Here is a 48605-nt window from a genome sequence, read left to right as displayed (position 1 = left end):
GTTCGCGGCCCGGCTCGCGTTTGCGCGGCCGTCGCGTCCGCGACGAAGGAGCAAGCGGCGGTCGCGCAAACGCGAGCCATAAAGGGGCCGCGAACCCGCCGCGACGAAGTCGCGGCAATTGAACACAGCTACCTACTGCGGCGGCTCTTCTTCCGTGGAGGCGGCAGGAGGCCTTCGGCGCGCAGCCGGGCAGCGTGCTCGGCCAGCGCTTCGACCAGGGGACCGACCTGGGCCACCTCGGGCTGCACGTCCACGCGCAGGCCGAATTCGATGGCGGTCTCGGCGGTCTTGGGGCCGATGCACGCCACGATGGTGCGCGCGTGCGGCTTGCCCGCGATGCCCACCAGATTGCGCACCGTGGAGGACGAGGTGAACAGGACCGCATCGAAGCCGCCGGTCTTGATCATCTCGCGGGTCTCCGCGGGCGGCGGCGAGGCGCGCACCGTGCGGTAGGCCGTCACGTCATCGATCTCCCAGCCGCGGTCGCGCAGGCCCTCGGCCAGCGTCTCGGTGGCGATGTCGGCGCGCGGCAGCAGCACCCGGTTCACCGGGTCGAACACGTCGTCGTAGGGCGGGAAGTCGGCCAGCAACCCCTCGGAGGACTGCTCGCCGCTGGGCACCAACTCCGGGTTGATGCCGAACGAACGCACCTTCTCCGCGGTGGCCTCGCCCACGCAGGCGATCTTCACGCCGGAGAACGCCCTCGCGTCCAGGCCGAACTCGGCGAACTTCTCCCAGACCGCGCGCACCGCGTTGGTGGAGGTGAACACCACCCACTGGTAGCGCCCGTCGACCAAACCCTTGACCGCGCGCTCCATCTGGGCGGGGCTGCGCGGTGGCTCGACCGCGATGGTCGGCACCTCCATCGGGATGGCGCCGTGCGTGACGAGCCGTTCGCTCATCTCCGCGGCCTGATCCTTGGTGCGCGGCACCAGCACGGTCCAGCCGTACAGCGCGCGCGACTCCCACCAAGACATCTTCGACCGGTGCGCGACCACCTTGCCGATGGTCACCACCAGCGGGCCGACCAGTTCCGAGGCCGCGCTGTTCAGCGTGGCCAGGGTGGCTTCGATCGTGCGCTGCTGACGGGTGGTGCCCCGCACCGTCACCGCGACCGGGGTCTGCGGCGCCATGCCGTGCTCGACCAGGGCGCTCGCGGTCTCGGCGAGATGCCCGGAGGTCGCGTGCAGCACGAGCGGGCCGGGGGCGGCCGCGAGCGCGGCCCAGTCGACCTCGCCGCGCACGTCCGCCTCGGTGTGCCCGGAACCCAGGGCGATGCCCGCGTAGCTGGGCACCGCGGAGCCGTTGGGCAGGCCGGGCAGCACCTCGAAGACCATGTGCGACCTGGTGACGGCGTTGACTTCGGCGATCACCGAGTCGGTGGTCAGGGGGTCGCCCGCGACCACGCGCACCACGTCGTGCCCGGCGCGCGCTTCGGCGATCAGTGTCTTGGCCACCTCGGCGGGCTCGCCGAGCGCGGGCCGCACGTCGACGGGACGTTCCCCGTCCGGCCCCGGCTCGACGGAGGTGCCGATGAGGGCGAGCACGCCCTTGTCGACGTCCGGGTCGGTGAACGCCAGCGTCGCCCGTCCGATCACCTCACGGGCCCGGACGGTGAGCAGCGCCGGGTCACCCGGACCCGATCCGACGAAAAGGATGCGACCGGGGTGCTTCTTCGTGGCTCGGCTCATGCCTGCACCTCGCTTGCGCTCGGCTCCGGCATACCCGAGGGCACGGTGCCTGTGCTTCCGCTCATCGGCTGTTCTCCATTGGGCTGGGGTTGGGCAAGTCTGTGGCGGGCGAACTCACCGCCCGGGTGGGGGAACCGTCGTCCGGTTCGGCGGCGAGCAACTCGCGCGCACCCATGTCGAGCAACTCGCGGGCAAGCGCACGGCCGAGTTCCTCCGCGTCGGCCGGGGCGCCGACCACCGAGGCCCGCAGCACGTCGGATCCGTCGACGGCCGCCGCGCAGGCGCGCAGCGACAGCTCGTCCACGATCCGCCCGTCGTCGTCGAGCGATTCGACCACTTCGGCGAGCGCGCCGATCGGCGCGGTGCAGCCCGCCTCCAGTTCGGCCAGCAGTGACCGCTCCGCGACGACCGACGCGCGGGTGGCCGCGTCGTCCAGTCCGGACAGGATCTCCACCAGCGCGGCGTGGTCGCTGCGGCATTCCACCGCGAGCGCGCCCTGAGCGGGCGCCGACAGCATCTGCACCGGCTCCAAGGCCTCGGTGACCGCGTCCAGCCGGTCGATGCGGGCCAGTCCGGCTCTGGCCACCACCACGGCGTCCAGCTCGCCCTCGCTGACCTTGCGCAACCGGGTGTCCAGGTTGCCGCGCAGCGGGACGACATCGAGGCCGAGCCCGAGCGCCCTCAGCTGGGCCGCGCGGCGCGGCGCCGAGGTGCCGACCTTGGCACCTGCGGGCAACTCGCCGAGCACCAGCCCGTCGCGTGCGACCAGTGCGTCGCGCGGGTCCTCTCTGGGCGGGATGGCGGCGATGGTGAAGCGCGGGTCCTGCGCGGTGGGCAGATCCTTGTAGGAGTGCACGGCGATGTCGATCGCGCCCGCCGCCAGCTCGTCGCGGAGCGCGGAGGTGAACACGCCGACACCGATCTTCTGCACCGGGTCCGACGACAGGTCGCCCGCGGTCTTGATGACGACCAGCTCGGCCGGCTGCCCGGCCGCGATCAGCGCGTCACGCACCGTGCCCGCCTGGGTGAGCGCGAGCAGGCTCCCCCGGGTGCCGATCCGCCACGGGGTACGGGTGCCCTCCGCGGTCGCGTTGTCTTCTCGGTGCACCATGGTCATGCCGTCTGCCCCTGTTCCTCGCCGCGATGGCCTGCGGTGAAGTCGTCGGCCAGCACGATCTCCGCGTCGGCCGCTGTGATCTCCGCATGATCTCCGGCGAGCGCGGTGATCTCCATCGGCGCGGCGACCGCTTGGGCCGCACCTGGTTTGAGTTCGAACAATTCGCGCAGCGCTTCGGCGTAGCTGTCGCCGCCCGGCGTGGACGCGAGCTGCTTGACCCGCACCGTCGGCGCGTGCAGCAGCTTGTCGACCACCCGGCGCACCGTGCGCGCGACCTCGTCACGTTCCGGGTCGGCCAAGCCGGGCAACCGCGAATCCAGCCGGAGGAGTTCGGCCTCGACCACCTCCGCGGCGCGCTGGCGCAGCGCCGCCACCGTCGGGGTGACCTCGGCCATCCGCTGACCGGCAAGGTATTTGGCCAATTCGTCGGCCACGATCGACCGCGCGGCCGCGGTGTCGTCGGCGGCGGCGCCCGCCGCCGGATCGCGTTGCAACGTCTCGATATCGATGAGCGTGACACCGGGCAGTCCGGCCACGGCGTGCTCGACATCGCGCGGCAAGCCGAGATCGCAGAACACCAACGGCCGCTCCACGGTGGCGAATTCCTCGCCGCGCTCGCGCTCGGTGAGCGCGCGGTGGGTGTCGGCGAGCGTCACGACCGTGCCGACCGCACCGGTGCAGGTGACCACCGCGTCGGAGGCGGCCATCGCCTCGGTGAGCCGCGACAGCTCCATGGCCTCGGCCTCGACGCCGTGCGTTCGCGCGGTCTCGGCGAGTCTGCGCGCCCGCGCGAGAGTGCGGTTCACCACGATGATCCGGCCGATCCCGGCGCGCGAGAGATGCGCGACCGCGAGACCGCCCATGGCGCCCGCTCCGACCACCGCGGCGGTCCGGCCGACCAGCGGGCCGAGTACCTGCTGCGCGCGATCGAGCGCCACCGAAACCACCGACGCGCCCGCGCGATCGATGCCGGTTTCGGCGTGCACCCGCTTGCCGACCCGCAGCGCGTGCTGGGCCAGTTCGTGCAGGGTCCGTCCGACGGCCTGCTGCGCGTCGGCGGAGGCGTAGGCGCCGCGGATCTGGCTGAGCACCTGCTGCTCGCCGACCACCATCGAGTCCAATCCGCTGGCCACGGCGAACAGATGCTCGGCGGCGGCCTCGGAGTAACGAACGTAGGCGTGCTTGGTCAGATCCGGCATCGGCAAGCCGGAGTGCTTGGTCAGCAGGTCACCGATCTCGGCGAGGCCGCCGTGGAAGGCGTCGACCACCGCGTAGACCTCCACCCGATTGCAGGTGGAGACGATCATCGCCTCGGACACGTGGCTGGAGGAGATCAGGCGGTCGATCAGTTTCGGCCGGTCGGCATCGGTGACGGCCACCTTCTCCAGGACCGGGACCGGCGCGCTGCGATGCGAGATGCCGACGAGGAGAACGCTCATGCCGCCACCATCCCGGCACAGGCGGGACACACCGCCGTGCTGTGCTGCATGATTCGCTCGCTGCGCTCACTCATGGTGTGACCACCGATCCCTTGCTGCTTGGCTCCGTTGCCGTATGCGAGGTTGCCGTATGCGGGGTTGCCGAGTGCTGGAGCGCCGGGTGCGCGGGCGCCGCGTGCGGCGCGGGCAGACGGTGCGCGATGCGCCCCGACCCGGCGTGCGCGACCTCCGGCAGCGGAGGCTGCTCGGCGTTGCGCACCCGTTCGAACGAGAGCATCTGCATCTCGACGGCCAGGTCGACGCGACGGACCTCGACCGTCGCCGGTGCGACCAGCTCGCAGGGGGCGAAGCTCAGAATCGACTGCAGTCCGGACGCGACGAGCCGGTCGCACACGTCCTGGGCGGCGTCGTCGGGCACGGTGATGACCGCGATGGTCGGCTTCAGATCGGCGACCGCGCCGGCCAACTCGGTGACGTCACGCACCACCAGGCCCGCGACCGGTATGCCGATCACGCCGGGGTCGCTGTCGAAAATGCCGACCACCGTGAAACCGCGCCGCCGGAATCCGCCGTAGCCGACCAGGGCGCGGCCCAGGTTCCCCGCGCCGACCAGCACGACACGGTGGCCCTGGGACAGGCCGAGGACGCCCTCGATCCGGGCGCGGAGCTTGGCCACGTCGTAGCCGACGCCGCGAACCCCGTTGGGGCCGAGGAAGGACAGATCCTTGCGCAATTTGGCCGAATTGACACCCGCCGCGACAGCCAGTTCCTCACTAGATACGATGGCAACACCGTCGTCGGCCAACATGGCGAGGACCCGGAGGTAGGTAGCCAGTCGCGCGACGGTGGCCTGCGGGATGTCCTTCTGCAGAGCCCTGCCGGAGACGCCACCTGGCGCCTCATGCTGCTCTGTCACGTCGTCGGCTCCTCGTCCCGGGGCTCGGGCTCCGGTTCGTCGCTCGACCCCGCTGACCCGGGGACGGTCCGGTGCCATGGTGTCGAAGTTTCGGATTTCGGGGCGGCTCCGCAGCCTCGGCATGCGGGTCGCGTGCCACCACCGTAACTGCTTGTGAAGCCCTGCACAAAGTCGGTGAAATTGGCCTCATTTTCCGTCGCGACCAGCGCAGCGGCCGAATCGGACGGAAAACGGGGTACTCAGCGCTTCAAGTCCGCCCGCAATCGGGTCTCGTCGACATCGAAATAGCTGTGTTCGCGGCCGTCGAGCAGAACGACGGGAAGCCGGTCGCCGTACTCCGCGCGCAGGCCAGGGTCGGTAGCGGCGGCTTCGTCGACGTCGACGGTCCCCGGTTCGATACCGAATTCGGCGCAGATCACGCTCAGCTGTCGCAGTGCCGTCGCACACAGCCCGCACCCCGCGCGAGTCAGCAATGTCACCGAATGTGTGTGATTGGTCATGACCGAAATTTAATCCGGGGCCGAACACCGCGAGGGCTCGGTGTGCGCAACGCGAATGTGTCGCGCGCCGCCTTCTGCCGTGACTGTCGCATGATCCGGCTACTGTTGACATGGTTCGCGCGACGGGCGGAGGTACTGGTGCCGGAACGATCGAAGGTGGCGAGGGCCGGATTCATCGCGGGACGATTCGGTGAGTTTCCGGCGCGGTGGAACCTGAGCCAGATGGGCCAGGGTCTGCAAGACCAGCTCGCCCGCATCTCGCGCAGCCCCTTCGGCCCGAGTGAAGAGGAATTACGGGCCAATCTGGCCGGTGAGGCGAGCGCCGACGCGGCGCTGACCCTGCACGACGCGGAACTCGCCGCGGGCGAGGCGGTGGCAGGCCTCGAGGCGCCGCGCGACCTGACCGCGGCGGCGTTCTTCGACGTCGACAACACCATGGTGCAGGGCGCATCCATCGTGCATTTCGCCCGCGGTCTGGCGGCGCGCAAGTACTTCAAGACCTCCGATCTGGTGGACGTCGCCTGGAAACAGGTGAAATTCCGGGTCACCGGCAAGGAGAGCAGCACCGATATGGCCAGCGGCAAGGAGAAGGCGCTGGCGTTCATCGCCGGGCGCTCGACCGCCGAACTGGCCGCACTGGGCGAGGAGATCTACGACGAGATCATCGCCGACAAGATCTGGCCCGGCACTCGCGCGCTCGCGCAGATGCATCTGGATGCGGGCCAGCAGGTGTGGCTGGTGACCGCGACCCCGGTGGAGCTGGCGCAGGTGATCGCCAAGCGGCTCGGCCTCACCGGAGCGCTGGGCACCGTGGCCGAGAGCGTGGACGGGACGTTCACCGGGCGACTGGTCGGCGACATCCTGCACGGCCTGGGCAAAGCGCACGCGGTGCGCACCCTGGCGATCCGCGAGGGCTTGAACCTCAAGCGCTGCACCGCGTATTCCGACAGCCACAACGACGTGCCGATGCTCTCGCTGGTCGGCACGGCCGTGGCGATCAACCCGGATTCGGACCTACGCGAAGTCGCCAAGAACCGCGGTTGGGAGATCCGCGACTTCCGCACCGGCCGCAAGGCCGCGAAGATCGGCGTGCCCACCGCCCTGGCCCTCGGCGCGGCAGGCGGCGCCGTCGCCGCGGCCGTAACCCGCCGCCGCGACGACCACTAGCAACCCCTACCCGGTGAAGACGTTGCGGCGCTTGGTGAGCAGCTTGTAGAGCGTCTGCTGGATGGTCTCGCGTACCTGGTCGGTGACCTCGAACATGGTCATCGGGTCGTCGGCGGCCTCCGGCTCGTAGGGCGTGGTCGGGACGGGGGTGCCGAATTCGATGTACCACTTGGACGGCAGCGGTACCGCGCCGAGCGGGCCCAGGTGCGGGAACAGCGGCGTCACCGGGAAGTACGGGAGGCCGAGCAACCGGGCCAGCGGCTTGAGATCGGCCAGCTTCGGGTAGATCTCCTCGGAGCCGACGATCGAGCACGGGATGATCGGCACGCCGGTGCGCACCGCCGCGGCGACGAAGCCGCCCCGGCCGAAGCGTTGCAGCTTGTAGCGATCGGTGTACTGCTTGCCGACGCCCTTGAATCCTTCCGGGAACACGCCGGTCAGCTCGCCGGAGCGCAGCAGCCGTTCGGCATCCTCCCGGCAGGCCAAGGTGTGGCCCGCGCGGCGCGCCAGCACACCGAGCACCGGTGTCTCGAAGATCAGGTCGGCCGCCAGCAAGCGCAGCGCGCGCTGCTTGGGGTGCCGGTCGTGCACGGCCAGCTGCAGCATCAGACCGTCCAGCGGCACGGTGCCCGCGTGGTTGGCCACGATCAGCGCGCCGCCCGCTTCCGGCAGGTTGTCCATCCCGCTGACCTCCACCCGGAACCACAGGTCCGACAGCGGGCGCAGGGCGGGCAGGATGACCGACTCGAGCAGGTGCTCGTCGAAACCGAATTCGTCGAGCTGGTAGTCGCCGGTGAGCCTGCGGCGCGCGAAATCCGCGGTCTTGGAGATCTGCTTGCCGAGCGCGCCACGCAGCATCCCGGACAGCGACTGCGGCGCGGCGGGCGTCACCGCCGCGCGCCGCTCGACCAGCGAGGTCACCGGACTCGGAGCGGCCAGGCGGCGTGGCGCCGGACGCTGGCGCGTCTCGATCTGAAGATCGTGGAGTTGGATGACTTTCGCTACGTCATTCATTGGTGTGCTCCCGTACCGGCCCCGAGCAGGCCGAGCAGTTTGTGTTCTGCGGCGTCGATCCACGCTGGATCGACTACGGGCCGCAACGCTGCGCCCCCGATGAAATCGTCGAACGCCTGCACCGTCGTCCAGCGCGGCACGAACTCGAGTTCCGTGCGCATGCGCGTGGTGTCCAGGCCACAGCCGAAGTGGAAATAGTCGAGCTGTTCGGCGGAGAACTCCCGCATCACCGGGCCCATGAGGAAGCGACCCGCGGTGCGGAACATCGTGAAGGGAACGGGCAACTCGATCAGGCCTGCCCGCCGGACCGCCTGCGACAGCGACAGCGCGCCATCACCCGCGATGTTATACGTGCCACTGACCGTACGCCGTGCCGTATGGGTCAGCGCGGCCACCGCGTCCTCCTCGTGCAGCAGCTGCATCCTGGCGTCCCGGCCGAATACGGTCGGGGTCACCGGCGAACGCAGATATTGCGCACCGCGGGCGGCCAGCCGCGGGCCCACGATCGGTGCGAATCGCAAAATCGACGTGGCGATATCGGGACGCCGCCGGGCGAGGCCGCGAACATAACCCTCTATATCGATCATGTCGCGCGCGAACCCGCCGCGCGGTGGCGTGCGGGCGCTCATTTCCTCACTGAATTTCGCGGGATCCTTCGCGCTGCACCCGTACACCGCCGACGAGGAGCGCAGCACCACCCGGCGCACCGACGCCACCTTCTGGCACACCGCGAACAGCTGCATCGCGCCGAGGACGTTGTGATCCTTCATCACCGCGCGACCGCCGCCCGCGGGCGGGCGGGTCAGCAGGGCGGTGTGCACCACGGTGTCCACCTCACCACCATCGATCACCTTACGGATCAACGGGTTTCGGATGTCCGCTCGTACGAATTCGGCGCGGCCCATGCGCCGCTGCAACTCTCGGCCGGGCGTCATCGTGTCGACGGCGAGAATGCGCTCGATCCCGGGATCCTGGGCGAGGCGTGCGACGACCGTGCCGCCGAAGAAGCGGCTGGCTCCAGTGACCAGCACTACCTTCGGCGCGTGTCCTTCCCGACCCTCAGAACCCACCGGCACCCTTTCCCTTGCCAGCCCGCCCTTGTGATTATTCCCAGTGCCCAGGGTAGCGGCTATCTACCCGCTCTCCGAGAGTATTAACCAGGATCTAACGATGACTTCAGTCACTTGATACAAATGGCGATTCCAAAATTTCAAAATTTCAAACAAAAGGGCCCGTCACCTATTGGTGACGGACCCCTCGCAGCTAACACGCAGCGATGCCTACTTGCCGAGTTTGCGCCGCTGGACACGCGTGCGGCGAAGCAGCTTGCGGTGCTTCTTCTTCGACATGCGCTTGCGGCGCTTCTTGATCACAGAACCCATAGGGTTGTCCTCGCGTTCTCTCTACTCGGCGCGCACGCTGCCCGTGCGCGATTGCCGGACGTCCGTCCGCCCTGGCCCCGGCCGACGGGCCGGGGTCGCTGGGCAAGCTCACGCCCCGTGTTCGCGCCGCCGGATACCACGAGGCAACGAACAGCGATGCCACCGGCGGGCGAACACGAACCGAGGATCTATCGTAGCGGCACGCCCCGCTGGTCTCGAAACCGCCTCATCCGGCGTCGAAATAGGACGTTTCCAGATAGTCGTGTACCGCCTTGGCGTGCACTCGGAACGATCGGCCGACGCGCACGGCGGGCAACTCGCCCGAGTGCACCAGCCGGTAGACCGTCATCTTGGACACCCGCATCAGACTCGCCACTTCGGCGACGGTGAGAAACTGGGTACCGCCGCCGAGCACGGATTGCCCCTGCGTCGCGACCTCACGCTGGGTACGGGAATTCCCCCGACCGCCCGCGGGACCGGAGCCGCCGGACGCTCCGGAATTCGCAGACATCTTGTTCGCAGACATCATTGCACCATTGACCTCCGGCACGTCCGCGCCACCGGCTTCCCCACCGGCGGAACAGACACGCACGTGCTCCTTGAAGCTTAGCGGGACCAGTGGTGTTACTGCGACGGGAGTGAGAAATCGGGTTTTCCGATTTCCTACAGACCGGTCACTCCGCGGACGCTCCTTGTTCGACCGACCGTTGCTTGGCCGCGAAGAGCGCTTCCAGGAACGCCGAGCGTAGTCCTCCGCGCTCCAGCTCGCGGATCGCCGCGGCGGTGGTGCCCGCGGGCGAGGTGACCGCGGCGCGCAGTTCCGCGGCGGTCTGGCCGGAGCCGTCCAGCAGGGCGGCCGAGCCGACCATGGTCTGCACGACGAGCTGAGTGGCCACATCCCTGGTGAGCCCCAGCCCGACGCCCGCGTCGACCATGGCCTCCACGACCAGGAAGAAATAGGCGGGCCCCGATCCGGACACGGCGGTGACCGCGTCCATCTGGCTCTCCGCCACCGTGACCACCTTGCCGACCGCGCCGAGGATCTCGGCGACCAGCTCCAGATGCTGCTCGCGCGCGTAGCGACCCGGCGCGATGACGCTCATCCCCTGTCCCACCAGCATCGGCGTATTCGGCATCACCCGCACCACGGGGAAGCCGGCGGGCATCTTGCCCTCCAGCCGCGCGGTCGGCACGCCGGCGGCCAGCGAGACCAGGACCTGATCGCGGTCGCTGCCGATCTCCGCCTTGCCCAACGGCGCGAGCACGGCGTCCACATCGCCCGGTTTCACCGCGATCACCAGCAAATCCGCGCCGATGGCCGCATCGGCCAAGTCGTCGGTGACCCGGATTCCGAAGCGGTCGGCGAGCTGATGGGCCCGCTCCCGGTGGGTCTCCACGACGACCAAGTCCTTGGTCAGCCGCCCGGACTCCAGCAACCCGGCGACCAACGCCTCCCCGATGCGCCCGCCACCGATCACCGCAATTCTCGTCATGGGGCTCAAGGCTAGACGGCGCGCGCCGGGGCTCAGCGCTGGGGAACGAGCGCCAGCTGACGACTCTGCGCGACGACCGCGCCGGTCGAGTCGAGCACCAACTGGTCCTCGTCGAACATGCGGCCGCCCACCTCGTGCGTGGTCGCGATGATCCGCAGCCAGCCCGGTGCGGGCCTGCGACGCAGGTAGGTGGTCATCTGCACGGTGGGGGCCCAGCCGAAGTGACCGAGGTTCATCGGCACCGGCGGACTCATGTCGGCGCTCATCATGGCGAAGTACATCGCGACGTCGGGGTCCTGTTCGTCGCCCGGCCTCGGGCGCATCCACATCCGCAGCCGCGGCTCGCCCTTCGCGCCCTCGAGGAAGCGGGCCCACTCGCGGTCGAGATGGATCTCGGCGCCCCGGCCGACGTGCACGATTTCGCCCATCGTGGAGCCGGGCTCATAGCCGACGGCGTCGGCAGGCGGCTGCTCGGGCATGTCGGAATGCTCCGGCGCGTAGATCGGGTCGGCGTCGTCGAGGCGGCTGAACGTCAGCGCCGTGCGCACCAGGACGCGACCGTCCTGGACGAGGTCGGTATCGGCCAGGCAGATCTGTCGACCGATCTTGCGAACCCGCACCTCGTATTCGACCTCGCCGGGGTTCGGGGCGCCGAGGAAATCGGAACTTGCGGCGATCGGCGCCATGCCGACCAGCGCGGGATCGGACGCACGCAGCCAATTCGTCGCCGCTGCCGCGCTCGCGGCGACCATCGTGCCGCCGTGCACCTTCGGGCCGATGGTCCAGATGTCGTCGATGATGCCCAGATAGCGGCCGGTTCCCGGGGTGGTCGGCGGGGCCTCTTCCAGCGCGCACACCCGGCTGAACGGCGCGTCGGTCGTGGCCGCCGGGCCGAAATCTGCCGTCAGCTCCGTCGTCATCCTCACTCCTGTCCTCCGTCGACCGTCGACCCACCCGATGGCGGCACTCGCGGCCACGTAGCCGGACTGCCGCCGAAGGGGTTCGTACAGCGTACAACGCACCTCGGACAGGATTGCATCGCCGCATACCGGAGTAGCGACGAGCGTCACATCGGTGGTTCGGGCGACCTCCGGCTCGCGCCGGCGGGCGTGGGCGCGGCGGCCACGACCAAATGCTTGCGCGCGAAGGCCAGCGTGCGATGCAGCATGTCGGCCCGCTCCTTGGTGGCGCGCGCGTTCTGCGTATTGATCTCGGCGACGACCTGACCGGTGAAACCGGTGCGGACCAGAGTCGCGCACACCTCCACGCACGGTTGAGAGCCCTCGCCGGGAACGAGATGTTCGTCGTGCGCGGCGCCCCGGCCGTCGGCCAGATGCAGATGGGCCAGACCGGGGCCCATGCGGGCGGCCAGAGCCAAGGGGTCGGCGCCGGCGGTGGCGGTGTGCGACAGATCCAGCGTGTAGTGACGGAAGCCGGTGTCGGTCGGGTCGTAGGACGGGCTGAAGGCGGTGAGCGCCGGACCCGGGCCGCCGCGCCGCTCCAGCCGTTTCACCGCGCCCTCCCGCCGGCCGAACAGCGTGTCCGCCCGCATCGGGAACATGTTCTCCACCGCGACGATCACCGGGCTGTTGTCTTCCAGCTCGGCCACCTGCGCGGCGAACCCGGCGGCATAGCGGCGCTGCCAGCGGAACGGCGGGTGCACGACCACCGTGCTCGCGCCGAGCGACTCGGCGGTACGCACACTGCGCTCGAGTTTCGCCACGGGATCCGAACCCCACACCCGCTGCGAGATCAACAGGCATGGCGCGTGCACCGCGAGCACCGGCACACCGTACTGGCGCGAGTAGGCCTGCACGGTGGCGATGCTCTGACTGGCGGGCTCGGCCCAGACCATCAACTCGACGCCGTCGTAACCGAGTTCGGCGGCGTACCGGAACGCGGCCTCCGTATTCTGCGGGTACACCGAAGCGGTCGAGAGCCCCACCTGGATCGGCTTCGGCCGGGACAGATCCCCGCCGTCTTCCGGGGCGCCCGCGCCGGTGCGCGACCCCACCCCGGTCTCGTTCGCCTGTCCTATATTCGCCACGACTGCTCCCTGCTCAGTTCGTGCTGAGTAGAAATGCCAACGGCCCCAGCGTGACGAAGATGCCCACGACCACGGCGATCACGGTGCTGAGGATGTCGTCGGTCCTGCGCAGAATCCGCACGAGGGCCACCAGACCGAGAATCACGATCATCGCCAGCGCCAGCGCCACCCACGGGAGCATCTCCCACATGCGCTCGAAGCCTTTGAACAGCAGCATGCCCGCGACAGCGGCGCCGATGCTCTGACCGCCGAGGATCATCCACTGGCGCCGGTTTTCGTCGTCCTCCGCCTTCTTGGCCGCCCTGGACCGGCGCGGCGCGGTCGCCCTGGTGACGGCGCGAGGTTCGTCGGCGAGGTCGTCATCGACGTCCTCGTCCAGCTCGATCGGCTCGTAGACGTCGGTGGCGCCGTCCATCTCCGCCGCCTCGGCGGCGCGCCCACCGCGCCCACCGCGGCCACCGCGCCGCGCAGCGCTGCGCTCGGCCCGGTCGACGCCATCGCGCAGCAGGTCACCCGCGACCGTCTGGCCGGAGAGCAACTGCTGGTCCTGGTTGGCCAGCGACCACGCGGCCGTCGGAATGCCGCCGGATTCCGGCGGGGGATCGCCCTGCGGCTTGTGCCGCCGGGCCGACCAGGCCGGTAGACCGTTCTCGCCGACGCCCTCCCGGCGCGCTGGTCTTCGATGCGCATCCGGCTGCGGCTCCGGCGCAACGGGCCTGCCCGGCTTCGGACGCGGATCGGGCGGCGGCGGGAGGGGCAGCGGTTCCGACTGCGGGGTGAAACCACCGGTGGCGGGTGACCAGGCCGCGGTGGACGGGCCGAGATCCTCGGCCGCTTCCGCGGCCTCCGCCGCCCTGCGCCGCGCGGCGCGACCGCCCCCGGCGCCGTTACGCTCGGGAAGAGGCGAGCGGCCGAAGCCGGGCTCGTCGAACTCCGCGTGACCGTTGCGGCCCGGTTCGTCTGCTCCGCGACCGGGCAGCGGGTCCCGGCCGAACGGCTCGGGCCGGACCTCGTGCCAGGACCGGACCTCGGTGGCCTCCTCCTCCGGTTCCTCCCGTCTGCGCCTGCGCCCCGAGCGCGGAGGCGTCTCGGGCACGCCACCCGGCAGGTCGGGCACGTACGGACCGGGGGCCGCCGAAAACAGGTCCGACACCGGGGTATCGGGCGACAGCGGATCGTAGGACGTGCCGTGCCGCGCGGAGGGCATGTCCCGGCCGGGCATGACCCGGCTGGATCGCCCGGGGGGCGGATCGGCTCGCGGCGGGTCGGGCTGCGCGTAGCCGGCCAGCGGGTCGTACATCGAAATCGGCCCCGACATGGGCGAATACGACGACGGGTCGGGCTGCGGCTCGGGCGCGTAGGACGCAGGCTCAGGCGGGGGCGGATCGAACGAAGGCGGCGCGTAGGCGGGCTCCTCCGCTCCGGCATCGGGCGCCGCGTGCGCGGAGTGACCACCGCCTTCCCGGATGACCGGCAGGTCGCCGGTCAGTTCGGCGACGGAGATGCCCCGGCCACTGCGGCGGCGCCTGCCACCGCCGGACGAGCCACCGCTCTGCTGGCCGTTTCGTGCCAGCAGTTCCGCGACCGACAGCTGTTTGGAGTCCTCACTCATGACGACACCGTCCCGATCGAGCCCGGCGCGGGCGTGCCGCCGCCGGACGCAGGCCGACCGTCTCCGGTCGCCGTGCCCGCTGAGTACGTTGCTTCGGGTCCACCATTCATATCGGTATCCAGTTTGCGCAGGATGAGCCCTTCACGCAGCGCCCACGGACAAATCTCCAAGGAATCAAGCGAAAGTGCCCGCATACTCGCCTCCGCGACCAATGCGCCGGCCACCAATTGCTGTGACCGATCGGAACTTACGCCTTCCAATTCTGCACGGTCCGCCGCCGTCATTCGCGAGATGAACGCAATCAGTTGGCGTAGGCCCGAGCTCGTGAGTGTACGACGCGCCCGCGGGCCCGCCGCCGAGGGCGCCGCTCCGGTCAGTCGGGCCAGGGACCGGAATGTCTTCGAAGTGCCAACGGCCAGATCGGGCTTGCCCGGCTCGAGCAGCTTCTTCGCAGGCACCACCAACTCGGCGTCGAGCCAGTCGCGCAGCACGGCCACCCGCCGCTTGCCCGGCGGGTCCTCGCGCAGCCATTCCCTGGTCAACCGGCCCGCGCCGAGCTGTAGAGACACCGCGACGTCTGGTTCCTCGTCGCCGCCGTTGGTCATTTCCAGCGAGCCGCCGCCGATGTCCAGATTGAGAATACGCCCGGCGCTCCAGCCATACCACCGGCGCACCGCGAGAAAGGTCAGCCGCGCCTCGTCGACGCCGGTCAGCACCCGCAGGTCGACGCCCGTCGCGGCGCGCACGCGGCCGAGCACCTCTTCGGAGTTGGCCGCCTCGCGCAGCGCCGAGGTGGCGAACGGCATCAGTTCGACGCACTTGGACGTCTCGGCGATGCTGGCGAATTCGGCGACGGTGTCGATCAGCCGCTGCGCGCCCGCCTCGGTGATGCAACCTGCGGCGTCGATGTTCTCCGCCAGCCGCAAGGTGGCCTTCGTCGAGCTCATCGGCAGGGGGTGACCGCCACGATGCGCGTCCACCACGAGCAGGTGAACGGTATTGCTTCCGACATCGAGTACCCCAAGCCGCACATGAACACGGTACTGGGTGACGCGGCACTACAACCCAGGCGACTGAACTGTTAGCGTCCTATTTCGTGACGGTAGGCGCATCCCCGAGCAGCCAGACCCGGCCCCGACCAGCGGGGAAGATCGACCCAGCCCCCGAAGTCGATCCCGACTTTCCCCGGGAGTGGATCGAGTTCGTCGATCCGGCAAACGACGAGCATCTGATCGTCGCCGACCTGACCTGGCTGTTGTCGAGGTGGACGTGCGTGTTCGGCACCCCCGCCTGTCAGGGCATCCTGTCCGACCGGCCGGATGACGGCTGCTGCTCGCACGGCGCGTTCCTCTCCGACGAGGACGACCGCAAACGGCTGAGTCGCGCTGTGAAGATGCTCACACCCCAGGACTGGCAGCTGCGGGGCGAGGCGACCAACGCCCACGGCAAGATCACCAGGGGCGGCTACCTGGAACTCGACGAGTTGGACGACGAGCCCGCGCTGCGCACACGCCGGTTCGAGGGCGCCTGCATCTTCCTGAATCGCCCCGGCTTCGCGGGGGGCGTCGGCTGCGCCCTGCACACCATGGCGCTGCGGCGCGGCATCGAGCCGCTCGAGGTGAAGCCGGACGTGTGCTGGCAGCTGCCGATCCGCCGCACCCAGGACTGGGTGGACCGGCCCGACGGCGTGCAGATCCTGCGCACCGTGATCACCGAGTACGACCGCCGCGGCTGGGGGCCCGGCGGCGCCGATCTGGACTGGTACTGCTCCGGCTCCCCCGACGCGCACGTCGGCAGCAAGCCGGTCTGGCAGTCCTACGGCCCCGAGCTGACCGAACTGATCGGCGCGCCCGCCTACGCGGAGCTGGCCAGGCATTGCAAGCGCCGCGAGGGCCTCGGTCTGGTCGCCATCCATCCGGCGACGGTGCATGCCGAACGGATGCCCGATTCCACGGATCCGCTCGCCTGATCGTTTGCCGACCGAGCGCCCGATAGGGCGGCCGTTCGCCGCGCGGTACCGCGCGTGGTTCACCCCGTCGCCATGCGCGCTTCACTCCGATGGGGTTTGATGTGCCGTTATGTCCAAGAAAGTTCTCACCGCGGCGACCATCGCCCTGGGCGCCGCCCTCTCGCTGACCGGAGTAGCCCACGCGGAGCCGAACGGCGACCCGCACAAGTTCTACGACTTCACCACGGAATTCGTGGCTGCCACCGATCCGGCGGCGGTCAACGCCAAGGCCGCGGGCAAGCTCCTGATCGCCAGCCCGTACGGCACCTCGCACACCATCGCCTGCCGCGGCACCAACACCGCGGACCTCTACGACTGCATGCAGGAAGACGATCTGGGCTGGATCACCCTGCAGAAGACCGAGACCCCGCTCGGCACCACCTGGATCTACTTCCCCTGACCTCCGCCGACGCGACGGCCGAGAGCACCGCAGTGCTCTCGGCCGTTGGTGTTCCGCGCCGCGCCGGCGGTCATGCCTCCAGTTTGTAGCCGAGGCCGCGCACGGTGACCAGGTGTTCCGGCTTGGCCGGGTCCGCTTCGATCTTCGAGCGCAGTCGCTTGACGTGCACATCCAAAGTCTTGGTGTCACCGACATAGTCGGCGCCCCACACGCGGTCGATCAGCTGACCGCGGGTGAGCACCCGCCCGGAATTGCGCAGCAGGTATTCGAGCAGATCGAACTCCTTGAGCGGCAACGTGACCGGCTTGCCGTTCACCATCACGGTATGCCGGTCCACGTCCATCCGGACCGGACCGGCTTCCAGCACGCCGCTCTCGTTGGTGCCGTCCAGTTCGTCGCCCGCGCCGCGGCGCAGCACGGCACGGATGCGCGCGATGAGTTCGCGAGCGGAATACGGCTTGGTGACGTAGTCGTCGGCGCCCAGCTCCAGCCCGACCACCTTGTCGATCTCGCTGTCGCGCGCGGTGACCATGATCACCGGGACGCCGCTGCGGGTGCGCAGCTGCTTGCACACGTCGGTGCCGCTCATGCCGGGCAGCATGAGGTCGAGCAGGACGATGTCCGCACCGGACCGGTCGAACTCGGCGAGCGCGGACGGCCCGTCACCGACCACGGTGACCTCGAAACCCTCCTTGCGCAGCAGGAACGCGAGCGGATCGGCCAGCGACTCCTCATCCTCGACGATCAGAACACTCGTCATCTGCGTGCCTCCACACCATTCGGTCGGCCCGGTCCGGTAGGACGCGGGCTTGTTTCTATCGTGCTCACCACGGCACCGTCGTGGTCGTCGTCGGCGCCTGCTTCGTGGTGGGCGGGTATGCGCAAGGTGAACGTCGATCCGGTGCCCAACTTGCTCCACAGGGTGATTTCCCCGTTGTGGTTGGCGGCCACGTGTTTGACGATAGCCAGGCCCAGTCCGGTGCCGCCCGTCTGACGCGAACGCGCCTTGTCGGACCGGAAGAATCGCTCGAACACCCGCTCCTGGTCCTCCTTGGCGATGCCGATGCCGCGGTCGGTGACCGCCATCGCCACGTGATCGCCGCGCAGCGAGCGGCTCACCGACACGTGCGAACCGGCCGGTGAGTAGGCGATCGCGTTCTCCACCAGGTTGGACAGGGCGGTGACCAGCAGGGTTTCGTCGCCGAGCACCTCGAGCCCGCTCGGGCGGTCGGTGCTGACCGTGATCCCGGCGGCTTCGGCGGCGGTGCGGGAACGATCGACCGCCTGCGTGACCACGGTGTCCACGTCCACCACCTCGAGTTCGGGCAGTTTCTCCGCGCCCTGCAGGCGGGAGAGGGCGATCAGCTCGGTCACCATCTTGCCGAGGCGGCGCGATTCGCCGAGCACGCGCTGACCGAAGTGTCGCACGGCGTCGGGGTCCTCGGCGGATTCCAGGAGAGCCTCGGCAAGCAGGCTCATCGCGCCGACCGGGGTCTTGAGCTCGTGGCTGACGTTTGCGACGAAGTCGCGGCGGGTGGCCTCCATGCGGGCCTGTTCGGAATCGTCGTCGGCGAACAGCACGGTGAAGGTGGTTTCCTCGCGCGACAGTTGCCTGGCGACGCCGCGTACCGCGATGCGGCCCCGGCCGGGGACCGGATTCTTCGCGGTGAGGTCGAACTCGGCGGATTCGCCGGTGGCCAGCACCTTCTCCACCGCGGCCCAGGCGCGCTCGTCGAGCAGGCGATTGCGGACCAGTCCGAGCTCCTCCGCGCGCGGGTTGACCAGCACGACGTCGCGGTATTCGTCGACTACCGCGATACCGCTCTCGGAGGCGAGCACGATCAGGTCGAGGACCTGGGACATGGTGAGACCGGAGTCGGCCTGCCTGCGCGCGGCCTGCCTGGCATTCACATACGGGATCAATAGCCCGCCGACTGCCAGGCCGACGACAGCCGCCAAGATGGCCAGCAGCACGGCCTGGGGAACACTCACACTTGAATCGTACGGTCGCCGACCAGTAGGCCACCGCCGGGTACGTGAAGTTTCGCGCAGGTCACAGGCCCTTCCGGCCCTGTTAGCCGCATGTTTACGCACTGTTCGGCATGGGGTACTGGCAACGTATTCACCGGGCGGTCAGTCTGCTTCGTCCTCGGCCCCGGCGAGCGCCTCGTTGACGGCGCGACCGTGCTTGTCGACCCAGTCGCCGAGGGCGTAGATCGGGATCAGCAGGTCCGCACCCGCGGCGGTCAGCTCGTATTCGACTCGCGGCGGCGCCTCGGCGTAGCGGTGACGGCGCACCAGCGTCATCCGCTCCATCCGGCGCAGCGTCTGCGTCAGCATCTTCTGGCTGATCCCGCCGATGGCCGCGCGCAGCTCGCCTGGCCGCATGGGTCCCTCGCGCAGCATGTACACGATCACCGGCAACCAGGAGTTGCCGAAGATATCCACACCCATCCGCGCGGGGCAATCGGATTCGAAGTCGCCGTACGGCGCGAACTCCACCCGCTCGGCGGTGACCGGTTCGATCGGTGCCGTGCTCACCGTTCCAGCTTGCCAGCGCCGTCGCGCACCCCGGAGTGCCCATCGGGATTCCTAGCGTTGTGAGCGAACACCTTCGAGTCAGGAGTTGGAATGCGAATCGGAATCATCGGCGCGGGCGCGATGGCGCGGGCGCTCGGCGGCGGCTGGAGCGCGGCCGGTCACGAGGTGCTCGTCGGCGCCCGGTCCGCCACCGCCGCGGGAGAACTGGCCGCCACGATCGGCGCGCGGGCCGGAACGATCAGGGAGGCGGCCGGATTCGGTGATGTCGTCGTGCTCGCGTTGCCGGTCCAGGCGTTGCGGGAGGTGCTGCACGCCGTCGGGACCCTGCTGGCCGGCCGCACGATCGTCGACTGTACGAACGCCTTCGCACCGGATGCCGCGGCGCCCGAGGGAACCACCGCGTTCGTGCTCGCCGAAGACGCTGTCGCGGAGGGGATCGCGGCGCAGGCGCCCGGCGCGCACGTGGTGAAGGCGTTCAACCTCTGTGCCGCCGAGGTATGGGAGGCGAAGGAGCGGATCTTCGACGGCCGCCGCCTGGCGATGCCGCTGTGCGGCGACGACGAGGCGGCGGTGCGAGCGGTCGCGGCGCTGGCCGAAGACCTCGGGCTGCAACCGATCCCGGCGGGCGGGCTGCACCGGGCCCGCTATCTGGAGGCTGTATCGGTGTTCACCGTCGGTCTCTGGTTCGCCGGACACGACGTCCGCGCGATGTTCCCGCCCGTGGACGCGGCGTTCGCGGTCACCGACTAACCGGCCTGCAATCAGGCCGGATCGACCGAGCCGAGGTCGGCGAGCTTGCGCTCCAGCACCGCCCGCTCGCGCCGGTTGCCGCACAGAGCGATGGCGCGCTCCAGTTCGGCGCGCGCCTCCTTCGTGCGTCCCAGCCGGACGAGCAGTTCCCCGCGAACGCTCGGCAGCAAGTGCCAATGCGACAGCGCCGCGGCGGCGGCGAGTTCGTCCACGATCGGCAGCGCCGCGGCGGGCCCGCGCGCCATCGAGACGGCCACCGCCCGGTTGAGGTCGACCACCGGCGAGGGCGCGAGCCTGCCGAGCGCCTCGTAGATGAGCACGATCCGCTCCCAGTTCGTCGCCTCGACCGACGGGGCCACGGCATGGCATTCGGCGATCGCCGCCTGCAACCCGTAGGCGCCCAGCCCGCGACCGACCTGCTCGGCGCGGGCCAAGGCGGCTCGGCCCCGGCGGATCGCGGCACTGTCCCAGCGGCGGCGGTCCTGATGCTCGAGGAGCACCGGCTCGCCGTCCGGGCCGGTGCGGGCGGGGAATCGCGCCGTGGTCAGCTCGAGCAGCGCCAGCAGGCCGTGCGTCTCGGGCGCCTCCGGCACCAGCCGGGTCAGCACCCGGGCCAGGCGCAGTGCCCCGCCGGCGAGGTCGAGCCGGATCAGGTCCGCGCCGGAGCTGGCCGATGATCCCTCGGTGAAGATCAGGTAGACCACACTGAGCACCGAGCCGAGGCGCTCGGTGCGCTGCTCGACCGGTGGCACCTCGAAGGGCACCCGGGCCGCCGCGAGGGTCTTCTTCGCCCTGGTGATCCGGGCCTGCACGGTGGCGGCCGGAACGAGGAAAGCCTTGGCGATCTCGTCGCTCGTCAGACCGCCGACCACACGCAGGGTGAGCGCGACCCGCGCCTCCCGTGACAGCACGGGATGGCAGGAGATGAACATCAGCGCGAGTAGGTCGTCATCGATCCGGTCCGGATCCCACAGCACTTCCTCGGCGTCCCGGGCCGGATCGGCCGGCGCTCCTCCCGAGACGGCGCCGCCCTCGCCCAGATCCCGGGCGAGGGCGGTGTACCGCTCGTCGAGGGCGGAGCGCCGCCGGAACGCGTCGATCGCGCGGCGGCGGCCGACGGTGAGCAACCACCCGGCGGGATTGCGTGGCACGCCGTCGCGCGGCCAGGTCACCAGCGCCTCGGCAAGCGCCTCCTGCGCCAGGTCCTCGGCCAGCGCGAAGTCGCCGGTGTACCGCGCGAGCGCACCGACGATCCGGGCGGACTCGATCCGCCAGACCGCGGCGACGGCCTCACGGCCGGTGTGGTCGCCCATCGCCTCGCGATCCGCTCAGAGCTGGCCGGTAGCCTCGCGCCACGCCCGCTCCTTCTGGACCCACACGTTGTCCTGCGGGAACTCGTCGATCGTCGGGACCCGGCGGATCTCGGTCTTGAAGCCCGGGCCGGTCATCGGCATCCGCTTGGCCCATTCGATCGCCTCCTCCTTCGAGGCCACGTTGAGAATGTAGAACCCGCCGAACAGCTCCTTGGTCTCGCCGTACGGGCCGTCGGTGACGACGGGTGTCTCGGAGGAGTAGTCGACGACCACGCCCTCGGCGGCGTCCTCCAACCCCTCCGCCGCGAGCAGCACGCCCGCCCGGATCAGCTCGTCGTTGAACTTGCCCATCGTGTCGAGCAGCTGGTCGAAGTCGGTGTTCACCATCCCCGCGTAGGCCTCGTCGGTGGCGCGCATGATCAGCATGTACTTCATGGTTGTCTCCTGGCTGTCCGGGTCCCTCTCCGGACCCTCTCACCCATAGGTCGAACGAGGGCCTTCGGAGATCGACAGACGCGCCGAGATTTTTTCGATCCGGTTCGCCGGACCTTCGATCGGAGCGTGTGCCCTCGCCCATACCCCGCGGCGTCGATCATGATGCGCGAAGGGCACACGCCCGGATCTACCAGCCCGGATTTCCTCTGACCGGGATGTTGACGAAGCTCGGACGGCCGGGATCCAGCTCCAGATGCTGGGGCCGCAGGCCGGTATCGATCAGCATCGGCAGGATGGGCAGGCCCTTGGGGAAGTTGCCCGCGTACACGTCGACGCGCAGGCGGTGGCCCGGCTGCAAGAGCGCCTCGGTGGCGGGCAGCGCGATGTCCAGCGTGGTCGCCTCGCCGGGGACCGTCGGCTGCCGCTGCTCCAGCGAGGTGAACGGCCGCGGATCGGTGTAGTCGCCGTTGGCCGACTTGCTGCTGTTCGCGTCGTCGATCGCCCGCAGCGAAGCCATGAGCTGCCCCGACGACAGCACGCTGGACTGCCCGTCCGGCGCGACGTCGTTCACGGTGACCACCCAGTAGCCGTCGGCCGCGTCCTGCACGGTGTTGAGCCGCACCGCGATCCGCCCGGAGATCGAGGTCGGCTCTGCGACCGGGGCACTGGTGAAGGTCAGGCCGTTCAGCTCCTCGACCCTGGAGTCCTTGGCGCAACCGTCGATCACCGAGAGCACACCGGCGGTGCCCTGCGCGGCGTCGTTGGAGCACAGACTGGTCAGGCCGGGCGCGACGGTCAGGCGGGCGGGCTCGCCGCTGTCCTCGGGGCTGAGCGAACCGTCGTGGACACTGTTGGCGGTGCCGCTCGGGGCAGCGGACAGATACATCCTGCGATGCACCGCCTGTCGCGCCTCCGCCGCGGGGGCCGGCGCGGCGAACGAGTCGGTGGTGATCCAGCCGCCACCCTGCTGGCGCAGAGTGATCGGGCCGTACCGGTCGATGCCGTTGTCGACGTCCTTGAGCCATTTGTCGAACCACGCGCGCTGCAACACGTCCAGCCGCGGCGGCAGGCCCGGCGCGCCGTACTCGTTGCCCGAATTGAGGTGGTAGGTGTTGCCCATCAGCAATTGCTTCTGGCCCGGCGGCAGCGGAATCTCGTTGTAGATCTTGGATTCCGAGTAGGCGAACAGGTCGTGCCAACCGCCGGTGACGAAGGTCGGCGTCCGGATTCCGCTCGGATCACCGAGCCAGTCCTGACGCGGCCGGGAACCGTCGGTCAGCAGTTCCTTGGCGCGCGGGTCGAGATCCTCGAGGCGCGCGCTGGTGTAGACGTTCAGCAGGACGTCCATGAACGTCAACGGATCCCGGGCGCGGTCGGCCAGCCACGTGGTGTCCAGTTGCCCGTTGAGCACCGAAGCCAGATCGGGAATCAGCTTGAGGCCGTTGATCGCGGTCAGCCACAGCGGGATGAAGTTGAAACCGAAGCCGCCGCCGGGCGCGAGCACGTCGTTGACGAGGTCGCTGCCCGGCACCACCGGGAAGATCGCCTGCAAGGCGGGTGGGCGCTGCTCGGCGGCCTGCACCTGGTTGATCCCGGAGTAGGAGATGCCGTTCATGCCGACCCGGCCGTTGGACCACGGCTGCCGGGACGCCCAGTCGATCACTTCGACCGTGTCCTGCTGCTCACGGTCGCGCAGCATGTCCCAGACGCCCTGGGAGAAACCGGTGCCGCGCACGTCGACGACCACCTGCGAGTAGCCGCTCTTGATCAGCTGTCGATCGACGGTGAAGTTGCGCAGTTCGCCGCCGCCGAACGCCTTGGTCAGATCGGTGACGCCGGACAGCGGGGTACCGCTCATGTCGATCCGGCGGAAGAACTCGATCAGCGCGTCGGACAGGCCGGGAATCGACTGCGCGTGATCGGCCAGGTTCGACACCAGCTTGGTGTAGGGCGTGAGGTTGACGATCGTCGGCGTTGGCGTGTCGATGGGCCGGCCGGAGGCGTCCGCGGGGCGGTAGACGTTGCCCTTCAGGACAGTCCCGTCACTCATAGTGATGGGGACGTCCCATTGGATGTTGATGCCCGGGTACTGCTGGGGGCCGTCTTGCGTGGCGGCCCAGTCCGCTCCGGCGGCGCCGCCGTCCGGGCCGGTGGGCGGCGCGACGGCATCCGCGCCGCCTGCGAGAAAGGGGACGAGCATCGTGACGGCAACTGCCGCCACCGTGGCCCGCAACGCGTGCTTCATCGGACGTGATCCACCTCTCGGCTGGTCGAACGACCAGAGTGTACCGACCTACTTGCCGGTAAAAACAGTGGGTAACTTAATCGGCCGATGCTGTAGCACCGTTCGATGGCCCTCTACCGGCGTGTCGCCCTCAACACCCTGAGCCGGCGCCCGAAACGACAACGCGCTGCCACCCGAACGGGTGACAGCGCGTTGCGGAGTTCGCGGTGTGCCGACTATTTGCCGCCCTGACCGGCGACGGCGGCGGCGCCCGCGGCGGCCGCCTCGGGGTCCAGGTACTCGTGCGGGCGCACCGGGCGGAGGTCCTCGTCCAGCTCGTACCGCAGCGGGATGCCGGTGGGGATGTTCAGGCCCGCGATGTCCTCGTCGGAGATCTGGTCGAGGTGCTTGACCAGGGCGCGCAGCGAGTTGCCGTGCGCGGCGACCAGCACGGTCTTGCCGGACAGCAGGTCCTTGGAGATGGTCGACTCCCAGTACGGAACCATCCGGTTGACCACGTCGAGCAGGCACTCGGTCTTCGGGACATCGATGCCCGCGTAGCGCGGATCGCCTTCCTGGCTGTACTCGTTGGCCGGGTCGATCGGCGGCGGCGGGGTGTCGTAGCTGCGGCGCCACAGCATGAACTGCTCGTCGCCGTACTTCTCCCGGACCTGCGCCTTGTTCTTGCCTTGCAGCTCACCGTAGTGGCGCTCGTTGAGCCGCCAGTCCCGGATCACCGGGATCCAGTGCCGGTCGGCGGCGTCCAGCGCGATGTTCGCGGTGGAGATCGCGCGGCGCAGCAAGGAGGTGTAGACGACATCCGGCAGGATGCCGTGCTCGGCCAGCAGCTCCCCGGCGCGCTTGCCCTCGGCGATGCCCTTGTCGGTCAGATGCACGTCCACCCAGCCGGTGAACAGGTTCAGGGCGTTCCATTCGCTTTCGCCGTGGCGCAGCAGCACGAGGGTGTACGTCATGGGGCCATCCTCCCATGCGCGCCCGGCCGGGTCGCATCGGTTCCCGCCCCACCGCCACCGCCCGCGCGGCAAAGCGCGATGTCAGACCGGTTCATCGGTGGCGAGCACGCCCGCGCCCACCAGCGTCGCACCCTCGGTGATCGCGGAGGGTTCCACCCGCAGGCCGTGCAGGAAATTCAGCCCGGCGTGCGCGTCCACCGCGGCGCGCAACGGATCCCACAGCGGCGCACCGGATTGCGCGAACCCGCCGCCGATCACCACCCGGTCGACGTCGAGCAGGGCGGCGGCCGAGGCGATCGCCGCGCCGAGCGCGGTGCCCGCCCGGTGCAGGGCGGCCACCGCGATCTCGTCACCCGCGTGCGCGTCCGCGGCCAGTCGCGCACCCGTGCCGCCGGACCAACCCTGCTCGCGCGCCCAGCGCACCGACGACATGCCGCCGGCGATCGCCTCGACGCAGCCGCGCCCGCCGCAACCGCAGGGTGTGTCCCAGCCGGGCACGACGATGTGCCCCACGTGGCCCGCGTTACCGGTGCGCCCGAGCAGCACCTTTCCGCCCGAAACGATCCCACCGCCGATCCCCGACGACACCGTCATGGCCAGCGCGTCGGGCACTCCGCGCAGCGCGCCGAGGCGGTGTTCGGCCAGCGCGAGACAGGCGCCGTCGATGGCGAAACGAATCCTGGCGGCCGGGAACAGCTCTCGCACGGCGGCGACCACCGGGAAGCCCGATTTCCACTCGGGAATGTTCAACGGACCGGTGACGCCGGCCCGCACGTCCACCGGACCGGCCGCACCGATCCCCACGGCGCTGACCGGTTCCGCCCCCGCCACCGCGAGCAGCAGTTCCCGACAGGCCTCCCATACATTCGCGTCCGGCACGTCCACCCGGCGTACTTCGCGCACCTCGGGACCGGGGCCCACCACTCCGGCCGCGAACTTGGTCGCGCCGATGTCCAGAGCGAGAATCGCCAACGCCGTGTCCCTTCGCCGAGCCGAGCCACCTGCGATTGTCACCCGGCCGGTGCCACGGCGGGCCGGATCCGGCGACCCGTCAGGGCTTGTCGGCGGAGTCGACCAGATGCTCGAAAGCGCGCAGGTTCTGCAACGATTCACCGCGCGAGACGCGCCACTTCCATTCCCGCCGAATCGATTCGGCGAAACCGAGTTCCAGCAGCACGTTGAAGTCGGCGTCGACGGCCTCGAGAATCTGCCCGAACACCCGGTCCAGTTCGTCAGGGGTGACGGCATGCGCGGACAGGCGGCCGACCAGATAGATGTCGCCGACCCGGTCGAGGGTGTAGGCGACGGCGTAGAGCCTGCGGTTGCGGCGCAGCAGGAACTTGTAGACGCCTTCGAAGTTCTCGTCCGGCTTGCGGCAGACGAACGCTTCGACCCGGACACCGTGCTTGCCCACCGTGAGCATCACCGTGGTCTTGAGTTTGCGCTCACCGGGCAGGACGACGACGAAGGTCTCCTCGCCCGGCCGGGTGTACTCGATCTCCCTGTCACGCAGCGTCTCGTCGATGAGCTGCGCGGTCGCCTGCACCTCGTTCACCGGCGTACTCCCATCCGGCGCCGCCACAGCGCCCGTGATCTGGCCTGGCTGGTCTCACCGAGCAGGGCCGCCGTCCGCTCCCCGGCCGGGCCGGTGCGGTCGGCGGAGTCCGAGTCGTACGCATCCTCCCGCACGACGCTGTGCGCCAGGCCGCGGCCGCCCAGCGCCGTCCGCTCCTCCCGGAAACCGGCCAGGGCCGCGGCGTAGCTGGCCAGCAGCCCGTCGGCGGTGTGCGCCCAGGAGAAGTTGGCCGCGTGCGCGACGGCCTGCTCGCTCATCCGGTGCAGGCGGTCGGGGTCGTCCAGCAGCAGGCCCAGCGCGTTCGCCCAGTCCGCGGTGCGGTGCCCGGGGACCAGCAGACCGGAGACATCGTGCCGCACGGCCGTGCCGAGACCACCGACGTCGGCGGCCAGCACCGGCGTGCCGCTGGCCTGCGCCTCGATGGCGACCAAGCCGAAGGACTCGTTGTAGCTCGGCACCGCGACCAGGTCGGCGGCGCGGTAGACCTGCACCAGCCGCTGCGGTGGCTGCGGGGGCAGGAAGCTGACCCGTGCGGCGATACCCAACTCGGCGGCCAGATCGATCAGCGCGTGCGGCCGCTCCAACCCGCTGCCGGAGGGACCGCCCACGATCAGCACGCGCAGCTTGCGCTCCGGGTCGGCGCGCAACACCTCGGCCGCGGCGCGCACCAGCACATCGGGCGCCTTCAACGGTTGGATCCGGCCGACGAACGCGACGATCCGCTCGTCGGCGGCCAGCCCCAGTTCGGCGCGGGCGGCCGCCTTGTCACCGGGGTGGTAGCGGCTCAGGTCGGCGCCGGGCGGTACGACGTCGATGCGCTCCGGGTCGGCGCCGTAGAGCCCGACCAGCTGGCGGGCCTCCTCGGCGGTGTTGGCGACCAGCCGATCGGATTCGGCGATCACCTGTTTCTCGCCGATCTCGCGGGTCACCGGTTCGGGACAGTCGCCTTCGGCCAGCGCGGAATTCTTCACCGCCGCCAGGGTGTGCGCGGTGTGCACCAGCGGCACCCGCCACCGGTCCCTGGCCAGCCAGCCGACCTGGCCGGACAGCCAGTAGTGCGAATGCACCAGGTCGTAGTAACCGGGCAGATGCCGGGCCTCTTGCCGCAGCACCTCCGCGGTGAAGGGGCACAGCTGGGTGGGCAGATCGTGCTTGTCCAGCCCCTCGAACGGGCCTGCCACCACGTTGCGCACCAGCACGCCGGGCGCGGCCTCCTGGACGGGCGGGACGTTGGACGACGTGGCCCGGGTGAAGATCTCCACCTCGGTGCCGCGCCGGGCCAGCTCGACGGCCGTCTGCAGGACATAGACGTTCATGCCGCCCGCGTCGCCGGTGCCCGGCTGCGCGAGTGGTGAGGTGTGCACCGATAACACGGCGATACGGTTCGGCCGTAGGCCCGGGCGCTGGCTCACACTATCCATAGTGCACGTTGCGTTCCCCGGCCCAGACACGCTATCCGCGGCAAGTGAGAGCTATCACAGGGCGGACGTGAATCCGATCACAGACTGTCGACGAACGCGCTCACCTCGGCGACGAAGCGGGAACGGTCCTCGATGAACAGCCCGTGCTGGGCCCCTTCCCAGAACGACGCGCGCGCGTCCGGGACGGCCTCTGCGATGTAGCGGCCGTTCTCGATCGGGACGACCTGGTCGGCCGTGCCGTGCAGGACGAGCACGGGAACGTCCAGCGTGCGCAGTGTCTCGGTGTTGTCGACGGTCCGATAGAACAGCGCTTTGCGCACCGCGGGCGGGGTGGCGAGGCTGGCACCGAACAGGCGCTGCGCGTCGGGCCCTTTGTCCGCGCCCGGTCCGGTGTTGGCGTTGCCGAACACACCGAAGGCACGCACGGCCCGCCCCGCGCTCTCCTCGAAGACGCCCGGTATGGCCTCGCCCATCATGCGGCCGGTGGCCGCGCCCGGCACACCGGGGCCGATGTTCGCCATCGAGCCGGTGTAGACGACACCGGCGACGGCGTCCGTGCCGTAGGCGGTCAAGTAGTCCGACAGCACGATCCCCCCGTAGGACCAGCCGAGCAGCACCGCGCCGGACGCGATGTCCTCGGCCGCCAGTACCGCCGCGAGGTCGGCCGCCCAGTTCTTCGGATCGTCGTAGCCCGTCGCGGGCGCGTCGGAGTAGCCGTGGCCGCGCAGGTCGACGGCGATCACCCGGAAGCGCGCGGCGAGGTCGTCGGCGGCACCACCCCAGCAGCGCAGATTCGCCGACCAGCCGTGCACCAGCAGCAAGGGGCGACCGTGCGCCGGACCACTCACCCGATAGACGATGTTCGTGCCGTCCGCGCTCACCACGTCCCGAATAGCCATGCCACCGAGGCTAACCGTCGTTCCGGTGACCGCGGACGATCGGGCAAACCTCGCGCACCTAGGATCTAACGGCATGAGCACTCGCAGCGCCGTCGTCACCGGAGCCAGCTCGGGCATCGGCGAGGCCACCGCCCGGGAGCTGGCGAAGCAGGGCTATCACGTCTACGTCGGTGCGCGCCGGGTCGATCGGCTGCGCCGCCTCGCCGAGGAGATCGGCGGCACCGCAGTGGAACTCGACGTCACCTCCGACGAGTCCGTGCGCGCGTTCGGCGAAGCGGTCGAACGCGTCGACCTGCTGGTCAACAACGCGGGCGGCGCCAAGGGCCTGGCGCCGGTGGCCGAGGCCGACCTGGACGATTGGCGCTGGATGTGGGAGACCAACGTGCTCGGCACGCTGCGTGTCACCAAAACCCTGCTGCCGAAACTGATCGCCTCCGGTGACGGATTGATCGTCACCATCACCTCGGTGGCCGCGTTCACCGCCTACGACAACGGTTCCGGTTACACCTCCGCCAAACACGCGCAGGCCGTGCTGCACCGCACCCTGCGCGGTGAGCTGCTCGGGCAGCCGGTACGCCTGACGGAGATCGCTCCCGGCGCGGTGGAAACCGAATTCTCGCTGGTGCGCTTCGATGGCGACGCCGAGCGGGCGGCAAAGGTATACGAGGGCATCGACCCGCTGGTCGCCCAGGACATCGCGGAGGTCGTCGGGTTCGTCGCGTCCCGGCCCGCGCACGTCAACCTGGACCAGATCATCATCAAGCCGCGTGACCAGGCCGACGCGGGGCGGTTCGCCCGCCGCACCTGAACATTCATAGCCGAATCGCATTACTCGTTCGGCAGCCTGGGCCGGGTCGCGGAATGCTCGATCTTCGCTGCGCGTTTCGAGCCGTTAGCATCCGAGGAGCCGTCAGTTCAAGGACATCGGATGGGAGTGGTTCGGCTCATGCTCAAGGGCTTCAAAGAGTTCGTGATGCGCGGGAACGTCATCGACCTCGCGGTCGCCGTCGTGATGGGCACCGCGTTCACCTCCGTGGTGACCTCGATGACGAAGGGCGTCGTCAATCCGCTGCTCGCGGTGTTCGGCAGCACCAACGCGCTGGGCCTCGGCGTTCAGCTGGTCCCATCCAAGCCCGCCACCTTCATCGCCGTCGGCCCGATCATCACGGCCACCATCGATTTCGTCATGGTCGCCGCGGTGCTGTACTTCGTGCTGATCCTGCCCATGAAGACGATCAAGAACCGCTTCGGCACTCCCAAGGTCGCCGAGCCATCCCAGATCGAGCTGCTGACCGAGATCCGCGACCTGCTCGCCGAGCGGCACGAAGCGGTCCGCGCGCAACAATCCGCCGACCGCAGAATCGAAGCGGAACACTCCGCCGACAGCGAGTTCGAAGAGCAGAACGTGAAGGCGCGCTAGCACCGGTCAGCGCGCTCCCGCGGGCTGCGGGGGCAGGGGCGTGGCGGAGACCACGGGTGACGGCGCGCCTTGCAACGCCGACATGGTCTTCCAGGTACTCCAGTCGATGGTCCAGTCGTAGAGGTCGCCGTCGGCGGCCGAGAGCGGGATCGGGGTTCCGGTCACCTCCACCGGATCGCCGTACAAAGCCGTGGGGAAATAGGCCTGGGCGTCGGCGGGCGACAGGTTGATGCACCCGTTGGTGACGTTCGCCGAGCCTTGCGCCGACAGCGATTCCGGGTTGGCGTGGATGAATTCGCCGTTGTTGGAGATGCGTACCGCCCAGCGTTCGCGAACGTTGGTGTAGTACGGCGGGTTCGACATCATGAAGTCTTCGTATTTCTCGGTGACCACGTGAACGCCGGAGCGGGTCACGTTGCGCGGTTCGTTGCCCTCGCCGTAACTGGCCGCGAGATCGAACACCGTCCGCCCCTCACGCACCACCTGGATGCGGTGGCTGGGAGCGCTCGCCTTGACGATCTGGCTGCGGCCGACGCGGAAATCCGTGGTCAGATCGGAATCGCCGTAGTTGCCCGCGCCCAGGTCCAGTCCGTAGAGCCGGGCCGAGACGTGCACGCTCGTCCCCGGGGTCCAGTAGTTCTTCGGACGCCAGTGCAGGCGTGAGCCGCCGTCGTCCGGGAACCAGGCCCACGCGCCCTCGGTGGGCGGGTCGGTGGTGATCGTGAGCGCCTTCTCCACCGCGGCCTTGTTCACGACCGAGGACTTGAACTGCAAGATGATCGGCGCCGCGATGCCGACCTCCTGGTTGTCACCGATGTTCAGGGTCGCGGGGACGGTGTTCTTGGGCGCGAGGGTGCGGAACGAGCCATCGATCGGGATCGGCTTGCCATCGGTGCCGACGGCGGTGCCCGACCAGGTGTAGGTGGCGTTGTAGCCGAGCGGCTCGGTGATGGTGTAGCCGCGCCGGTCCGGAGCGAGCTCACCGCGCACCTGCTTGCCGGCGGCGTTGGTCAGCGCGACCTGATCTATCGTGCCGTCGCTGATCGTCACCGAGACCGGGGCGGTCGGGTTGACGTCGGCGTCGTCGTCGGCGGGGGTCAACTTCACTTTGGCGATCGGGCCGGAGTCGCGACTCGACGGGCCGGAGTCACGGTCTATCGTGCAACCGGCCACCAGGGCGACGACCACCAGCAGGACGGCCGACGCCACGGCAACCGATCGGCGGATCATCGGACGGTGGTTCACTTCGTCGAATCTACGCGCGGCGCGCGGCCGGTCTCGTTTCCGCGGCGTGTGGTGTCGGCCTCAGCGCGTCAGAGCGTGACGCCCACGGTGACCGGCTCCGGCTCCAGCCGGATCCCGAAGCGCTCGGCGACGCCGTCGCGGACCGTCCGGGCCAGCGCCACCAGATCGGCGGCACCGGCGGCGCCGCGATTGGTCAGCGCCAGTGTGTGTTTCGTCGACAGCCGAGCGGGCGCTCCGGCGCCGGGGAAGCCCTTGGCGAAACCCGCGCGCTCGATCAGCCAGCCCGCCGAGAACTTGACCCCGTCCGGCGCCGGGTAGGTCGGCACGGCGACATCGCCCAGGTGCGCGGCGATCGCGGCACGCACCTGCGCCACCCGCTCCTGCGCGACGACCGGGTTGGTGAAAAACGAGCCCGCACTCCAGGTGTCGTGGTCGGTGGGATCGAGCACCATGCCTTTGCCCGCGCGCAACCGCAGCACCGCGTCCCGGACCTGTGCCGCGGGCCGGGACTCCCCGTCCCCCGCGCCCAGCACCGAAGCCAGTTCGCCGTAACGCAGCGGCACGCTGGAACCGTCCGGGCGCAGCGCGAACTCGACCGCGAGCACGACGGCGTCGTCACGGTGCTTGAGCACGCTGGTGCGATAACCGAAGCCGAGTTCGCCGGGCTCCACCCAGCGGATCTCCCCGCTCGCGCGATCCAGCAGGCGCACCCGGCGCAGCAGGCCCGCCACCTCCGCGCCGTAGGCGCCCACGTTCTGCACGGGCGTCGCGCCCGCCGAACCGGGAATGCCGGACAGGCACTCCAGTCCCCCGAGACCGGCGTCGACCGTCGCACGCACCACGGCGTCCCAGTTCGCGCCCGCCTCGGCGACCACACCGCCGTCGCCGATCTCGACGCCGGTGGTGGCGACCCGGACCACCACGCCGTCGAAGCCGTCGTCGCTGATGAGCAGATTGGAGCCACCCGCGAGCAGCAGGACCGGGACGCCCGCCGCGTCCAGCGCGCGCACCGTCGCGACCAGGGCCTCGGTCGTCGCGCATTCGGCGACCAGGGCGGGGCCGCCGACCCGCAGTGTGGTCAGCTCCGCCAGCCGCACGTCGGCGCGCAGCCGCGCACCGGTACCGGCGAGGAGGTCCGACGGCACAACTCGTGAAGTTCGCACGATGCTAAACGGTAGCGTGCATGCAAATGGCTACACGCTGGTGTATTCCTCTCGCGGCGGATCGGATAGCACCATTCGGACAGCACGAGCGCAATCCGATAGCACGAACGCAACCCGCTAGCAGGCGCGCCGATGGCCACACGGGCGTCGTTCGGCCCGCGAGCGAATCGGACAACACCACTCGTGTGGCTCCAGCGCTGCACGGTAGCGTGTGCACCCATGGCTACACCGCTGGCGTACACGGCCCGCTACTCTAATCCGCCCGCCGCGGTGCGCGCGGCGTTCGCGAACGATCAGTACTGGAAGGATCGCGTCGCGGCGGTCGGCGGCCCCAATGCCCGGCTGGATTCGGTCACTGTCAGTGGTGATCAGGTGCGCGTCGAGATGGTGCAGGCCATCGCCGCCGAACAGCTGCCCGCCGCGGTCACCGCGGTGCGTCCCGGCGATCTGATCATCCCGCGCGTCGAAGACTGGACCGGCGATCGGGCCGACTTCGAAGCCCGCGTCGAGGGCGCGCCCGCCGAGGTGCGCGGCACCGTCACGCTGGCCGCCGACGGCTCCGGCGCCGTCGCCACGGTCGAGGGCACCATCGAGGTGAAGATCCCGCTGTTCGGCAGCAAGATCGAGAAGGCGATCGCGGAGCATCTCACCGAGCTGCTGAAGAACGAGGCGGAATTCACCGGCCGCTGGCTCGCGGAGCACTGATCCACCCGGGGAATGCGGACTTTGTTCGACGTCACACCCTGCGGCCCCCGCGTTCGTGGCAGGTCCGCACTCCACCCGCCCGCCGAGGTCGGCGGCGCCGCACCCAGTAACGTGTGAGCCCATGGCACGCCGATTGGACTACTCCGCCCGCTATCCGCTGCACACCACAAAAGAGCTGTACGCGGCGCTGTCGAACCGCGATTACTGGGACGCGCGGATGCAGGAGATGAGGAAGTACTCGCCCGGCAACGAGGTGGTCCGGCTGGAGGCGGGCGACGGCGGGATCGACGTCGAACTGCACCACATCCTGCCCCGCGAGATGTTGCCGGAGATCGCCCAGACGGTGATCCGCAAGGACATGGTGATCACCCGCAAGGAGACCTACAGCCCGTTCGCCCCGGACGAGGTCACCGGCAAGTACTCGGCGGCCATCCCCGCCGGCCCCGGCAGCCTCGGCGGCGCCATCCGCCTTTTTCCCACCGATACCGGTTGCACCATGCGCTTCTCCTCGGAGGCGAAGGTGTTCATCCCGATGGTCGGGCCGCGCCTGGAGCAGCTGATGCTGGTGAACCTGGTCGACCTGTTCCGCGGCGAGGCCGAGTTCACGGTCAAGTGGCTGGAAGAACAGCACCCCACTCGCTGACCAGACCGGTCGGCAACATCACCCGTGGCACCACCGCCGTCAACCGCCTCCGTCGCAGCGACCGCCGGCTGATCAACGACGACCTCGTCGCCGACCGGCTGGCCTGCGCACCCGATCCGCTGGTGGTCGACCTCGGGTACGGCGCGAGCCCGTGGACCACCTTCGAGCTGGCGGCGCGCCTGCGCACGATCCGCGCCGACGTGCGCGTGGTGGGGCTCGAGATCGACCCGCAGCGCGTGGTGCCCGGTCGCGACGGTGTCACCTTCGCACGCGGCGGCTTCGAATTGGCGGGGCTGCGACCGGTCCTCGTTCGCGCCTTCAATGTGCTGCGGCAGTATCCGGAATCGGCGGTCCCGGACGCGTGGTCGACCATCCTGGCGGGGCTGGCGCCGGGCGGACTGCTGGTCGACGGCACCTGCGACGAATTGGGCAGGCGCTGCGCGTGGATCCTGCTCGACCGGGACGGGCCGCGCTCGCTCACGCTGGCCTGGGATCCGTTCACCGTCGAGCGGCCCTCCGACCTCGCCGAACGCCTGCCCAAGGCGCTGATCCACCGCAATGTCCCCGGGGAACCCATCCACGCGCTGCTCGCGGCAGCCGATCGCGCGTGGGCCCACGCCGCGCCGATGGCGCCTTTCGGTCCTCGTGTCCGCTGGCGTGCGGCTGCCCAGGCCTTGCGCGCGGAAGGCTTCCCGATCCGCCCCTACCGCCGACGCCTGCGCGACAATGTGCTCTCGGTGCCGTGGTCGGCCGTCGCGCCGCTCGATCCGAGCTAGCCGGAGTTTCGTCACGCTACGGCTAGCGCCTGGTACACCCGTCTCGCTGCGCGCGGCGAGAGGCGCGCTCCCGCGTCGGTGATCTCGCGGCCCGCGCAGCGGTCGATGGCGACCGCGTCGGCGACCACCTCGTTCAACGCCGCCTGCCCGATATCGCCCTCGGCCAGGTCCAGCACCGTGCGCACCGGCGTCGTCACCAGGAACGGGCCCGCCGATTCCACATCGGCGCCGGCCAGCGACCGGCGCACGACCGCCAGCCGCGGCGTCACCGGTGGACGTCCCGCGCGCACGGACAGGTGCAGGAACCGCGGGCCGAGGCTGCCGAGCCCGTGCAGCTCCGCCGCACTCTGATGGGAGACCACCGCGGCGCCGTCGAACCAGGCAGCCCACATCGCGTATTCGTCGAGCGGACCTTCCGGCCACCCGGCCAACCGCAGCATGCCGATTCCTGCCCTGGTCACCGAACCGTCGCCGAGGGCTGCCCGCACTCGCGCCCCGCACCCCGTGCGCAGTACCTGCCGAGTCGTGAAGAAACCGGCGTGCCGACCGGCCCAGCGGCGCAGAACACGCCATCCTTGTTCCGCGGATCCGATCGCGCGGCTTGCCACATCGCCAGCCATGGGCATCAGGCTACGCTCGGTTTTTGTGCTGCATGTCACATTCGAACCCCTCACTGCCTCCTCAGAGACGGCACAGAAAGGTCGGGAAGAATTTTCGCCATGAGTACGAACACAACCTCCACCAAGACGATCAACCGGCGAGCCCTGCTGATCGCCCTGACCGTGGTAGCTGTTCTGCTCGCCACGATCCTGGTCGGCGGCGAGGCCTACGCCAGGCACACGGTGTCGAAGTGCATCAGTTCGCAGTTCGAGAAGGAGATGGGATCGAAGATCGACGTCGGCTTCGGCCCCAAGCCGATGCTGATCACCTGGATCGACGGCAAGGTGCCCTCGGTGCGGGTGAACAGCGACGACACCAAGTTCGGTCCCGCCGTCGGGATGGTGGTGCACGCCGTCTTCCGGGACGTCGACCTCGCCGACCACGGTGGCGGCGAGATCGGCAGCTCCTCGGCCGATGTCACGTGGAGCAACGAGGGGATCAAGGAGACCCTCGGCAGCATGGTCAGTGACGTGAGCTCCTCGGCGAGTACCGGCCTGCTCACCCTGTCGGTGCTCGGCGGCCTCGCCCAACTCCAACTGAAGCCCCAGATCGTGAACGGGACGGTGCAGGTGGAGACGATGTCGGCGGAGCTGCTCGGCATGGGCCTGCCCGCCGACCTGGTGCAGAGCATCGTCGACCTGTTCACCCAGAGCCTGCAGAGCTACCCGCTCGGCATGGCGGCGACCGAACTGCAGGTCACCGACTCCGGCGTCGCGGTCCACCTGTCGGGTGGACGCACCCAGCTCGAGCCCGCGGGCGACAGCTCCGACATGCGCTGCTGAACGGCCCGCCACAACGTCTTCGGGCATTGTGGAGGCACACGGGGAACCGGATATCCGCGAAGGCTTTTCGGCTGCCGATCAGGGCGCGAAGCCGTCGAGCACCTCGCGGGATCTCGACAGCCCGAGCCGGGTCGCGCCCGCCGCGATCAGCTCCGCGGCCGCCTCGGCGGTCCGGATCCCGCCGCTGGCCTTGACGCCGAGCCGACCGCCGACCGTATCGGCCATCAACCGCACGGCGTGGACGCTCGCGCCACCGGCGGGATGAAAACCCGTGGAGGTCTTCACGAAATCGGCTCCCGCGCGCTCGGCGACCCGGCACACCTGCACGATCGCTTCGTCCGGCAGGGCGGCGGATTCGATGATCACTTTCAACAGTGCCCGATCGCCCACCGCTTCGCGCACCGTGACGATGTCGGCGAGCACCGCCGTGTAATCCCCCGCGCGGGCCGCGCCGACATCGATGACCATGTCGACCTCGGCCGCGCCCTGGTCCACCGCGAGCCGCGCCTCGGCGCCCTTCACCAGCGAATGATGCTTCCCCGACGGGAATCCGGCGACCGTCGCGACCACCAGTCCGGGCGCGCGCACCGGCAACATGGACGGCGACACACAGATCGCGAGCACGCCCAATGCCCGAGCGTCCTCGATCAACACGTCGACCTCGGCGGGCGTCGCCTCCGGGGCCAGCAGCGTGTGATCGATCATGGCGGCCACTTCGGCCCTGGTCAGCGACGCGGAACTTGCCATGGGGTGAGAGTCTGGCACACCGGAGGCGAATTCCGTTGCGCGCCTGGCGGCACTTCCCGCACACTCGTAGCTGATGGCGCATCGGAGAACGTTTCGCCACGGTCGACTGACTAACGTGTGCGGATGGGCCCTACTTCGTTCGGGAGGAGACGACCGTGCTGATCCGTCGCGAACGCGCCGACGACACCGCTGCGATCGCTGCGGTGCACCGCAGCGCATTCGCACCGCGCTATGCCGATGCCGGCGATACCGATGGCGCCGCCGTGCCCGGTAAGAGCGCCGATCCGCCCGAGGTGAACCTGATCACACGGTTGCGCAGCGACGAGGGCTGGATCCCGACGCTCTCCCTGGTGGCGATCGAGCACGACAGCGTGGTCGGTCACCTGTGCCTGACCAGAGCCGCCGTCGGCCCGTTCCCCGTGCTGGCGCTCGGCCCGATCGGTGTGCTCGCCGATCATCAAGGCTCCGGGGTCGGTTCGGCCCTCATGCACGCGGCGCTCGGTGCCGCCGACGCCCTCGACGAACCCCTGATCGGCCTGCTCGGCAGCCTGGAGTTCTACCCGCGCTTCGGTTTCGTCCCCGCCGCCCGTCTCGGCATCACCCCGGACGACCCGGCCTGGATCAGCCACTTCCAGGTCCGCTCCCTGTCGGCCTACGACTCCCAGATAGCAGGCGAATTCCACTACGCGGAGCCGTTTTACAACCTCTGACTGCGACATTGGGTCACCGAGCCGAGACGACCAGCGCCAGGAATGCACGGTGTCGGCCGGGTGGTCCTGCCCTGAGCCGAGCAGGGCATATAACGGGCACTAAACCCACGGGTTGATGACAGGTACTCCGGCAGCCTGGAAGGGCGCGGTATCGCGAGTAGCCACGGTCATGTTCGCGGCGCCCGCCGTCGCGGCGATATAGCCGTCGGCGGTGCCGATCGCGGCCCCGGCGGCGCGGGCGGTGGCCATGAGTTCGGCGTACGCGGTGGATGCGGCCAGGTCGAAAGCGAGAACTCGCCCCGCGAACAGAGGCAATACCCGAGTCTCGAGCCTGTCGCGCAGGACTTCTCGTCGCCTACCCTCTGGCATCGCGGCAACGCCGAACCGCAGTTCGGCCACGGTGACCGCGGACAGGTACAAGGTGCGTAAAGGCTGAGCATCGATCCAGGCGACTACACGAGGGTCCGGCGCCTTGCGCAGTGGTTCGGAAAGGACGTTGGTGTCCAGAAGGATCACTCGAACTCCCAGGGAATGACCGGGCGGCGGTCGCGCGTCGTCAGCGCATCGAACTCGTCATCGGTGAGTTCGATCTCGCGACCGATCTCCGCCAGCAACGTACCGAGTTCGACTTGCGCGGCCGGGGTAACGGCTTCGATGAGGATCGCGCGGACCTCGGCCTCGGTGCTGCGGCCGTGCTGTGCCGCGCGGACACGCAGCGCCTCGCGTACCTCGTCGGGTAGATCCCGGACGGTCAGTCTCGCCATGTCCACTCACCCACTCCGTGCCAGCAATAGCGCCATTGCCTTCATTGCCTTCAATCGTAGAGCAGATCGACCTGCTCGGGACCCTCGCCGCCTTCCGAAGGTCAGGCGAAGGCGCGGCGAATCCCACCTGGTGCACCTGCGAGGATGAACGCATGAGTACCGCTCCACCCGTCCTGGACGACCGCCGCTACGTGCTGACGCTCGGCTGCCCGGATCGTCCGGGCATCATCGCCGGGATCACGTCGTTCATCGCCGAGTTCGGCGGCTCGATCGTGGAGGCGGGGTACCACTCCGACGTGGAGACGGGCTGGTTCTTCACTCGCCAGGCGATCAAGGCGGCGACGGTGCCGTTCGGGATCGAGGAACTGCGCGACCGGTTCGCCGGAGTGGCGGCCGACCTGGGTCCGCAGACCGAATGGCAATTGCTGGACTCCCGCGCCCGCCGCCGCGCGGTGCTGCTGGTCAGCAAGGACGGCCACTGCCTGCACGATCTGCTCGGGCGCGCCGCCAGCGGCGAACTGCCCGCCACCATCGAGGCGGTGATCGGCAACCACCCGGATCTCGCGGCGATGACCGAGGCGCACGGGGTGAAGTTCCATCACGTGCCGTTCCCCAGGGACCCTGCCGAGCGCGGTCCGGCGTTCGAGGAGGTCCGTGCCCTGGTGGACGCGCACAACCCGCACGCGGTGGTGCTGGCGCGGTTCATGCAGGTGCTGCCCGCCGAGCTGTGCGAGCACTGGGCGGGCAAGGCCATCAACATCCATCACAGCTTCTTGCCGTCGTTCGTCGGCGCTCGCCCCTACCACCAGGCGTTCGCCCGCGGCGTGAAGCTGATCGGCGCCACCTGTCACTACGTGACCGCGGAACTGGACGCGGGCCCGATCATCGAGCAGGACGTCATCCGCATCGATCACGCGGACGAAGTGCGCGACATGGTCCGCCAGGGCCGCGACATCGAGCGGGTGGTCCTGGCGCGCGGGCTGCGCTGGCATCTGGAGGGACGCGTGCTGGTGCACGGCCGCCGGACGGTCGTCTTCTCCTGACGGGGCGAACGCCGCCCCGGCGCGTCAGCCCGCGAGGTCGGCGCGGGCGCGCTCGCCCACCTCGGCGAGCAGGCGCCCGAGTTCCTCGTTGAACCGCTCGTAGGCCTCGACATTGCCGAGATGGCCGGTCGGCAGCATCTGGTAACGCACGAGGCTGCCGGTCTCCCGCAGCAGCTCGACGATCCGCTCGGAGTGCACCGGTGGCGTCATGTCGTCGAATTGTCCGGAGAGCACCGTCGTGGGGACCACGAGATTGCGCGCCGACTCCCCCACATCCATCGTGGCGAGCAGGAAACCGAACCTGGAACGCACCCGGGCCGGGCAGGACCGCACGATGGCCATGCTGAAGTCCAGCAGCTCGCCTTCGGCCGCGGTGCTGAGGATCTGGCGCGCGAACAGCCAGCGCACCGGCGCGATGGGCGGGAAGACCATCGGGGCGCCGAGCCCCAGCCTGCCGAACAGGAACGGCAGCGGCACCTTCAATTGCAGCATCCGCCACGGCCGGTTCAGCAGCGGCACCACCGTGGTCTCCAGGATCAGCCGATCGGCCGCGGTATTGGTCAGCAGCACCGCCCGCGCCTGGCGCGCGACCCGCTCGGGGTGACGTCCCGCCCAGGCCTGCAGCGTCATGCCGCCGAGACTGTGCCCCACCAGGACGGCACGCTGTCCGGGCGCGAGCGCGGCGTCGAGCACCGCGGCCAGGTCGTCGGCCAGCAGGTCCATGCTCAACTCGCTCGACCCGTATTCACTCTCGCCGTGGCCGCGCTGGTCGTAAGCGATCACTCGGTACTCGCCCGCGAACGCGTTGATCTGCGGATTCCAGTATTCGAGGCAGCAGGTCCACCCGTGCACGAGCACGATGACCGGCTTGTCCGGCGAACCGTAGGCGTGTACGCGCAGCCGGGCTCCGTCCCTGGCGCGGACCGGGATCACCTCGTGGGGCACGGTCGGCGGGTTGAACGCCGCGATCCGGTAGGTACGGGAACGCAAGTCGGCGCTGTGCGCGTCGCGCAAGCTCCGGAGCAGCCCCGGGAAGCTCGTCAACGCGGTCGGCAGCATGGCACGCATCGGACACTCCTTTGTGTTACTGCTAGATACAGTAACCCCGATTCGCACCGCTTGCTAGTGCAAGCACCCTTACCTGTCGGCGATCTCCGCCCTCACCAGCGTGGACCCCGCTGCACTTCGTCGACCTTGGGCCGCACGTCGGCCAAGTAGACGCCGGTGGCGATGATCGCCGCGAAGGAAAGCAGGCCCAGACCCGCGGGCGAGAGGAGGAGCACGAGCACGGCCGCCCCGAGAATCGCCAGCCAGATGGGCTTGGTCAGCTTGTCCACCGCGGTGAACGCGTCCGGACGCTGACGAACGGCGTGGATCAGCGCGAAAATCGTCGCACCGAGCGCCGCCAGCCACAACACCAGCAGGATCATCCCGGTCAATCCGTGCACCATATTCACCCCACCCATCATAGAAGCAACGCCCCCGCGCACCAGGGGTGCGCGGGGGCGTCGGACAGTGTCGGCTGCGGGCGGTCAGTCCTTCTTGGGAGCGGCCTTCTTCGCCGGAGCCTTCTTGGCCGCCGCGGCGGGGGTGGTCGCCTTCTTGGCCGGAGCCTTCTTCGGCGCACCGTTCGTCACCGGAGCCGGGGTGGCCTCGGTGGTCACCTCGACGACCTCGGCCTCGACGACCGGCGCGGGCTCGGCCACCGGCGCGGCCTCGGTCTCCTCGACCTTGGCCGGGCGGCCGAGCAGCCCGTTGACGCGCCCGAACACATCCTCGGCGCGGCTCACCGCGTCGCCGTAGATGGTCTCGACCTTGCCGATCCGCTCCTCGACCAAGTGGTTGGCGCGCAGCCGCTCGATGGCCTCCTCACCGCGGACAGCGAGGTCGGCGTAGAGGTCCAGCGCCTGCCGGTAGTACTTCTCGGCCAGCGTGCGCAGCTCCTCGGCGGTGAACTTCTCGCGCAGCTCGGCGAGGTCCTCCGGCAGCTCCGACGGCAGCCCGGACAGCCGCTCGCGCAGCGACTCGAACTGCGCCTGGACGTCGGCGGGGACGGTGGCGAAGCGCTCGCGCGCCTCCTCGACCCGGGTCTGCACGTCGGTGGTGACCGCGCGTTCGCGCACCTGCGCGACCACGTCGTTGACGGCGGCGTAGAGGGCGTCACCCGCACCGACGGTGGCGAGCAAGGGCTTGGTGACGGTGGCGTTCTTCTCGGTCATGATGTTTCGTTCTCCTGGCGTGGCGGAGTGTCGGTTGTCGTGCGCGGAACGTCGCTGTCCCATACGTCCCCCCCTGCCTCGTTTCCTCCGTTTTCCCGGCGAAACGATTCATAGATGTCCAGCAGCACCTGCTTCTGCCGCTCACTGATGGATGTGTCGGCGAGCAGGGCATCCCGGACCGGACTGTGCGGCCGCTGCTCGAGATAGCCGGCCCGTACATACAAGACCTCCGAGGAGACCCGCAGCGCTTTCGCGATCTGCGTGAGCACCTCGGCGGACGGATTGCGCAGTCCGCGCTCGATCTGGCTGAGGTACGGATTGCTCACCCCCGCCAGCTGGGCGAGCTGACGCAGCGAGACTTGCGCGGCTTCTCGCTGCGCCCTGATGAAGCCTCCGATGTCGTGCGCCGCATTGACGACGCGTCCCCCTCGTTCGCCGACGCCGGACGAGTGCTCGTCCGATCTGTCGGTGTACTCGGCGGAAACCTCGGGCTGGTCTGCCATCACTCACCTTCTGGCGGTTGTACGAGTTCGATTCTAGGACAGGGTGCTAGCTATTGCAAGCAGTCTGCTAGCAGTGTTCGGGCAAATAGTCCGCGTGCCGCGGCTCAACCGCCGAACATCAAATGGGAAATCGTGTAGATCGCCAGTCCGGCAAGCGAACCGACGACGGTTCCGTTGATGCGGATGAATTGCAGATCCCGGCCGACCTGCAATTCGATCTTCTTGCTCGCCTCTTCGGCATCCCACCTGGCAACCGTGTCGGTGACCAGGGTGCTGATCTCACCGGCATAGTTTTCCACCAAGTAGCGCGCGCCGCGGTCGATCCAGCCGTCCACGTTGGCGCGCATGTCCGCGTCGTCGCGCAATCGCTCGCCGAGCTGCTGCACGTTCTCGGCGACCTTGCGCCGCAGCGTGCTGCGCGGATCGTCGGCGGACTCCAGGATCAGCCGCTTCGCCGCGCGCCAGGTGGCCGAGGCGAGTCCGGTGATCTCTTCCCTGCCCATGATCTGCGCCTTGATGCGCTCCGCCTTCTTGATCATGGCGTCGTCGTTCTGCAGGTCCTCGGCGAATTCCTCCAGGAACCGATTCGCGGCCAGGCGGACTTCGTGCTCCGGATCGGAGCGGATCTTCCAGGTGAACTCGACCAGTTCCCGGTAGATCCGTTCGGAAAGCAGGATGTTGACGAATTTCGGCGCCCATTGCGGCGCGTCCCGCAGCACGATCCGATCGATCGTCTCCTGCGAGCCCAGCGCCCATTGGTGCGCGCGCTCGGCGAGCAGATCCAGCAGCGCCAACTGCCGGTTGTCGGCGAGCAGTTCCGCGAGCACACGCCCGATCGGCGGACCCCACAGCGGCTCGGCGATCCGCTTGACGATGGTGTTGTCGATGACCTGCTCCACGTCCTCGTCGCGCAGCACGCCGACGACGGCCCGTAGGATCGTCGAACTCTCCTGCGCCACGCGAGCGGCATGACCGGGATCGGCCATCCAGCGCCCGACCCGCCAGGAGACCTGTGCCGAGTTCACCTTCGCCGACACCACCTCCGGCGCCAGGAAGTTCGTGCCGACGAAGCTACCGAGGCTGGCGCCGAGCTGGTCTTTCTTGCGCCGGATGATCGCGGTGTGCGGAATCGGCAGGCCGAGTGGATGACGGAACAGGGCGGTCACCGCGAACCAGTCCGCCAGCGCGCCGACCATGCCCGCCTCCGACGCGGCCCGCAGGTAGCCGACCCAGTCGCCACCCGCCCCCCGCGATTCGGTCCAGCGGCAGAACAGATAGATCGCGGTGGCCAGGGCGAGCAGGCCGGCCGCGAACGCCTTCATCCGCCAGAGGTCACGACGCTTGGCCGCCTCGTCGAGTACGGCGGCTAAGCCGAAGGGCGCGGCGGCAGGCCCGGCGGGGGCATCCGCCACCGCGGTGTTGCCGGGAGCTTTCTCCATGCCTCCCATTCTGCTGTGCGCGGCGAAGTGGGCGAGCGGGCGAGCGCGATGTGGACACGCCGGACGCGCCCGAAGCTGTGGTTCCTACCGCATCCGGGCTCAAAAGCGCATATCACGGGTAGCGGGGACCTAAGCTGGTAGCCACCGAGCCCATACGAACGAGGGAGCCCACGCTGTCCACCGAAGACCTTGTCGATATCGGCGAGCGACCGTCGGCGGTGCGCGGCGGCCGGATGGACGGCCGCAAGCGCCGGTGGCGGCAACACAAGATCGACCGCCGCGAGGAACTCGTCGACGGAACCCTCGCCGCGGTGCGCGCCCGCGGCAGCAACGCGGGCATGGACGAGATCGCCGCGGAGATCGGCGTCTCCAAGACCGTGCTCTACCGCTACTTCTCCGACAAGAACGACTTGGTCCACGCGACCATGCAGCGGTTCATCGAGACCACGCTGATGCCGCGGGTGTACGGCGCGATCAGCCTGGACGCCGACGAATACCAGCTGGTGCGCTCGGCGCTCGCCGAATACGTCGGGACGGTGGACGAGGACCCGGAGGTCTACCGGTTCATCATGGGCAACGGCTCGGCCGACCAGTCCTCGCTCGCCGAGTTCGAGAAGCTGTTCGCCGAGGTGGTGTGCGCCGTCATCACCGAGCGCGCCCAGGATCGGGGCGTGGCGACCGAGGGCGCCGCGCTGGCGTCGTACGTGCTGGTCGGCGGCATTCAGCTGGCGACGCACTGGTGGACCACCAACAAGTCGCTGTCCCGCGAGGACGTGATCGACTACCTCACCATGCTGGCCTGGAGCGCCATCGAGGGCATGGCCCGCTCGGGCGGCTCGCCCGCGACCTTCAACGCGCAGCAGCACGTGCTGCCCACTCCCGAGGCGCCCGCGCAGGACTGACTCGGGCCGTCGGCCCAGGTGCTAGCTGGACCGCTTGCTGAAGTTCACCGGCACTGTCGACTTTGCCGGAACCTTGGCTAGTCTGAACCCGAGCGGTGCGCCGAGTGCGCTGCGTCACCGCCGGCGCCGTACTCGACGGCGGTCCGCGCGGGACACGACGGCCCGCACGCTGCCGCCTGCGCGTCCGTCGCTCCGACCGCGGCACCAATGGAGGTACCTCGATGGCGAAGCAAGTACCGACCTCTCGGCTTGCTCGTGGCACCAAGCTGGGTGCGGTGGCAGCCAGTTCGGTGCTTCGCACCCAGCGCACGCGGTTGACCATGCGGGGCAGATCCGAGGCCGTCCGGGCGAAGATGGCCGAGGAATCCATGATCCGCACCACCGAGCAGGTGGTCATGGTGCTGGGCACCATGAAGGGCGTCGCGATGAAGCTCGGCCAGATGATGTCGGTGCTCGATCTGGACCTGGTTCCCGAGGACCACCGGGAGCGGTTCCAGAAACGCCTGGCCGTGCTGCGCAACGCGGCCCCGACGGTGTCCTTCGCGGCCATGCGCCAAGTGATCGAGGACGATTTCGGCAAGCCGCTGGACGCCGTCTTCGCCGAGTTCGACGCCGAGCCCGTCGCCGCCGCCTCGATCGGCCAGGTGTACCGGGCACGACTACACGACGGCCGCCAGGTCGCGGTGAAGGTGCAGTACCCGGGCATCGACGCCGCGGTGCGCGCGGACCTGAAGAATCTCGCCATGTTCCGGCGCGTACTACAGTCCGCGATGCCGTGGGTGACGCCCGCGGTGCTGGACGAGCTGCGGCTGAACATGGAGGCCGAACTCGACTACCGGGCCGAGGCGGCCACCCAGTCGCAGATCGCCGAGCTCTACGCCGAGCACCCGTTCGTCATCGTGCCGCGCTCGCTGCCGGAGTTCTCCACCACACGGGTCCTGATCACCGAGTACGTCCCTGGCAAGGGTTTCGACGAGATCCGGCAGCTGCCCCAGGCGGAGCGCGACCGGATCGGCGAGATCATCTACCGGTTCTACATGGGGTCGCTGTTCACCTTCAACGAGTTCTGCGGCGACCCGCATCCGGGCAATGTGCTGCTGGCCGCCGACGGACGGGTCGGATTCCTGGATTTCGGGCTGTTCAACCGGATGGATCCCGAGCACGTGCAGTTCGAGCTGGTCTGTCTGCGCGCCGCCGCCGAAGACCGCGCGGAAGATCTGCGCGAGTTGATGATCCGGCGCGGCGTCATCGATTCACCGGAGGAGATCGGCGCCGAGGAGTGCCTGGAATACGTGCTCGCCGCGTCGGAATGGTGTCTGGTCGACGAGGAACTGACCATCACCCCTGAGCTGGCCAGCGGCGCCTTCCTGCTCGCGGTGGACCCGAGGGCCAGCGAGTTCACCGGGATGAAGCAACAGAACCTGCCGCCGGAACATCTCTTCTCCCGCCGCGCCGACTTCCTCACCTTCGGCATGCTCGGCCAGCTCGGCTGCACCGCGAACTGGCATCGCATCGCCCGGGAATGGCTCTACGACGAACCACCGGCCACCGAACTCGGCCGCGCCCATCACGCCTGGCTCGACGGCCGTCCGCAGGCAGCGCCGCAACGGCCGCGCAAGAAGACCACGAAGTAGCCGCCGAACGGCGACACGACCGCAGAACGGAAGACCCATGGCAGACACTCGGGAATACGACCTAGTCCTTTTCGGCGCCACCGGTTTCGTCGGCAAGCTGACCGCGGAGTACCTCACCGGGGCCGCCCCGGAATCCGCGCGGATCGCGCTGGCGGGCCGGTCGCTGGACAAGCTGACCGCCGTGCGCGACAACCTCGGCCCGAAGGCCGCGAGCTGGGGCCTGGTGGTGGCCGACTCGAAAGACCAGGCCGCACTGGACGAGCTGGCGGCACGCACCAAGGTCGTGGTCACGACGGTCGGCCCGTACCTGCGCTACGGGTTGCCGCTGGTGGCGGCGTGCGCCAAGGCGGGCACCCATTACGCCGACCTCACCGGTGAGCCGCTGTTCATCCGCGAAGCCATCGACGCCTATCACGAACAGGCCGTCGCCACGGGTGCGAAAATCGTCAATTCATGCGGCTACGACTCGATTCCGTCCGATCTGAGCGTCTACCAGCTCTACCGCCGCACGGTCGAGGACAACACCGGCGAGCTCGTCGACACCACGCTGGTGGCTTCGCTCAAGGGCGGCGTCAGCGGCGGCACCATCGATTCCGGCCGGGCCATGATGGAGGCGGTCGCCGCCGATCCGGCCAAGGGCAAGGTTCTCTCGCACCCGTACTCGCTGAGCCCGGACAAGTCGATGGATCCCGACGTCGGTCGCCAGTCCGATCAGGCGCTGTCCCGGGCGAGTGCCGTCGACCCGAGCCTGGACGGGTGGGTGAGCACGTTCGTCATGGCCGCGCACAACACCAAGGTCGTGCGGCGCACCAACGGGCTGCTCGGCTGGGTGTACGGCAAGAACTTCCGCTACCGCGAAGTGATGAGCGCGGGAAGGTCGCGGATGGCGCCGCTGGTCGCGGCGGGCATGGCGGGCGGCATCGTGGCGGGCCTGACCGCGGGCGCGCTGCTGTCGCGGGCTGCGGCGGGCCGCAAGCTGCTGGACCGCGTGCTGCCCAAGCCCGGCACCGGGCCGGACGAGAAGGCGCGCAAGAGTGGCTGGTTCACCATGATGACGTTCGCGCACACCACCTCGGGCGCGAAGTACGTGGCCACCTTCTCCGGCACCGGCGATCCCGGCTACCAGGCCACCGCGGTGCTGCTCGGCCAGAGCGGCCTGTGCCTGACGTTCGACACCGACAACCAACCCGAGCTCGCGGGCATCCTCACACCCGCCGCCGCGATGGGCGACGCGCTCACCGAGCGGCTGCGCGCGGCGGGCATGACCATCACCGTGGACCGCGCCTGAGAGACGCACACCGGTGAACCTGGCACGAAAAACGATGAATGCCCCCGCGCTCGCGGCGGTGTACGAGCGAGCCTGGCGGCCGACGCTGTTCTATCTCGCCAGCGGGCGGACGACCGCGGCGGACCGGCGTGACGCGGTCGCCACCCTGCGGCTCGGCGGCGCGCAGAAGATGCTCGACATCGCCTGCGGGCCGGGCAATTTCACCCGATATCTGAGCGATTCGCTGTCCGGCGACGGCTACGCGATCGGCTTGGACTACTCCGAGCCGATGCTGGCGCGCGCCGTCGCCGACAACGCCGGACCGCGCGTCGGATATCTGCGCGGCGACGCGCGCACACTCCCGTTCGCGGACGGCACCTTCGACGCGGTCTGCTGTTTCGGCGCGCTCTACCTCATTCCCGACCCGCTCGTCGCCGCCCGCGAGATGATTCGCGTCCTCGCCCCCGGTGGCCGCATCGCGATCACCACCAGCCATCGGGCCGCCAACCCCATCGGCGAGGTGAGCCGCGTGGTCGGCGGTTTGAGCGGTCTGCGGGTATTCGGCACGCGCACTTTCCCGACCCTCTTCGCCGAACAGGGCTTGGTGGAGATCGACCAGCGGGTCCATCGCCTCCTCCAGTACGTCAGCGCGACGAAACCCGCTCAGCCGCCGGAGAAAGCGTTCGGTGGGCATGGGCTCGATCACCGGTGACCGTCCGGATCACGAACTCGAGTTTGTCCACGGTCTGAACGGCGTCGTCCTCGCTCGCGCCGACCGCGAACCGGCCACGGCCCCGGTGGGCAGCCCTCTCCCGAGTTCGCGGGCGGCCAGCGCGTCGGCGAAGCGCACGGCTTCCGCCGCCAACTGCGCTTGCCGCCGGGAAGTAGTGGTAGGTGGAGCCAGTGGGGGATCACCTCCGGCTCCCCGGATCACGCAGATAATCCAATCGCTCTTTCAACCGCTGCCGACCGCGAGCGCACCTGCTTTTGATCGTTCCCTCCGGCACACCCAGCAAAGCGGCCGCCTCGGCCACGCTATACCCCTCCACATCCACCGCGACCAA

The 48605-nt window shown here is 69.4% G+C and carries 53 protein-coding genes; 16 read left to right on the top strand and 37 right to left on the bottom strand.

Annotation, left to right across the window (positions count from 1 at the left end; translation table 11 throughout):
* Positions 1–128: 128 nt before the first annotated feature.
* The 5 genes from ABZ420_RS32810 to ABZ420_RS32790 all read right to left on the bottom strand — a co-directional run bounded on the left by ABZ420_RS32810 (position 129) and on the right by ABZ420_RS32790 (position 5663).
* On the bottom strand, positions 129–1691 hold the full coding sequence (locus ABZ420_RS32810) for a bifunctional uroporphyrinogen-III C-methyltransferase/uroporphyrinogen-III synthase (RefSeq protein ID WP_040870383.1): 1563 nt from the start codon (positions 1689–1691) through the stop codon (positions 129–131).
* Positions 1692–1752: 61 nt separating this feature from the next.
* Positions 1753–2808 carry a hydroxymethylbilane synthase gene (hemC, locus tag ABZ420_RS32805; protein WP_357131122.1) on the bottom strand — a complete coding sequence of 352 codons (1056 nt, stop codon included), beginning with the start codon at positions 2806–2808 and terminating at the stop codon, positions 1753–1755.
* A complete protein-coding gene (locus ABZ420_RS32800) occupies positions 2805–4247 on the bottom strand; it encodes a glutamyl-tRNA reductase (protein ID WP_357131120.1) in 1443 nt (480 codons plus the stop codon). Before ABZ420_RS32800 ends, hemC begins: the two co-directional genes overlap by 4 nt.
* A 70-nt stretch (positions 4248–4317) precedes the next feature.
* Entirely contained in the window at positions 4318–5163 is an 846-nt protein-coding gene (locus tag ABZ420_RS32795; protein WP_357131118.1) for a redox-sensing transcriptional repressor Rex, read from the bottom strand.
* 239 nt (positions 5164–5402) lie between these two features.
* Positions 5403–5663: a glutaredoxin family protein gene (locus ABZ420_RS32790; RefSeq protein ID WP_062968198.1), complete on the bottom strand. Its 261-nt coding sequence runs from the start codon at positions 5661–5663 to the stop codon at positions 5403–5405.
* 222 nt (positions 5664–5885) lie between these two features.
* Here ABZ420_RS32790 and ABZ420_RS32785 point away from each other — a divergent pair, with 222 nt between their 5' ends.
* Positions 5886–6830, top strand: coding sequence for an HAD-IB family hydrolase (locus ABZ420_RS32785; protein WP_062968389.1), 945 nt, complete (start codon positions 5886–5888; stop codon positions 6828–6830).
* A gap of 6 nt (positions 6831–6836) precedes the next feature.
* On the opposite strand, the gene ABZ420_RS32780 is transcribed toward ABZ420_RS32785, so the two are convergent.
* The 9 genes from ABZ420_RS32780 to ABZ420_RS32740 form a co-directional block, all read right to left on the bottom strand.
* Positions 6837–7844, bottom strand: a complete 1008-nt coding sequence (locus ABZ420_RS32780) for a lysophospholipid acyltransferase family protein (RefSeq protein WP_357131115.1) — start codon at positions 7842–7844, stop codon at positions 6837–6839.
* Positions 7841–8914 (bottom strand): NAD-dependent epimerase/dehydratase family protein, encoded by a 1074-nt coding sequence (locus ABZ420_RS32775; RefSeq protein WP_357131112.1) that lies wholly within the window; start codon positions 8912–8914, stop codon positions 7841–7843. Before ABZ420_RS32775 ends, ABZ420_RS32780 begins: the two co-directional genes overlap by 4 nt.
* Before the next feature lie 210 nt (positions 8915–9124).
* Positions 9125–9226: an AURKAIP1/COX24 domain-containing protein gene (locus ABZ420_RS32770; RefSeq protein ID WP_003402602.1), complete on the bottom strand. Its 102-nt coding sequence runs from the start codon at positions 9224–9226 to the stop codon at positions 9125–9127.
* Positions 9227–9452: 226 nt separating this feature from the next.
* The gene (locus ABZ420_RS32765) at positions 9453–9737 is read right to left on the bottom strand and encodes a helix-turn-helix domain-containing protein (RefSeq protein ID WP_357131109.1); all 285 of its coding nucleotides are present in this window, start codon (positions 9735–9737) and stop codon (positions 9453–9455) included.
* 163 nt (positions 9738–9900) lie between these two features.
* Positions 9901–10719 (bottom strand): pyrroline-5-carboxylate reductase, encoded by an 819-nt coding sequence (gene proC, locus ABZ420_RS32760; protein ID WP_357131106.1) that lies wholly within the window; start codon positions 10717–10719, stop codon positions 9901–9903.
* A 32-nt stretch (positions 10720–10751) separates the two neighbouring features.
* Positions 10752–11639 carry a thioesterase family protein gene (locus tag ABZ420_RS32755; protein ID WP_357131103.1) on the bottom strand — a complete coding sequence of 296 codons (888 nt, stop codon included), beginning with the start codon at positions 11637–11639 and terminating at the stop codon, positions 10752–10754.
* A 146-nt stretch (positions 11640–11785) separates the two neighbouring features.
* Complete coding sequence (locus tag ABZ420_RS32750) at positions 11786–12664, bottom strand: sugar phosphate isomerase/epimerase (RefSeq protein ID WP_357131136.1); 879 nt, start codon at positions 12662–12664, stop codon at positions 11786–11788.
* A gap of 115 nt (positions 12665–12779) precedes the next feature.
* Positions 12780–14378 carry a hypothetical protein gene (locus ABZ420_RS32745; protein ID WP_357131100.1) on the bottom strand — a complete coding sequence of 533 codons (1599 nt, stop codon included), beginning with the start codon at positions 14376–14378 and terminating at the stop codon, positions 12780–12782.
* Positions 14375–15409: a Ppx/GppA phosphatase family protein gene (locus ABZ420_RS32740; protein ID WP_051175599.1), complete on the bottom strand. Its 1035-nt coding sequence runs from the start codon at positions 15407–15409 to the stop codon at positions 14375–14377. Before ABZ420_RS32740 ends, ABZ420_RS32745 begins: the two co-directional genes overlap by 4 nt.
* A 65-nt stretch (positions 15410–15474) precedes the next feature.
* Here ABZ420_RS32740 and ABZ420_RS32735 point away from each other — a divergent pair, with 65 nt between their 5' ends.
* The gene (locus tag ABZ420_RS32735) at positions 15475–16347 is read left to right on the top strand and encodes a hypothetical protein (protein WP_357131097.1); all 873 of its coding nucleotides are present in this window, start codon (positions 15475–15477) and stop codon (positions 16345–16347) included.
* Positions 16348–16456: 109 nt separating this feature from the next.
* The gene (locus ABZ420_RS32730) at positions 16457–16786 is read left to right on the top strand and encodes a hypothetical protein (RefSeq protein WP_040870397.1); all 330 of its coding nucleotides are present in this window, start codon (positions 16457–16459) and stop codon (positions 16784–16786) included.
* 70 nt (positions 16787–16856) lie between these two features.
* On the opposite strand, the gene ABZ420_RS32725 is transcribed toward ABZ420_RS32730, so the two are convergent.
* The 3 genes from ABZ420_RS32725 to ABZ420_RS32715 all read right to left on the bottom strand — a co-directional run bounded on the left by ABZ420_RS32725 (position 16857) and on the right by ABZ420_RS32715 (position 19327).
* Positions 16857–17546 (bottom strand): response regulator transcription factor, encoded by a 690-nt coding sequence (locus ABZ420_RS32725; protein WP_043733312.1) that lies wholly within the window; start codon positions 17544–17546, stop codon positions 16857–16859.
* Positions 17543–18727, bottom strand: a complete 1185-nt coding sequence (locus ABZ420_RS32720; protein WP_247611183.1) for an ATP-binding protein — start codon at positions 18725–18727, stop codon at positions 17543–17545. The genes ABZ420_RS32725 and ABZ420_RS32720 overlap by 4 nt, the downstream gene beginning before the upstream one ends.
* A 192-nt stretch (positions 18728–18919) precedes the next feature.
* On the bottom strand, positions 18920–19327 hold the full coding sequence (locus tag ABZ420_RS32715) for a helix-turn-helix domain-containing protein (RefSeq protein WP_357131094.1): 408 nt from the start codon (positions 19325–19327) through the stop codon (positions 18920–18922).
* A gap of 90 nt (positions 19328–19417) precedes the next feature.
* On the opposite strand from ABZ420_RS32715, the gene ABZ420_RS32710 reads away from it, so the two are divergent.
* Positions 19418–20077, top strand: coding sequence for an NAD(P)-binding domain-containing protein (locus ABZ420_RS32710; protein WP_357131091.1), 660 nt, complete (start codon positions 19418–19420; stop codon positions 20075–20077).
* A gap of 11 nt (positions 20078–20088) precedes the next feature.
* Here ABZ420_RS32710 and ABZ420_RS32705 read toward each other — a convergent pair whose 3' ends face one another.
* From ABZ420_RS32705 to ABZ420_RS32670, 8 genes are all read right to left on the bottom strand, one after another.
* Positions 20089–21390: a sigma-70 family RNA polymerase sigma factor gene (locus tag ABZ420_RS32705; RefSeq protein ID WP_357131088.1), complete on the bottom strand. Its 1302-nt coding sequence runs from the start codon at positions 21388–21390 to the stop codon at positions 20089–20091.
* Between the two features lie 15 nt (positions 21391–21405).
* Positions 21406–21825 (bottom strand): YciI family protein, encoded by a 420-nt coding sequence (locus ABZ420_RS32700; protein WP_063051654.1) that lies wholly within the window; start codon positions 21823–21825, stop codon positions 21406–21408.
* Between the two features lie 187 nt (positions 21826–22012).
* Positions 22013–24070: a CocE/NonD family hydrolase gene (locus tag ABZ420_RS32695; protein WP_357131083.1), complete on the bottom strand. Its 2058-nt coding sequence runs from the start codon at positions 24068–24070 to the stop codon at positions 22013–22015.
* A gap of 215 nt (positions 24071–24285) precedes the next feature.
* Positions 24286–25023: a phosphoglyceromutase gene (locus tag ABZ420_RS32690; RefSeq protein WP_040870406.1), complete on the bottom strand. Its 738-nt coding sequence runs from the start codon at positions 25021–25023 to the stop codon at positions 24286–24288.
* A gap of 81 nt (positions 25024–25104) precedes the next feature.
* Positions 25105–25995: an ROK family protein gene (locus ABZ420_RS32685; RefSeq protein WP_357131080.1), complete on the bottom strand. Its 891-nt coding sequence runs from the start codon at positions 25993–25995 to the stop codon at positions 25105–25107.
* 79 nt (positions 25996–26074) lie between these two features.
* Positions 26075–26569 carry a YbjN domain-containing protein gene (locus ABZ420_RS32680; protein ID WP_062968379.1) on the bottom strand — a complete coding sequence of 165 codons (495 nt, stop codon included), beginning with the start codon at positions 26567–26569 and terminating at the stop codon, positions 26075–26077.
* 5 nt (positions 26570–26574) lie between these two features.
* Positions 26575–28020: a D-inositol-3-phosphate glycosyltransferase gene (gene mshA, locus ABZ420_RS32675; protein ID WP_357131077.1), complete on the bottom strand. Its 1446-nt coding sequence runs from the start codon at positions 28018–28020 to the stop codon at positions 26575–26577.
* Positions 28021–28097: 77 nt separating this feature from the next.
* Positions 28098–28919 carry an alpha/beta hydrolase gene (locus ABZ420_RS32670; RefSeq protein WP_357131074.1) on the bottom strand — a complete coding sequence of 274 codons (822 nt, stop codon included), beginning with the start codon at positions 28917–28919 and terminating at the stop codon, positions 28098–28100.
* Positions 28920–28992: 73 nt separating this feature from the next.
* Between ABZ420_RS32670 and ABZ420_RS32665 the strand changes: the two genes are divergently transcribed.
* Positions 28993–29727 (top strand): SDR family NAD(P)-dependent oxidoreductase, encoded by a 735-nt coding sequence (locus ABZ420_RS32665; protein ID WP_357131071.1) that lies wholly within the window; start codon positions 28993–28995, stop codon positions 29725–29727.
* Between the two features lie 120 nt (positions 29728–29847).
* The gene (mscL, locus tag ABZ420_RS32660; RefSeq protein ID WP_357131068.1) at positions 29848–30339 is read left to right on the top strand and encodes a large conductance mechanosensitive channel protein MscL; all 492 of its coding nucleotides are present in this window, start codon (positions 29848–29850) and stop codon (positions 30337–30339) included.
* 6 nt (positions 30340–30345) lie between these two features.
* Here mscL and ABZ420_RS32655 read toward each other — a convergent pair whose 3' ends face one another.
* Together ABZ420_RS32655 and ABZ420_RS32650 are read right to left on the bottom strand one after the other, a co-directional pair.
* Positions 30346–31569, bottom strand: a complete 1224-nt coding sequence (locus ABZ420_RS32655) for an Ig-like domain-containing protein (RefSeq protein WP_357131131.1) — start codon at positions 31567–31569, stop codon at positions 30346–30348.
* An 83-nt stretch (positions 31570–31652) separates the two neighbouring features.
* Positions 31653–32750 carry a UDP-N-acetylmuramate dehydrogenase gene (locus tag ABZ420_RS32650; protein WP_357131128.1) on the bottom strand — a complete coding sequence of 366 codons (1098 nt, stop codon included), beginning with the start codon at positions 32748–32750 and terminating at the stop codon, positions 31653–31655.
* A gap of 216 nt (positions 32751–32966) precedes the next feature.
* On the opposite strand from ABZ420_RS32650, the gene ABZ420_RS32645 reads away from it, so the two are divergent.
* The 3 genes from ABZ420_RS32645 (at position 32967) to ABZ420_RS32635 (ending at position 34871) form a co-directional block, all read left to right on the top strand.
* Complete coding sequence (locus ABZ420_RS32645; RefSeq protein WP_357131065.1) at positions 32967–33452, top strand: DUF2505 domain-containing protein; 486 nt, start codon at positions 32967–32969, stop codon at positions 33450–33452.
* Positions 33453–33573: 121 nt separating this feature from the next.
* Positions 33574–34095 (top strand): DUF2505 domain-containing protein, encoded by a 522-nt coding sequence (locus ABZ420_RS32640; RefSeq protein ID WP_040870417.1) that lies wholly within the window; start codon positions 33574–33576, stop codon positions 34093–34095.
* A complete protein-coding gene (locus ABZ420_RS32635) occupies positions 34065–34871 on the top strand; it encodes a class I SAM-dependent methyltransferase (RefSeq protein ID WP_357131062.1) in 807 nt (268 codons plus the stop codon). The genes ABZ420_RS32640 and ABZ420_RS32635 overlap by 31 nt, the downstream gene beginning before the upstream one ends.
* Before the next feature lie 11 nt (positions 34872–34882).
* Here the strand turns inward: ABZ420_RS32635 and ABZ420_RS32630 are convergent, their stop codons facing one another.
* The gene (locus ABZ420_RS32630; protein ID WP_357131059.1) at positions 34883–35491 is read right to left on the bottom strand and encodes a hypothetical protein; all 609 of its coding nucleotides are present in this window, start codon (positions 35489–35491) and stop codon (positions 34883–34885) included.
* Between the two features lie 99 nt (positions 35492–35590).
* Between ABZ420_RS32630 and ABZ420_RS32625 the strand changes: the two genes are divergently transcribed.
* Positions 35591–36313, top strand: coding sequence for a DUF2993 domain-containing protein (locus ABZ420_RS32625; protein ID WP_084498684.1), 723 nt, complete (start codon positions 35591–35593; stop codon positions 36311–36313).
* Positions 36314–36391: 78 nt separating this feature from the next.
* On the opposite strand, the gene deoC is transcribed toward ABZ420_RS32625, so the two are convergent.
* The gene (gene deoC, locus ABZ420_RS32620; RefSeq protein WP_357131055.1) at positions 36392–37060 is read right to left on the bottom strand and encodes a deoxyribose-phosphate aldolase; all 669 of its coding nucleotides are present in this window, start codon (positions 37058–37060) and stop codon (positions 36392–36394) included.
* Between the two features lie 155 nt (positions 37061–37215).
* Between deoC and ABZ420_RS32615 the strand changes: the two genes are divergently transcribed.
* The gene (locus tag ABZ420_RS32615; RefSeq protein ID WP_357131052.1) at positions 37216–37770 is read left to right on the top strand and encodes an N-acetyltransferase; all 555 of its coding nucleotides are present in this window, start codon (positions 37216–37218) and stop codon (positions 37768–37770) included.
* Positions 37771–37869: 99 nt separating this feature from the next.
* Here ABZ420_RS32615 and ABZ420_RS32610 read toward each other — a convergent pair whose 3' ends face one another.
* Together ABZ420_RS32610 and ABZ420_RS32605 are read right to left on the bottom strand one after the other, a co-directional pair.
* Positions 37870–38286 carry a type II toxin-antitoxin system VapC family toxin gene (locus ABZ420_RS32610; protein ID WP_357131051.1) on the bottom strand — a complete coding sequence of 139 codons (417 nt, stop codon included), beginning with the start codon at positions 38284–38286 and terminating at the stop codon, positions 37870–37872.
* A complete protein-coding gene (locus ABZ420_RS32605; RefSeq protein WP_357034546.1) occupies positions 38283–38534 on the bottom strand; it encodes an Arc family DNA-binding protein in 252 nt (83 codons plus the stop codon). The genes ABZ420_RS32610 and ABZ420_RS32605 overlap by 4 nt, the downstream gene beginning before the upstream one ends.
* A 152-nt stretch (positions 38535–38686) precedes the next feature.
* Here ABZ420_RS32605 and purU point away from each other — a divergent pair, with 152 nt between their 5' ends.
* On the top strand, positions 38687–39577 hold the full coding sequence (gene purU / locus ABZ420_RS32600; RefSeq protein WP_357131048.1) for a formyltetrahydrofolate deformylase: 891 nt from the start codon (positions 38687–38689) through the stop codon (positions 39575–39577).
* Between the two features lie 24 nt (positions 39578–39601).
* On the opposite strand, the gene ABZ420_RS32595 is transcribed toward purU, so the two are convergent.
* The 5 genes from ABZ420_RS32595 to ABZ420_RS32575 all read right to left on the bottom strand — a co-directional run bounded on the left by ABZ420_RS32595 (position 39602) and on the right by ABZ420_RS32575 (position 43738).
* On the bottom strand, positions 39602–40645 hold the full coding sequence (locus ABZ420_RS32595; RefSeq protein WP_357131045.1) for an alpha/beta hydrolase: 1044 nt from the start codon (positions 40643–40645) through the stop codon (positions 39602–39604).
* 92 nt (positions 40646–40737) lie between these two features.
* A complete protein-coding gene (locus ABZ420_RS32590) occupies positions 40738–41043 on the bottom strand; it encodes a DUF2516 family protein (RefSeq protein ID WP_039802199.1) in 306 nt (101 codons plus the stop codon).
* 66 nt (positions 41044–41109) lie between these two features.
* Complete coding sequence (locus ABZ420_RS32585) at positions 41110–41796, bottom strand: heparin-binding hemagglutinin (RefSeq protein ID WP_357131042.1); 687 nt, start codon at positions 41794–41796, stop codon at positions 41110–41112.
* A complete protein-coding gene (locus ABZ420_RS32580) occupies positions 41793–42299 on the bottom strand; it encodes a helix-turn-helix transcriptional regulator (protein WP_357034552.1) in 507 nt (168 codons plus the stop codon). Before ABZ420_RS32580 ends, ABZ420_RS32585 begins: the two co-directional genes overlap by 4 nt.
* A 104-nt stretch (positions 42300–42403) precedes the next feature.
* Positions 42404–43738: a DUF445 family protein gene (locus ABZ420_RS32575; protein WP_357131040.1), complete on the bottom strand. Its 1335-nt coding sequence runs from the start codon at positions 43736–43738 to the stop codon at positions 42404–42406.
* Between the two features lie 233 nt (positions 43739–43971).
* Between ABZ420_RS32575 and ABZ420_RS32570 the strand changes: the two genes are divergently transcribed.
* The 4 genes from ABZ420_RS32570 (at position 43972) to ABZ420_RS32555 (ending at position 48253) form a co-directional block, all read left to right on the top strand.
* Positions 43972–44640 (top strand): TetR/AcrR family transcriptional regulator, encoded by a 669-nt coding sequence (locus ABZ420_RS32570; protein ID WP_357131037.1) that lies wholly within the window; start codon positions 43972–43974, stop codon positions 44638–44640.
* A gap of 221 nt (positions 44641–44861) precedes the next feature.
* Positions 44862–46274 carry an AarF/ABC1/UbiB kinase family protein gene (locus tag ABZ420_RS32565; protein WP_357131034.1) on the top strand — a complete coding sequence of 471 codons (1413 nt, stop codon included), beginning with the start codon at positions 44862–44864 and terminating at the stop codon, positions 46272–46274.
* 37 nt (positions 46275–46311) lie between these two features.
* On the top strand, positions 46312–47562 hold the full coding sequence (locus tag ABZ420_RS32560; protein WP_357131031.1) for a saccharopine dehydrogenase NADP-binding domain-containing protein: 1251 nt from the start codon (positions 46312–46314) through the stop codon (positions 47560–47562).
* Positions 47563–47596: 34 nt separating this feature from the next.
* A complete protein-coding gene (locus tag ABZ420_RS32555) occupies positions 47597–48253 on the top strand; it encodes a class I SAM-dependent methyltransferase (protein ID WP_357131028.1) in 657 nt (218 codons plus the stop codon).
* A gap of 199 nt (positions 48254–48452) precedes the next feature.
* Here ABZ420_RS32555 and ABZ420_RS32550 read toward each other — a convergent pair.
* Positions 48453–48605: sigma factor-like helix-turn-helix DNA-binding protein (locus tag ABZ420_RS32550; RefSeq protein WP_357131125.1), on the bottom strand; the 153-nt coding region annotated here is incomplete at its 5' end.

Origin of the sequence: Nocardia sp. NPDC005745 (genome assembly GCF_040630775.1) — a bacterium.
Classification (GTDB): domain Bacteria; phylum Actinomycetota; class Actinomycetes; order Mycobacteriales; family Mycobacteriaceae; genus Nocardia.
This window is presented reverse-complemented; position numbering and strand designations above follow the sequence as displayed.

What these genes read in the sequence shown, in the direction of transcription:
- ABZ420_RS32810 (WP_040870383.1), bottom strand. Translation starts at nt 1,691, where the DNA reads ATGAGCCGAGCCACGAAGAAGCACCCCGGTCGCATCCTTTTCGTCGGA.
- hemC (WP_357131122.1), bottom strand. Translation starts at nt 2,808, where the DNA reads ATGACCATGGTGCACCGAGAAGACAACGCGACCGCGGAGGGCACCCGT.
- ABZ420_RS32800 (WP_357131120.1), bottom strand. Translation starts at nt 4,247, where the DNA reads ATGAGCGTTCTCCTCGTCGGCATCTCGCATCGCAGCGCGCCGGTCCCG.
- ABZ420_RS32790 (WP_062968198.1), bottom strand. Translation starts at nt 5,663, where the DNA reads ATGACCAATCACACACATTCGGTGACATTGCTGACTCGCGCGGGGTGC.
- ABZ420_RS32785 (WP_062968389.1), top strand. Translation starts at nt 5,886, where the DNA reads ATGGGCCAGGGTCTGCAAGACCAGCTCGCCCGCATCTCGCGCAGCCCC.
- ABZ420_RS32780 (WP_357131115.1), bottom strand. Translation starts at nt 7,844, where the DNA reads ATGAATGACGTAGCGAAAGTCATCCAACTCCACGATCTTCAGATCGAG.
- ABZ420_RS32770 (WP_003402602.1), bottom strand. Translation starts at nt 9,226, where the DNA reads ATGGGTTCTGTGATCAAGAAGCGCCGCAAGCGCATGTCGAAGAAGAAG.
- ABZ420_RS32765 (WP_357131109.1), bottom strand. Translation starts at nt 9,737, where the DNA reads ATGTCTGCGAATTCCGGAGCGTCCGGCGGCTCCGGTCCCGCGGGCGGT.
- proC (WP_357131106.1), bottom strand. Translation starts at nt 10,719, where the DNA reads ATGACGAGAATTGCGGTGATCGGTGGCGGGCGCATCGGGGAGGCGTTG.
- ABZ420_RS32755 (WP_357131103.1), bottom strand. Translation starts at nt 11,639, where the DNA reads ATGACGACGGAGCTGACGGCAGATTTCGGCCCGGCGGCCACGACCGAC.
- ABZ420_RS32745 (WP_357131100.1), bottom strand. Translation starts at nt 14,378, where the DNA reads ATGAGTGAGGACTCCAAACAGCTGTCGGTCGCGGAACTGCTGGCACGA.
- ABZ420_RS32730 (WP_040870397.1), top strand. Translation starts at nt 16,457, where the DNA reads ATGTCCAAGAAAGTTCTCACCGCGGCGACCATCGCCCTGGGCGCCGCC.
- ABZ420_RS32725 (WP_043733312.1), bottom strand. Translation starts at nt 17,546, where the DNA reads ATGACGAGTGTTCTGATCGTCGAGGATGAGGAGTCGCTGGCCGATCCG.
- ABZ420_RS32710 (WP_357131091.1), top strand. Translation starts at nt 19,418, where the DNA reads ATGCGAATCGGAATCATCGGCGCGGGCGCGATGGCGCGGGCGCTCGGC.
- ABZ420_RS32705 (WP_357131088.1), bottom strand. Translation starts at nt 21,390, where the DNA reads ATGGGCGACCACACCGGCCGTGAGGCCGTCGCCGCGGTCTGGCGGATC.
- ABZ420_RS32700 (WP_063051654.1), bottom strand. Translation starts at nt 21,825, where the DNA reads ATGAAGTACATGCTGATCATGCGCGCCACCGACGAGGCCTACGCGGGG.
- ABZ420_RS32695 (WP_357131083.1), bottom strand. Translation starts at nt 24,070, where the DNA reads ATGAAGCACGCGTTGCGGGCCACGGTGGCGGCAGTTGCCGTCACGATG.
- ABZ420_RS32690 (WP_040870406.1), bottom strand. Translation starts at nt 25,023, where the DNA reads ATGACGTACACCCTCGTGCTGCTGCGCCACGGCGAAAGCGAATGGAAC.
- mshA (WP_357131077.1), bottom strand. Translation starts at nt 28,020, where the DNA reads ATGGATAGTGTGAGCCAGCGCCCGGGCCTACGGCCGAACCGTATCGCC.
- ABZ420_RS32670 (WP_357131074.1), bottom strand. Translation starts at nt 28,919, where the DNA reads ATGGCTATTCGGGACGTGGTGAGCGCGGACGGCACGAACATCGTCTAT.
- ABZ420_RS32665 (WP_357131071.1), top strand. Translation starts at nt 28,993, where the DNA reads ATGAGCACTCGCAGCGCCGTCGTCACCGGAGCCAGCTCGGGCATCGGC.
- mscL (WP_357131068.1), top strand. Translation starts at nt 29,848, where the DNA reads ATGGGAGTGGTTCGGCTCATGCTCAAGGGCTTCAAAGAGTTCGTGATG.
- ABZ420_RS32655 (WP_357131131.1), bottom strand. Translation starts at nt 31,569, where the DNA reads ATGATCCGCCGATCGGTTGCCGTGGCGTCGGCCGTCCTGCTGGTGGTC.
- ABZ420_RS32645 (WP_357131065.1), top strand. Translation starts at nt 32,967, where the DNA reads ATGGCTACACCGCTGGCGTACACGGCCCGCTACTCTAATCCGCCCGCC.
- ABZ420_RS32640 (WP_040870417.1), top strand. Translation starts at nt 33,574, where the DNA reads ATGGCACGCCGATTGGACTACTCCGCCCGCTATCCGCTGCACACCACA.
- ABZ420_RS32630 (WP_357131059.1), bottom strand. Translation starts at nt 35,491, where the DNA reads ATGGCTGGCGATGTGGCAAGCCGCGCGATCGGATCCGCGGAACAAGGA.
- ABZ420_RS32625 (WP_084498684.1), top strand. Translation starts at nt 35,591, where the DNA reads ATGAGTACGAACACAACCTCCACCAAGACGATCAACCGGCGAGCCCTG.
- deoC (WP_357131055.1), bottom strand. Translation starts at nt 37,060, where the DNA reads ATGGCAAGTTCCGCGTCGCTGACCAGGGCCGAAGTGGCCGCCATGATC.
- ABZ420_RS32605 (WP_357034546.1), bottom strand. Translation starts at nt 38,534, where the DNA reads ATGGCGAGACTGACCGTCCGGGATCTACCCGACGAGGTACGCGAGGCG.
- purU (WP_357131048.1), top strand. Translation starts at nt 38,687, where the DNA reads ATGAGTACCGCTCCACCCGTCCTGGACGACCGCCGCTACGTGCTGACG.
- ABZ420_RS32595 (WP_357131045.1), bottom strand. Translation starts at nt 40,645, where the DNA reads ATGCGTGCCATGCTGCCGACCGCGTTGACGAGCTTCCCGGGGCTGCTC.
- ABZ420_RS32590 (WP_039802199.1), bottom strand. Translation starts at nt 41,043, where the DNA reads ATGGGTGGGGTGAATATGGTGCACGGATTGACCGGGATGATCCTGCTG.
- ABZ420_RS32585 (WP_357131042.1), bottom strand. Translation starts at nt 41,796, where the DNA reads ATGACCGAGAAGAACGCCACCGTCACCAAGCCCTTGCTCGCCACCGTC.
- ABZ420_RS32580 (WP_357034552.1), bottom strand. Translation starts at nt 42,299, where the DNA reads ATGGCAGACCAGCCCGAGGTTTCCGCCGAGTACACCGACAGATCGGAC.
- ABZ420_RS32575 (WP_357131040.1), bottom strand. Translation starts at nt 43,738, where the DNA reads ATGGAGAAAGCTCCCGGCAACACCGCGGTGGCGGATGCCCCCGCCGGG.
- ABZ420_RS32570 (WP_357131037.1), top strand. Translation starts at nt 43,972, where the DNA reads ATGGACGGCCGCAAGCGCCGGTGGCGGCAACACAAGATCGACCGCCGC.
- ABZ420_RS32565 (WP_357131034.1), top strand. Translation starts at nt 44,862, where the DNA reads ATGGCGAAGCAAGTACCGACCTCTCGGCTTGCTCGTGGCACCAAGCTG.
- ABZ420_RS32560 (WP_357131031.1), top strand. Translation starts at nt 46,312, where the DNA reads ATGGCAGACACTCGGGAATACGACCTAGTCCTTTTCGGCGCCACCGGT.
- ABZ420_RS32555 (WP_357131028.1), top strand. Translation starts at nt 47,597, where the DNA reads ATGAATGCCCCCGCGCTCGCGGCGGTGTACGAGCGAGCCTGGCGGCCG.